Origin of the sequence: Myxococcus dinghuensis, assembly GCF_024198235.1 — a bacterium.
Taxonomy (GTDB): domain Bacteria; phylum Myxococcota; class Myxococcia; order Myxococcales; family Myxococcaceae; genus Myxococcus; species Myxococcus dinghuensis.
On record NZ_JAKCFB010000017.1, the window covers coordinates 110,859 to 167,948 of the forward strand.

Genomic DNA, 57,090 nt, shown 5'->3' on the forward strand with positions numbered 1-57,090 from the left:
GGTGAACTCGCCCGCGCCGTGAAGGCGGACCGCTGGGGGCTGCAGCGCCTCTTCACGCATGGGGCTCCGCTGGGACGCATCGCCTCCGTCCAATCCTCGCTCTCGGATCGACACCTGGGAGGCCGCACGGTCGCCCGCGTCACGTTCGAAGGAGGGGCGCGCCTCTACTTCAAGCCTCGGGGCCTGGGCGTCGAGGTGGCCTGGTACGAGCTGCTCGAGGCGCTGAATGCGCGCGGGGGAGACTTCCACCTCCTGCGGGTGCTCGACCGCGGCGCGTGGGGCTGGGTGGAGCCCGCGGTGCCCGCGCCCTGCGCGGATGCGGGAGAGCTTCGACGGTTCTATGTCCGCTCGGGGATGTTGCTGGGCCTCCTCTACGTGCTCGAGGCCTCGGACTGCTTCTACGAGAACGTCGTCGCCGCGGGCGCCTTCCCCGTCCTCATCGACACGGAGATGTTGATGCACCACGTCCCCCACCAGCGCCGGGACGGTGGGGCGGACGAAGCGCTCGCGCGGGACCTCGTCGTCGATTCCGTCTGTCGCGCGGGCTTCCTCCCCGCGTGGGACGTGGGGCCTCGGGGGGAGCGTGTCGACATCAGCGGGCTGGGGGCCACCGCGGGACAGGTGACCGGCTACCTGCGGAGGCAGTGGCATCACATCAACACCGATGCCATGGGATTGGAGCAGGTGCCCATCCGCTTGGAGGCGGAGGACCACCTGCCTCGACTCGGTGACGAGCGTCCGCGGGTCTCCGCGCACGCTGAAGCGCTCGTCGAGGGCTTCACCCGGATGTACCGGCAGCTCCGCGAGCATCGAAGGGAGCTGAGCCAGCCGGGCTCGCCGCTCGCGCGCCTGGCCTCCCAGGAGATTCGGTTCGTCTTCCATGCCTCGCGCATCTACGGGCTGTTGCTGAAGCGGCTCGGCGCGCCGAAGCACCTGCGCGTCGGCGTGGAGCGAAGCCTCGAGACGGACATCCTCAGCCGCTTCTACGTGGAATCGCCCGAGAAGGCCCGGTACTGGCCGCTGCTCGCGGCGGAGCTGGAGTCCCTCGAGCAGTTGGACCTTCCCTGCTTCAGGGCACGCGCGGACAGCCATTCGCTCACCCTCCCCACGGGGTACGTCCTGCCCGAGGCGTTCCTGGAGAGTGGCCGCGAGCGCGTGTGGCGCAAGCTCTCGCTCCTGGACGAGGCGGACCTGGCGTCCCAGGTGCGCTTCATCCACGCGGCGCTGAGCATGGGCGGCGCCTCCCGGGACCCCGCGTCCGCCTCGCGGTCCGGGCAGGAACCTCCTCGTTGCGACGAAGCGCCCCTGTCTCGCGAGGCGCTCGTCGCGGAGGCCGCCTCCATCGCCGCCGGGCTGCGCGCGCGGTCCATCCCCGCGGCCGATGGTGGGGCCACGTGGCTCGCGCCTCGGCTGGCGCCCCACTCGGGGCAGCATCCCCTGAGCCCGCTGCGCCTGGACCTGTACGACGGCCTGGGAGGCATCGCGCTGTTCCACGCGGCGCTGGAGCACGTCTCCGGTACGGGCCGCGAGATGGCGCTCGCGGCCTTGTCCTCGTTGCGGCGGTTCGTGGCGTCGGCCACCCCGGAGCTCGCGGCGCAGGAGGGGTATCCCCTGGGCGCGGCCTCGGGCATCGGCTCCTTCCTCTACGTGCTGTGCCGGACCTCTTCGTTGTTGGGGGAACCCGCGCTCCTGGACGACGCCTCCCGGGCCGCGAGCCTCATCACCCCGGAGGTCATCGCGGCGGACGACCAGTTCGATACCGTGTCGGGCGCGGCGGGAGCCCTCCTGGGGTTGTTGGTCTTGCATCAGGCGACGGGGTTGGAGACGGCGTTGGAGCGGGCCCGTCGATGTGGCGCGCACCTGCTCGAACACCAGCGCCCCTGTGAGCCGGCGGGCGCGGCATGGTTCGCGAGGAAGGGACGACCACTGACGGGGATCGCTCACGGCGCCGCGGGGATTGCCCTCGCGCTGCTGCGGCTGCACGCCGTGGTGGGGGACTCACGGCTGCGAGTCGCGGCGGAGCGAGCGTTGGCGTTCGAGGATTCCGTCTTCGTCCCCTCGGAGGCAGGCTGGCCAGACTTCCGGCATGTCCGGGGGGGCGCGCCCTCGTTCACGAACACCTGGTGTCATGGGGCAGCTGGCGTGGGGCTCGCGCGCCTGTCGGGGCGGGCCGTCCTCGACTCCGTGGCGGTGCGGCGCGACATCGACGCCGCCGTCTCCCGCGTGAGGAAGCAGGGCTTGGGGGACCGGGACGGGGTGTGTTGTGGCCAGGCGGGTGTCATCGAGCTGCTCTTCTCGGCGGCACGCTCGAGTGCTGACGAGGGGCTCGAAGCGCTGGCGCTCCGCCAGGCCTCCGCGGTGGTGCGGCGGGCTCGGACGGGAGGCTACCGGTTCGCCGGGGTCGAGCAGGGCGGCTTCCTCGAGCCGGCGTTCTTCCAGGGGCTCTCGGGCATCGGCTACCAACTGCTGCGGCTCGCCTTCCCGGGCCGTCTTCCCTCGGTGCTCGTCTGGGAATGAGGGACGGCCCATGGAGCGGAACGGCATGATGGAGCGGCTCACTTCCTTCCTGGCCCGCACGCGGGGCCCGGTGTCCGGCGGCGACGAGGTCGTCGCGCAGGCCCGCGAGTTGCTGGAGCAGGCCTATGTCCACCTGCCCGACGACGCGCTCACGGAGGTGGCGCCCCTGGGACGGCTGGAGGCGCTCCAACGCGCGCTGCCCTCGGAGCGGAGCCAGCTCCACCGGGAGCTGCTCGCGGTCTTCGCGCGACTGGGAGACCGCCACACCCACTGCGCCCTGCCCGAACCCTTCGCGAGCCACGTCGCGTTCCTGCCCTTCCTGGTGGGGGAGTTCCTGGAGGGGGAGTTCCCGCGCGTCACGGTGCTCGACTCCGCCGTGGAGGCGCTGGAGCGCGGAGACATCCTCGTCTCGTGGAATGGCGCCGCCCTGGCCGAGGTCCTCGGACGTCACCGGGCGTGGCAACACGGCGCCCATCCCGAGGCCCGCCACGCGAAGGCGGTGCAGACGCTGACCTTCCGACCCCTGTCGATGCTGCCTCCGCCCGATGAAGAGGCGGTCGTCCTGGAGTGCGTGTCCGCGCGCGGGATGCACAAGGAGGTCCGGCTGGTGTGGCAGGTGGCGGACGCCGCGTGGCTCGCGCGGCACTTCGCCTCCTCCCTGAGCGGAGCCTCCGAGGTCCGCCTCGAGAACGAAGGCGCGCTTCTCGCGCGCCGGGTGGACACCTCGCGGGGGACGTTCGGCTACATCCGGGTGGACTCGTTCGCGGGGCGCCCCGAGGTCGTCCTGGAGCAGTTCACGCGGGCACTGACTGACATGCCCCACCAGGGCGTCATCCTGGACCTGCGGCGCTGCGAAGACGGAATCGTGCGGAGTGGGGAGCGGCTGCTCCAGCTCTTCACCTCGCGGAGGATCCAACCCCAGCCCTTCCAGTTCCGACTGACGCCGTTGACCACCTCGCTCGTCCGTTCGGTGCCAGCGCTCGCGGAGTGGCGAGGCGCCGTCGAGCGCGCTGCGGCGCAGGGGCGGACCTTCTCGGAGGCCTTGCCGCTGACGCCCGTGGCGGAGGCGAATGGACTGGGACGGAAGTACACGGGCGCGGTCGTGCTCCTCACGAGCGCGCTGACGTACAGCACCGCGGAGATGTTCGCGGCGGGATTCCAGGACCACGGGATAGGGCGGGTGGTGGGGACGGCCGCGCGCACGGGTGGGGGCGGCGCGTCGCCATGGCCGCAGAGCACGCTCTTCAAGCTCTCCGGCAGTGACGCCTTCCGCCCCCTGCCCGAGGGGCCGCGCTTTCGCGTCGCCGTCCGGAGGTGTCAGCGCGTGCATGCGCGGGCGGGCCTTCCGCTCGAGCGCGAGGGGGTGGTCCCCGACGTGCTCCACGCGCCGACGCGGGCGGATCTCCTCCACGGGGAGCGGGACCTGCTGGAGGTGGCCGGAGAGGTGCTGACAGGGATGCGGTAGTCGCGACAACGAAAGGAAGGGGAGCGGGAATGTCCGAAGCGAACTTGGCGGCGAGGGCGCACGAGGTCTCGTCCAGCATCGACTTCCGGCGGCGGCTGCGCGAGCGGCAACAGCTCGTGACGCGGGCGCTGGACCAGCAGTTTCCTCCTGGCTCGGGCCCCCTGACGGCCGCCATCCGAGAGGCCCTCCTGGCGGATGGAAAGCGCCTGCGGCCCATCCTCTGCCTGGAGGCCTGTGAGTTCGTGGGGGGGAGCCTGGAGGCGGCGCTGCCCGCGGCCTGCGCCATCGAGATGATCCACAAGATGACGCTGGTGCACGACGACCTGCCGGCCATGGACGACGCGGAGACGCGCAACGGCCGACCCGCGCTGCACAAGGTGCATGGAGAGGCGCTCGCCATCCTCGCGGGGGATGCGATGCTGGTGCATGCGTTCGGCTTGCTGGCGTCCATCCGGGCGGTGCCCGCGGAGCGGGTGACGGAGGCCATCTCCCGTCTCTGCCAGGCGTTGGGCACCGCGGGGCTGGCGGGAGGACAGGCCCTGGACGTGCTCTCGCAGGCCGAGGACGTGACGCCCGAGAAGCTCGACCACGTCCATACCTGGAAGACGGCGAGCTTCTTCGAGGCGGCCATGGTCATCGGCGCGGAGGTGGGCGGCGCGGACGCGTCCCAGGTCGAGGCGCTCGCCCGGTACGGGAAGCTGCTCGGCAGGGCGTTCCAGATCTCCGACGACCTCCTGGACGCCGGGGACGCGCGGACGGTGGGCAAGGGGGAGGTGACGAACTACGTCCAGCTCCACGGGGTGGAGCTCGCCCGGCGCAGGCTGCGCGAGCTGCTGGACCAGGCCGTCAAGGCGCTCGCCTCGTGCAAGGGGGGCACGCTCCCGCTGCTCGCGGGGCTCACGGAGCTCGTGTGGGAGCGCTCCTGGCGTCCGGCGGAGGGGCCTCATGGCAACGACACCTGATGTGGCGTCGTACCGGTATGACGTCTGCCTGCTGTCGATGCCGTTCCCGGTGCTGAACCAGCCCTCGATGGCCTTGGGGTTGTTGAAGCCCGCCCTGATACGCGCCGGGCTGACGGCGAAGACGTTCTACCCCTGCCTGTGGTTCGCGGAGGAGGTGGGGCTCGACGCCTACGTCGCCATCTGTGACAGCAAGCAGGAGTTCCTGGTGGGGGAGTGGATCTTCGCGGAGGCCGCCTTCCCCGGCTTCCATCCGGAGAGCGACGACTACCTGGAGCGCGTGCTGTCCGCGCCGGTGTCCCGTGGCCTCTTGAGCAAGAGCCGCTTCAGTGGCGACCCGCGCGCGGCGCTGCTCGCGGCGCGAAAGGCGGCCGGGGGCTTCGTCGAGCGGGTCGCCGCCCGGGTCGTGGCGACGCGGCCGCGCATCGTCGGATGTACCTCCACGTTCACCCAGCACTGTGCCTCGTTGGCGGTGCTCCGGAAGGTCCGCGAGCTGGCGCCGGACGTCATCACCGTCATGGGGGGCGCCAACTGCGAGGGGGACATGGGGGTGAGCGCGCGGCGCCATTTCCCCTGGGTGGACTTCGTCGTCTCCGGAGAAGGGGACGCGCTCTTCCCCGCGTTGTGTCAACGCATCCTGGAGCATGGGCGGGACATCCCGGCGCGGCTGTTGCCGGTGGGGGTCATCGGCGAGGCACACCTGCGCCTCCCCGAAGGTTCCCCGGCGCCGAGGGCCTCCGTGTCACGCATGGACACGACGCCCGTGCCGGACTTCGACGACTACTTCGAGGCGCTCGAGGCCTCGCCGCTGGCGCCCTTCATCTTCCCGGGGCTCGCGATGGAGACGTCGCGGGGGTGTTGGTGGGGCAAGAAGCACCACTGCACGTTCTGTGGACTGAACGGCGGCAACATGGACTTCCGCTCCAAGAGCGCCAGTCGGGTCCTGGGGGAGCTGGCGGAGCTGTCCACGCGCTACGGCATCCGCAAGTTCAACATCGTCGACAACATCATGGACCTCGCCTACATCCAGGAGCTGGCGCCGCACCTCGCCACGGAGACGCCCTACACGCTCTTCTTCGAGACGAAGGTCAACCTGAAGCGCTCGCAGCTGGAGCGGCTCGCCGCGGCGGGGATCCGCCGCCTCCAGCCGGGTGTCGAGAGCATGCACGACGAGATCCTCCGACGGGTGGACAAGGGGACCACGGCGCTGCAGAACGTCCAACTGCTCAAGTGGGCGCGCGAGCTGGGCATCTTCATCACGTGGAACTTCCTGTGGGACGTGCCCGGGGAGCAGGACGCCTGGTACGGCGAGATGGCCGAGTGGTTGCCCTGGGTGACCCATCTCCAGCCTCCGGGCGTGGATCGCATCCAATTCCATCGCTTCAGTCCCTATCACCAGCGGCCCGCCAGCTTCGGGCTCGAACTGGAGCCGTACCCGCTCTACGCCCATGTCTATCCGCTCGCTCGCGAGGCGTTGGGGGAGCTGGCGTACTACTTCCATGACGCCCGTCGGAGATCCGCGAAGGAGGAGCTGGAGCGGCGGCCCTTCCTGAAGCAGGTGATGCGGGAGATCGGCCGGTGGAACAAGCTGTGGAACCGCGGAGGTGGTGGTGGCACGGCGGAGGCGCCGGTGCTGCGGATGTTCGACGAGGGCGAGCGGCTGCTCCTGGTGGATACGCGGCCCTGTGCCCAGGCGCGCGAACAGTTCCTCACCGGGCTCGCGAGGCAGATCTACCTCCAGTGTGATGGGATCCAGACCTCGAAGAGCCTGCATGAGGGGCTCGCGAGGCTTGGAGGCGAAGAGGTGCCGCGAGAGGAGGTGCAGGCCCTCCTGGACGACCTCGTGAGGCGCAAGCTGCTGCTGCGACAAGCGGATCGCTTCATCGCCCTGGCCTTGCGCGCGGTGTCGCGGATTCCAGACTCGGACGAGGACTTCCCCGGGGGCTACACGGACGTGGACCGTTGGCGCGAGAGCCTCGAGGAGGACGAAGGCGCGAGGTGGTCCCGGGCGTCATAGTGGTGGGAGTGACCTCCCTGGGGTCATCCGGGCGAAGCGATGTCGGTCTGTCTCTTGGCCCCTCGTGGGCCGCTCACATCGAGCGCGACGATGTCGGACTCCTCGAGCTGTCGCTCGAGCCGCTCAACGACGCGCTCACTGACTACCACCACCGTCGCGGTTGCTCGAGCAAAGTCGGTCGATGGTGGCGCTGCAAGACGCCACCTCGCTGGCGGAGGGAGGACCCAGCTCGATCGTCCACACGTCTCGCATGGCTTGTGGCGGTCCTCGCCAACCAGCCTGCCGCCCGGCATCACCTGCAACTCGAGCAGCTGGCCATCGCTCTTGACGCGCCGGAACGCCGCGGGGACCGCCACCGCGCCCGTGAGCCCATCGAGAAGCCGCATGACGTCCGGCCGGACCAGTAGCGTCCAGGGCATGTGGACACTGATTGGGCCGAACTGGCCCCGTGCTCTCCCGGTCAATGGGCCAAAGCCCGAGCCTGGTGTCACCACCGCGCCCTGCGGCACCAACGGCAATACGCTGTCACGCAATGCGGCGAACTCTGCCCAGGGAACATTTCGCGGACGCTCGAGCAGCTTCGCTACCTGCCCGAGCCCCGACAAGTCCACTGCCGGGTAGTCGTATCCTCCTCCTCCCCACTGCGCGGAGCACATGGGGCACGAGACGCCGGGCAGGGCCCAGCGCCGGCCCATGTCGTAGCCGCCACTCCACCGCACCTTCTCGCGTTCCTGCAGCGTGTAGTAGCGCATCTCATTCTCCGGTGGAGTACAGCCGCAGGGTCTCCCAATACGTCATGGGCATGCCGAGTAGCCCATACTTCGCGATCATCCGTCCTCCTTGTTTGAAGTGGTCGTCGCGGGTCGCCGAAATCCTGTTTGCTTCAATCCACTTCCTCCAGTCGCGATTCCAGGGACCTCCCTTTCCGCCCGCGTGGACTCGCTGGTGCTCCTCGACAGCGACCAGCAGGGTGTACTGATGGATGTCGATGCCTACGAACTCGAAGTAGCCCGCGAAGGCGCGCGGAAAGATGTGGTGCCGCTCCTTCGGCCGCTTCGTCCACTCGGCGATGGCCTTCCTTGCCGCCTTGACGCTCGGCAACTCGTCGCGCCGGTACCACGGAATGATGAAGACGGGAATCCGCCCAGGCAACGGCATTGCGCCGCCCCAGTACCTCTGGATGCGGGCTGTCGCACCGCCGGTTTGCGCTGGTGGGAACCGCAGCGCGAGTGGGGGCGAGGCAAGATCCTCACAGCGAAATAGCCCACATTCCTCCTCGCTACAGGCGGGCGCATAGCACCCGGTTTCCTCCCCGGAGGCCGCTGACCTCGCGCACTCCTCTGCGGAGTCGTCCACGCCACTGTCGAGCAGTTCGTCGCCGACGGGGTCTGGCATCGATGCGCATGCGGTCACCAGGACCGCACACCACAACAGCACCGCAAGTCTCATGGACTCCCCCGCGCTGCCTCGAGGCCGCGCTCCCGTAGACGAGCTGCACCCGCTTGCGGACCAACATCCGAGCTCACGCCGAGTCCGTTCGCCCCTCGACGCTCCTCGTTGTGGTGCCCCTCCCCAGTCGTTGAACGCTGGGGGCCTGGTGAAGGTAGATCGTCCGAGAAGTGAGCTCGGTCGTTCAGACTACGGAGGAGCCTTCGGGAGAAGGGTTGGATTCTGTCGGAGCGCTGTTCTGCCGGCGGGCTTCTTCCTCAAAAGCGACGAGGACGAGCGCTCGGAGCTTCTCGATGTCACTCGATGCGTTGAAGTACACGCGGCTCCGTCCGATTCCATCTGGTGCCGTCTCGACCTCGAATCCTGGCGCAAGCATCGCGGCTTGCTCCGCGGGCAGTCTCGTGACCAAGGACTTCTTCTTGCCGTTCGTGAAAGCCCTCAGGAACCACGACGTCACTTTGCCCAGATTGATGCCAAAGTAGGTCGTCGAGTCCTTGTAGCTGATGGCTTGTTTGAGTGCGGACTCGGCGCACAGCTTCTGGACGATTCGGAAGATCTCCAGTTCGAGTTCCGTCGTCTCGACCTGCGCGCTGGTCGCCGTGTCGCCTGCCTCGACCGTTCGCTGGAGCGCTTCGACGGGAGATGTCACGACGGCAGGTGCAGGTGCTGGGATGTTGGGTTGGGCGATCTCCTGCTGGATCGACTTGGTCATCATGTCCAGCAGCGTGGTCTGGATGGACTTCTTGACGATGGGGATGAACCGCTCGACGACACTGCGGGTCACGCGCCCGGAGACCAGCTCGACCTCCGCCAGGAGGAATCGCACGAAGCTCTCCGACGGGTTGCGCAGCAACTCGTTGATGAGAGTCGTGACCTTCCCTACGAAGATGATTTCCTCGGCGTGTCCCTGTATCGATGCCGCGTCGAAGAACTCTTTGGTGAATGGGCGGAGGAGTTCGACGTCACGGTCCGTGAATGTGAGGATGTTGAACTCCATGAACGGCGTTGCATCCATCACATTGAGGGATTGGAGGTCGGTGAAGAACCGATAGCGGGTTCCATTGGTCACGACACCAATGCGGACGGATTGCGTGGCGTTGAAGTAGCGAGCCAACTGCCCGTCATGATCCTCCGGGGTGGTGTCGGCGGCCTTGCATTCGATGAACAGGGCGGGTTGTCCCCGGAGATGCAGGGCATAGTCGACCTTCTCCATCACCCCGCCGCGCTTCTTTGCGAAGTCTGCGACGTACTCGGGTTGGGTCTCGGTCGGGTCATAGATGTCGTAGCCGAGTGCTTGGATGAACGGGAGGATGAGGGCCTGCTTCGTGGCCTCTTCCCCCTTGATGAAAGCCTGCCTCTTTCGAACCTGCTCCGAGAGCAGCTTCAAATCCTCACCAAGACCCATGTCATTCCCTCGTGTTCAGGAACATCAATCCGTGGTGTGGTTTACGCTAACGCAAGGCCTGCGCTTGCCTCAAACGTCAATCGAATGAGTGCAGAGCAAGGTCTGGTTTGACACCGCGAAAGTCATTGACCCAGCCAGAATCGGTGAAGCCAGGGTTGAGCAAGGAGGTGGGCAGGGCAGGGGGGCTTTCCAGAATCGCTTCCCGTCGTCCCGTGGGTGCGGCTACCGTTGACGCGCTGTTCCGTCCCTGGCTCGTCCGAGGTACTTCCCGCATGTCGTCGCCCGTCGCCCCTGAGTTCGACCTCGCGTCCGTGGATTCGGAGGGCTTCCACCGTGAGCTGAAGGCGCTGCGGGCGGAGCTGGACGCGGGGCTCGGAGCGGCGGACGAAAAGCACCTCCGGAAGATCGAGTGGTGGGGGCGCGTGGGCACGCTGCTGGGCGTCGCCACCTGCTGGCTGGCCCCCAACCCCTTCAGCGCCGCCGCGCTCAGCGTGGGCCGCTCCACGCGGTGGCTGCTCATGCACCACGTGGGACACCGGGGCTACGACCGGGTCCCAGGCATCCCGCACTCCCGCACGGGCAAGGGCTTCGCCAAGGGCGCGCGCCGCTATCTCGACTGGCTGGACTGGATGCTGCCGGATGCCTGGGTGTTCGAGCACAACGTGCTCCACCACTCGTACACCGGCGAGGAGGCCGACCCGGACCTGCTGGAGCGCAACGCGGAGGGCACGCTGCGCAACCCCGACCGCCCGCTCGCGCTCCGCTACCTCCAACTCGTGCTGCTGGCCCTCACGTGGCGCGCCTCCTACTACGCCCCTGAGACGCTCAGCGCCCTGCGCCGCAAGGGGCGCCGTGACGGCGGGGCGCTCACGCGCGCGGAGTGGAAGGAGCTGCTGCTGAGCTGCTACCTGCCGTACGCCGCCGTCCAGTTCGTCCTCTTCCCGGCGCTGTTCCTCGTCATCGGGCCGTGGGCGGTGTTCAGCGCGTTCTGCAACTCGCTGCTCGCGGACGTCCTCACCAGCGTCCACACCTTCCTCGTCGTCGGCCCGAACCACACCGGCGAGGACCTCTACCGGTTCGACGCATCCCCGGCCAACAAGGGCGTCCGCTACGTCCAGCAGGTGATCGGCAGCGCGAACTACCGCACGGGTGGCGACCTGAACGACTTCGCGCACCTGTGGCTGAACTACCAGATCGAACACCACATCTGGCCAGACCTGCCCATGCTCAAGTACCGCGAGGCGCAGCCGAAGGTCCGCGCCCTCTGCGAGAAGTACGGCATCCCCTACGTGCAGGAGAGCGTGTGGACCCGCGTCCGGAAGATGGTGGACGTGGTCGTCGGCAAGCGCTCCATGCGCAGGCTCACGCCGGTGGACAAGGCGGAGGTTCCACTCCCCGCAACGGACGGCATCCCGGCCACCGCGGCCTGAGCCGGACGCGCCCTCAGGCGGGAGAGGCTCGGCGCGGTCCCTGGGGCCGCGTGAGGGTCTTCGCGGTAGAGGGGGCTTCGGGCTCCTCCCGGCGGAGGACCTCGACGTCCACGACCCTCGCGCCGTCGACGGAGGCGGGAGGCCCGAGCGTCACCACGAGCAGCCGATAGGCCTCCTCGAGCCGCTTGTGCAGCTTGACGAAGTTGACCTGCGCCGTGCCGGGCATGTCCTCGGTGTACGTGAAGTACCACCGCATCTCGTCCAGGCTGCTGTAGTAGCGGTCCACCACAGCCTGCTCCTGTTCGGAGAGGTGGACGAGCTGCTCGAAGGCGCTGTCGGCGTAGCGCGAGTCGATGGTCTCGAGCAGCGGCTCCCGGCTGCGCAACCGGGAGAAGAGGTTGAACATCTCGTCACGTCGCGCTTCGAGTCTGCGCATGATGCCGTTGGCGTCCATCGCAATCAGGTTGCGGACGCGGGCGGCCATCTCATCGGCCTTCTTGCGGCGAGCCATGGTGTCCCAGCCTAGCGCTCGGCCGTGGGTGGGGCCAATGGGGGCCCGTCGTGCATCAGTAGACGCGCAGCAGGCGGGCCTGGCACACGAAGCGGGGGTTGCTGAAGTCGACGACCTCGAGCTCCCCCGTCGTCTCCTCGAAGCGCCCCGCGAGGATCCCCGCCGCCGCCATCGCGGCCATGGTGAGCGAGTCCCGCCCTCTCACGTCCTTGAGCTTCCGGAAGTAGACGACGCGGCCCTCCACCGCCCAGAGCGTGTGGATGCCCTCGGGGCGGACACCGCGGGCGTCGGGCGGTGGGGGCGCGAGCTTCACGAGCGAGCCCGGCACGGCGCCGAGGACGAAGGCGTCATAGGCCGGGTTGCCGCTGAGGCTGACGAGCTTCGCGTCGCGCAGCGAGCCGTCGGGGCCCTGGTGCAGCTCCAGGGTGACGATGAGCTTCGCGCCGCCTCCCCGCGCGAGGTTCAGGACCTCGTCCCCGACCTGGCTCCGGGCCCGGAGTCCCTCCGCGTCGACGTCGCCGCGTTCGAGCTCCCGGTCCTTGAGCTGCTCGGCGATGGTGGGCGCGTTGGGGACGGAGGCGCTGGGAGTGCCGGTCGCGCCGTAGTTCTTCAACTGGGTCCCCCAGGCGGTCGCCGCCTGACGCAGGACGCTGGTGCCGGAGAAGACCGGGGCATCCTCGAACCCATCCTCGAGCGCCTCGCGCAGCCGGCTGAAGTAGGGGTCGATCAACCCGTTGGCCACGCGGATGGCGGCCTGTTGGTCGTCGATGAAGCCCTGCACGCGTTCGCCGACACGGGCGCGCTCCTCGCGCGCGAGGGCCTCCGGAGAGGGACCCGGGTCACCCGGGCGGACCGTCTTCCCACTCTGGATCGGCCCCCCTGGCAGGGACGGCGATGGCTTCCCGGGCGAGAGGTGGGAGGGGAGTGAGAGCGGAGCGCCGCCCCGAGGCGGTGGCGCGCGCAGTGGGCTGTCCGCGAGGGCAGGGGGCGGGGGGGTGGGTGCTGGGGGCGGACCCGAGGGCACGACCTCACTGGGTGCCTCGGGGCTGGAGGTCCGCGGCGGCGCTCCGGTCTCCCGAGGTCCAGGGGCCTCCACGGGCGCGAGGACAATCGGAGTCTCGGGAGCGCTCGGGGGGGAGGAGGGCGCCGCGCCGGGAGCCGGCTTGCGCGTGGGGGGGCGTCCGGTCGGTGGGGCGAGAGGAGCGCTCGCCACGGGCGCGGCGGGCGCCGATGGCTGGGTGACGACCTCGACGAAGAGCGGTTCGGGGGCTGGAGGGCGGGGCGCCGGGGGCACGCGGTGCGGCGTGTTCCAGAGGAGCGCCAGCACGAGGGCGTGGAGTGCCAACGAGGCCAGGCCCGCCCATGCGAGGCGTCGATACCGCCGCATCACGACTCCCACATCCCCTGGCGCCCGGAGGGGCGCTCCATGCCGGCCCGCGTGGAGGGTTCCAGCCTAGTTCTTTCCACCCCGCCGCGCTCCTCGGGCGATGGCCGGGAGGTGTGCGTCGTTGGACGCGAGGCCCGCCCTGCATGCCTGCTAACCTCGGGGCATGGTGCTCAAGATCGTCCAGGCAGGAGAGCCGGTCCTGCGTCAGAAAGCCCGAGACCTGACGCCCGAGGAGATTGGAAGCCCCGAGGTGCAGCGCCTCATCGTGCTGATGCGGGACACGATGCGGGATGCGCCGGGGGTCGGACTGGCCGCGCCGCAGGTGGGCGTGGGGGTGCGACTCGTGGTCGTCGAGGACCGCGCCGAGTACCAGGCCGGCGTGCCTCCCGCGGACCTCGCGGCGCGCGAGCGGTCGCCGGTTCCCTTCCACGTCCTCATCAACCCGCGCCTCGTCGTGGAGGACGCCACTCCGGCCGAGTTCCACGAGGGCTGCCTCAGTGTCACGGGCTTCACGGCGCTGGTGGCGCGGGCTCGGAGCGTGAGGGTGGAGGCGCTGGACGAGAGGGGACAGCCCGTGACGGTGCGCGGAACGGGCTGGTACGCGCGCATCCTCCAGCACGAGCTGGACCACCTGGACGGCACGCTCTACCTGGACCGGATGGAGACGCGCAGCTTCGCGACGCTGGAGAACCACCGTCGCTACTGGGCGGGGCGCTCCACGGCCGACGTGCGGGAGGCGCTGGGGCTGGCCACGTCCCCCGGGACGAAACGCTGACGCGTTCCGGAGCCGCCCACCCATCGCGTTCCGGACAGGACGCGCCCCTGGGCGCGCGCACCATCTGACAGTGGTGGTGACTTCGCGCGACGTCGCCTGGAGGCCGCCCGCATGATGGGGCACGAGGGTGGGCCCGACACGGGCCACCCCTGGAGGAGTCATGAGCAGCCTGTTGTTCGCCCCGCTGACGTTGCGCGGTGTCACCCTGCGCAATCGCATCGGTGTCTCGCCCATGTGTCAGTACTCGGCATCGGATGGCTTCGCCGACGAGTGGCACTTCGTGCACCTGGGCAGTCGCGCGGTGGGCGGGGCCGGCCTCATCCTCGTCGAGGCGACGGCGGTCGAGGACATCGGGCGCATCTCGCCCAAGGACCTCGGGTTGTGGAAGGGCGCGCACATCGACTCGTTGGCGCGCATCGCGCGGTTCATCTCCAGGCAGGGGGCGACGCCGGGTGTCCAGCTGGCCCACGCTGGCCGCAAGGCGTCCACCGCGCCCCCGTGGGAGGGAGGTGGCGCCGTCGCACCGAACGCCGGGGGCTGGCGCCCGGTGGGGCCGGGCCCGGAGCCTTTCGACGCGAAGTCCCCGGCGCCCGAGCCGCTCGACGCGGACGGCATCGCGCGCGTCGTGCGGGCCTTCGCGGATGCGACGGTGCGCGCGCGGACCGCGGGCTTCCGCGTCGTCGAGATTCACGCGGCCCATGGCTACCTGCTGCACGAGTTCCTCTCTCCGCTGACCAACCACCGTGAAGATCGCTACGGCGGCACCTTCGAGGGCCGCTCGCGCTTCCTCCGCGAGGTCGTCCAGGCCGTGCGGCAGCAGTGGCCCGACGAGCTGCCGTTGCTCGTGCGCTTGTCGTGCACCGACTGGACGGAGGGCGGCTGGACCGTCGAGGACTCCATCACGCTCGCGCGGTTGCTGGCGAAGGAGGGCGTGGACCTCATCGACTGCTCGTCCGGCGGAGCCGTCCCCGGCGTGAAGATTCCCACCGGTCCGGGCTACCAGACGCGCTTCGCCGAGCGCATCCGCCGCGAGGCGGAGATTCCCACGGGCGCGGTGGGACTCATCCGCTCCGCGATGCAGGCCGAGCACATCCTCCGAACCGAGCAGGCGGACATGGTGTTCCTCGCGCGCGAGCTGCTCCGCGACCCGTACTGGCCGCTGCGCGCCGCGCGCTCGCTCGGCGCCGACGTCGCCTGGCCACCCCAGTACGAGCGGGCTCGCAACTGAGCGGCCGGCGCCGCGGGGTTGCGACGGGGGCGCCGCTCGCGCGATAAGCGGCGGCGATGCTCAACGAAGTCCAGGCCGGTCCCTATACCGTTCGAGGAATCTCCGTGGGAGGCGTGTACACCTCCCTCCAGGTGCCGGAGCTGGACGTCGTGCTCGACGCGGGGATCCCCATCCGCTCCTTCGCGGGCACCGAGCGCATCTTCCTCAGTCACGCCCATCCGGACCACGCCAGCGGGCTGGGCTCGCTGCTCGGCATCCGCCGGTTGCTGGGGAAGGGCGCGCCCCAGCTCTTCCTCCCCGCGGAGCTCGAGTCCTCCGTGAAGGAGGCGCTCCAGGTCCTGGGTCGGCTGCACCACACCTCCATGGAGGTGCACACCGTCCCGATGCTCCCGGGGGACGTGCGGCCGCTCGGTCACGACCTGCATGTCCGCGCCTTCCGGACGCACCACCCGGTGCCCTCGCTGGGCTACCAGTTCATCCGCCGTGTCACGAAGCTGCGGCCCGAGTTCCACGACCTGCCACCCCAGGAGATCGCCCGGCGCCGCAAGGCGGGCGAGGACATCTTCGCGGCGCGGGAGCACCTCGAGCTCGCCTACGCCACGGACTCCCTGGCGAAGGTGCTGGAGACGGAGCCCGGGCTGTTCGACTCGCGGGTGCTCGTCATCGAGTGCACCTTCGTGGACCCGAAGCGCTCCGTGCAGGACGCGAGGGATCGCGCCCACCTGCACCTGGACGAGCTCATCGCGCAGGCCGAGCGCTTCCGCAACGAGGCCATCGTGTTGATGCACTTCAGCCAGTCGCTCGGGCCGCAGGAGGTCCGGGCGCTCCTCGACGCGCGACTGCCGCCCGGGCTGCGTGAGCGCGTCCGGGTCCTCGCGCCCGACGCGGGGCGCTGGTTCGGCTGAGCCGCGCGTCAGTCCGGGCGCAGCGCTTCCAGCTCCGCGAGGAGCGCTCGCAGCGCCGGGGCTTCGAGGGCCCGGTCCACGGAGGCGAAGAACTCCGACAGGTCACCCATCCCCTGGTGCTCGTAGACGCAGGCCTGGAGGCCCATCTCCAACCGGTCCACCTGCTTCACGAGCCGCGCCTCGAACGAGGCCCCGCGCTCGTACTCATCCCAGAGCGCCAGGTACTCCGCGCCACGGGGCAGCTTGCCGACCAGTTGCTCCATCGCCCGGCGCTCCCGCGCGTGCTTGTCCTCCTGGCCCACGCCGTCGTGCGGGGTGAGGTCTCCCACGTACGCCTCGCCCAGGTCGTGGAGCAGCGCGAGGCGCACCGCGCGGGCCGCGTCGGCCTGGGGGAAGTGGGTGTCGGCGAGGAACAGGGTCAGCAGCGCGACGAAGAGCGAGTGCTCGGCGACGCTCTCGCACCGCTCGGGGCTCACGCCCACGCGCAGCCAGCCCTGTCGGAAGAGCTGCTTGAGGTGGTTCAGCTCGAAGTAGGTCTCGATGAGCGGGTGGGTCGCGCGGCCCTTCAGCAGGGCGATGGGCGGGGAAGCCTTGGTCTGCATGGGGCGAACGTATACCGCCCGGACGGGAAGGGCCTGGAGGTCCTCCCGCCTCCAGGCGCTCCCGGCGCGTCGACACGCTCAGAGTCCCGCGACCTTCGACGAGAGCGACAGCGTGTAGACCAGCGTCAGCTCCTGTTGCGAGCGAGGCGGCGCGGTCATCTCGAACCGGACGATGCCATCGGGGCTCACCTTCGTCGGGGCCGGCTTCGTGGCGTCCTTCAGCAAATGGACGCTCACCGAGTCGACCTCGGAGACGGGGATGCGCTCCTCCAGCGCGACGGGCGTCGCGGTGGCGCCCATGTTGGAGAGGAACAGCCGCACGTGGTGCGTCTTCACCTTGCGACCGGTGAGCCGGCTCGACTCCTCCTCGACCTGGGACTGGCGGGCCACGCGCAGCGAGTCCTCGCTACCGAAGCCCAGGCGCACGGACTCACCCCGGCCGGTGAAGCGCAGGTTCGAGCGGCCGACGTGGCCGCTGCCACGCACCAGGTCCACCGGGCCCGCGAGCAGCACCGCCGGCCCCGTGTTCTCGAAGCGGGCCACGCGATGCACCAGCGGCGACTGCTCGGGCGCCACCACCAGCTCCGAGGTCGCCGGCGCGGTGAAGTGGAACAGCGGGACGCGGTGGGCCTCGCCATCCGGGGGCACGCTCGCCCGGTGCGGGGCCGCCAGCGTCAGCGGCTCGCCGCCGTCATCCATGCCGGGCAGCTCCTGGTCGCGCCGGGCCGTGCCGCCGTCCCCCGTGGTCTGGATGACCTCCTCGCGGACGGCGATCTCCACCACCTGCTTCTCCCGCTCCGTCCGCTCGCGCAGCCACAGCCAGTCCTCCTCCAGGCGCGGCGGTGAGGCGCCGAGCGTGGGGCGCGCGGTGGAGAAGGCCAGCTCCACGTCCTTCCAATCCTCCTCGGTGCGCTGCCAGACGACGGCCTCGCACTCCAGGCGCACCGCGAGGGTGTTGTGGGCGCCTGGCTCGAGCGTCGCGCGGTAGGCCGGGCGCCACGCGGCGCAGGGCACCAGGTAGCTGATGGACAACAGCGCCGTTCCACCGGCCGGGTGACCCACCTCCAGCTCGGCGAACGTGTCGAGCGTCGGCGGGGCGTCCTCCGTCCTCGCCTGCGCGCTCCGGGCCTGAGCGAGCTGCTGTTGCACCCGCCCCACCTCGTGCAGCGCCTTGCGCTCGTGGGTGGCCGTCGCCTCCTGCTCCTTGCGGACGGTGTCGAGCTGGTGCTTCCAGGTGTCGATGGAGGCCTTGCCGGCGCCGGCCTGCTCGGAGATGGCGCGGTAGACGTCCGCGTGGGCCGTGTCGAGCAGCGTCTTGCGCGCGCGCAGCCGCTCCAGGTCCGCCAGCGCCTTGCGCTCCTGCTGCTCCAGCTCCGCCACGCGGCGCCCGAGCTCCGTGCGGTGCTCTCGCAGGGCCTCGGGGCGATGGGGCTTGCGCGTGCGTCGGATGCGCGCCTGCGACACCGTCCCTCCGGCCAGCTTCGCCTGGAGCGAGCGATCCACCGCGAGCGGGGACATGCCGGAGAGGACGAGCCGCTGCGCGCCCGGCACGAGCGGCACCTCGCCGCGGCGCTCCACCAGCGCGCGGTCCTCGAGGAGGGTGACCTTGACCACCGGGAGGGTGAGGGGCGTGTTCATCAGGTCCTCCGGTTGCCGCCGTTGAGCATCTTGTTGGCGGGAATCTTCACGGTCCATGTCGCCTTCAGCGTCTGCGCCTCACCCGGCTGGAGCACCACGCGCCACGCACGCTCGCCCTCGACGGGTTGTTCTCCCGGCAGGGGGATGCGCTTCTGCCAGGCGGGGGCGATCTCCGCCTCCTCCACCTTGATGTCCTTCTCCGTGCCCGTGGGGACTGCGGGGATGCGCTCGCAGACCTCCACCAGGACGCGGTTGTGGAGCCGGTTGGCCAGCTCCACGGAGACCTGGTGCGTGAGCATCGTCGAGCCGAAGAGGCCACCGGCGACCTCGTCGAAGCGCGTGTTGCGCGCGACCTTGATGGACTCCTCGACGCCCAAGCCCAGGCGCTGCGTGGCGCCGGGCGGCAGGGTGGGCAACGGCGACGTCATGAGGAACTCGTCGCCGAGCGTGACGTCCACGGGGCCGGCCAGGAGCGGGTAGGGCGTCCGGTTCTCCAGCCGCACCGTGCGGAACGCGCGGGACTCGACGGACGGGACGCAGACGTACTCGGCGGAGATGCCCATGGGGACGACGAGGACCGGCAGCGTGTGCCACGCCGCGTCCGAGGGCACGTCGGCGCGGGACTCCAGGTCGAAGCGCGCGTCGAAGTGCATCGCGGACTCGCGCGGCGCGATGCCCCACGCGGGCAGCGGCGCGTTCCAGATGGTGGAGACCTCCTGCTCGCACACCGCGATGAGCGTCAGGATGTCGACCTGGACGTGGACGGCCTGCAACGCGAGCAGCTCGCGGGTGACGTGCGAGGGCCGGGGTCGCAGGCGTCCGCGGTGCGCCTTGTCCTGCGCGGGGGCCAGCTCCAGCCGGTCGTAGTCGAGCAGCGAGTCCGTGGGCTCCAGGCTCGACGGCACCTGGGGGGATTCGTCCCGGTTCGCCGCCCCGCCACCACCGACGGCCAGCCCGTCGTCCATGTCCGCCTCGGGGGCCTCCAGCTCCATCTCCATCGGCGCCGAGGCTCGCGGGGCGGCGGAGGGCCTGATCCCGCCGAAGCTGGCGGCGCTCGCGGCGCGCAGCTTCGAGCGCTTGGGCGACGGCATCGAGGCGCTGGGCACGTCCTCGGATGGTGGGGTGCTCGGCATTCCTCCTGGTGCCTGGGGCTTGCGCGGCATGGCGCCCGCGGACGAAGGGGGCCGGCCCCGGCGCGCGAGGTCCATCGAGCGGCCCTCCTCGAGGGCTTCCTCCTCGGGAGCCTCGTACGCCGGCGCGGGAGGAGGCGGCGCGAACATGACCGGCTCGTTGCGCGGGGCGGCGGGCATGGGCGGCGGCGGAGGCGGTGGGGGCGGGGCCCGCAGCGTGTCGAAGCCCGCGAACAGCTCATCCAGGCCGGGGGGCGGCTCGCGCCAGCCGGAGCGGGGAGGCGGCGGTTGGCGGCGGCCGATGCGCAGGGCCTTCAGCTCCGGGACCTCCGCCTTCCGGTCGAGCGTGGCCGTGGAGACGGCGACCTTCACGTTCGTCCAGTCCTCGCCCGTGCGCTGGAGCACGGAGGCGCGCATGCGCAGCGTGCCTTCCTCCAGCGTGCGTGGCAGCCGCAGGTCGTACGTCGGCACCCAGCGCGCGCCGGGCACCGCGTACTCCAGCGCGATGAGGGCGGGCTGCTCGCGAGGCCACGGGTTGCCGGACAGCCGCAGCACGGCCGCGCGATAGACGCGCGCGCGCTCGCCACGCACGGAGGAGGACGCCTCGTGGATGCGCTGGCGGCGCACGCGGATGTCGTCCTCGGTGTCGCGCTTGCGCCGCTCCAGCTCCAGCTTCCGTGCATGCAGGGCGGCGAGCTCCGAGTCCACGAAGGACGCCAGCGCGAGCATCGCCTCCACCGGGGCCTCGTGAGGGGCCGGCGCGTCCGGCTTCTGCGGCAGGAAGGTCGGCTCCAGGGCGCCGAGCGTGCCCAGCTCCTGCTCCAGGGCCTCCAGCCGGGCCGTCACGTCCAACAGGCGCTCGAGCGCTTCCTCCAGGGCGCGGTGCTCCTGGGGCACGTCGACCTCGGGTGGGAGCTGCACGTCGAACGTCGCGCGCAGGTCCCGGACCTGGAGGCCGGGAGGTCCCTGGTGCACGAAGGCGCGCATCGTGCCGGGGCGCAGGGACAGCGGCAGGCCGTTGATTCGAATCTCGTTGGGGACGCGGTCCTCCTCGAGTCTGAGCGTGGCCAGGCGCGTGCAAAGCGCGCCCTCCGCGTAGACGGTGACGGCGTCCAACATGGATGGCACGACGAGCATGCGCCCCCTCGGTGCGGGAAAGAGCGGCAACGCTAGTCGAGATCGCCCCCCGGAATCATGCCCCCACCTCGGTCGAGGGCGGAGGCTCGCCCCGACTCAGGGCCACATCCGGATGTGGCCCCCCGGTAGCCGGAGCGCCACCAGGATTTGCCGCGCCGCGCCTTCGCGCCGGACCAGGAGCATGGGCCCCCGTCGCGCGCGGACCTCGCCCTCCTGGGCGGGGCGCCAGCGGATGTCGAAGGCGAGCCGGGCCCGGGCGACGTCGGGGGGCAGCGGTCCCTCGGCGCGCAGGGACTCCACGAACGCGCGTCCGTCCACCAGCGGCCGGGGCTCCACCGTCATGGGATGGAGGCGGGCCCAGGCATCGAACCGCGTGGCGAACGTCGCGCCCAGGCCGGTCACCAGGGAGGGCCAGGTCTTCGCGACCAGCCGTCGTCGCTTGTCGAGCAGCGCGCGTGCGGCGGCCTCCACCCGTCCCGGGTCGAAGCCCGCGGGGACCGGCGCTCCCGTGCCGAGTGCCCGGACCAGGTCGGCCTGCGCCTGGGCGAGGTGCGCTCGCGCGCTCATGGGTGGGCCTCGTGGGTGGCCGTGACGCGGGGACCGGCGCCGCGCGCGACGGCGTCACGCAGGGAGGCCAGCTCGGCGAGCAGGACGTCCTCGGGTGGGAAGTGGTCGTCACGCTCGAGCATCACCGGCACCGGGCCCAGCCTCGCGGCGAGCGCCCCGAGCAGTCGCAGGGGGCCCTCGGGCACCGGGTGCGCGTGGGTGTCGTGATACAGCCCGTCATGGCGCACTCCGCCCGCGACGTGGACGTAGGCCAGCCGCTCCCTCGGGACGATGTCGAGCACCGCGTCCGCGTCCGTCCCGTGGTTGAGCACGTGGGAGTAGAGGTTGGCCACGTCGAGCAGCAGCGACGCGCGCGTCCGGGTGAGCACGGCCCGCAGCAGCTCCGCCTCCGGGAAGGCGGGGTCGGGCCACTCGAACAGGGAGGCCACGTTCTCCAGCGCGAGCGGCACGGGCAGCGCCGCCTGCGCCAGGTGGATGTTCTCCTCCAGGACCTCCAGCATGAGGTCCGACCGGGGCACGGGCAGCAGGTGCCCCGACTCGATGCCCGCCGCGCGGACGAAGGCCAGGTGCTCGCTGATGCACACCGCGCCCAGCCGCTCGGCCAGCCGCGCGAGCCACTCCAGGCGCTTGGGCGAGGGGGGCTCCGCCGAACCCAACCCCAGCGAGACGGCGTGCAGGACGATGGGGACACCCCGCTCGCGCAGTCGGAGCAGGGGCGTGGGCACGGGGCCGGCGGGAGGCAGGTGCTCGGCGAGCACCTCGATGAAGCCCAGGTCCGGCATCCGGTCGATGACGTGCGCCAGCTCGCGTCGCCACCCGATGCCGACGCCCTGGAGCCCGGGGATGCTCACGAGCACCCTCCGCAGCCGCCGCCACCACAACCGCCACCGCCACCGCCGCAGCTTCCGCCTCCATCACCCGAGGAACCCGACGAGTCCGAGGCGGAGTGGACGTTGAGGTGTCGGTTCAGCAGTTGGAAGTCGGCGACCGCGACCGTGCCGAGCCCGTAGAGGCCGACGGACACCGCCAGGTCGTCGAGGCCGAGCGCGCCGAGGCTGCTCGCGCTCTGCGCGGCCAGCTTCACGGGCTCCTGCTGGTCGCGGAACCGCGCGAGGACCGCGTCGCCGTGGAGGGTCCGCCACGAAGGCCGTACCCGGATGAAGAGGACGATGGCGCAGCCGACCAGCAGCAGCCCCAGGAAGCCCACGGGCTTGTCTCGTGAGAGGCCGTGAACCATCCGCGCCACCAGCGCCATCATCAGGATGACGAGCGGCAGCGCGGGGATCCACCGGGAGAAGAACGCCTGGTTCTCGTCGAGGAGCCAGCCTCGCTCCACCAGGGGCTGCTTGAGCGATTCGATGGACGCGTCGGCCGCGCGCTCCAGCTTCGCGGTCTCCATCACTCCCTGGCTGACGGCGTGATACACGGCGCGCTCGATGCGTGGGGCGCCGGCCGGGAGGCCCGCGGCGGTCTCGAGGCGCCCCGGATCGAGGCGGATGGCGCCCTGGTGGAGCAACCGCGCCAGCGCCGTCTCGATGATGGAGGACGGCCCCGCGAGCGTCGCCACCAGGTACGGGTCCGGTCGCCGGGGAAGGTCCTCGTCGCGGTGGGTGTCATGGCGCGTGCCCCGGCGGAGCAGCCGGTTCAGCACGACGCCCAGGATGATGCAGCCGATGAAGGCGGCGACTGCGTACAGCAGGAACTCCGGGCCTGAGATGCGGTGCGTCGGATTCATCGTCGTGACCTCCTTTCGATTCGATTCAGTCCAGCCGGTTCGCTCCCTTCTGGGGAATTCGTCAGAAGAGGTTACAGCGGCGGATTGTGTCATCCGTGTGACGACCTGGGGTCTTTCAGCCCCGGGCCCTGCGCTGGAGCACCGACAACAGGAGGGTGAGCAGTCCCCCGCCGGCCAGGGCGGGGAGGCCGCTCCAGAGGGCGAGCCGGCCCAGCAGGGTCCGCGTGGGCGCGAGGATGGCGTCGTCGCGCGTCTGGACGATGACCACGTAGTTCGTGCTGCCCACGGGGACATACTCCGCGAGCCAGGGGCCTTCGTCGGGCTGCAGGGCATCGACGTGCGCGTCGCTCCGCACGACCTGGTCGCGGGTGGGGAACTGCGGGTTCTCCAGTCCCGGGCGCGGCGCCAGTTGGAGGGCCTCGCGCACGCGCTCCGTGGTCGGCGCGTCGAGCAGGCGCGTCTCGCCGGGGCCGAGGCGCGGATGGACCATGACCATCAGCTCGCTCTCCAGGATGGGGATGCTGCCGCCCCGGGGCGCGTCCTTCGGCGCCACGAGGACGACGTGGGGTTCGCGCTCGTCGGGGGCGTCCAGCCGGAGGCTGCCGAGCGTCGGCCCCGTCCGGGACATGGCGACGACGACCCCGAGCCACCCGCCGTCCGGGGCGAGGATGGGCGCGGAGATGGCGAAGAGGTGCTGTCCATCCACGACCGACTCGAAGCCGCGCGAAACGTACGCGGTCGTCGTCCCCGCGCGCGCGGCTTGCGCCGCCCCCACGAAGTAGTCGCGCCACGCATGGCTCAGGCCCAGCACCTGCGCGTCCGAACGGGGCCACCGCCCGCGCACCACGCCATCCCGGTCCAACACCAGCCACACGGAGAACGGTGAGCCCCCGTCGGGCAGGCGCAGGCCGTGACGCGGTGGGGCCGTGAGGTCCATGGCGTGCAGGAATTCGTGCAGCCCGTCGGTGTCGTGACGGCGCAGGCCGTCCGCGACCGCGGGGAGCCGCGCGGCCCATTCGACGGCGGAGCGGTACGTGTCGAGCTGGTAGAGCACCGCGCCCGCGGCGGTGAGCGCCGCGTGGGTGTCGGCCGCGAGCACTTCTCCGCGCCGCTCGTGCATCTGTCCGAGCGCGACGTGGAGCGCCCCCGCCGTCATCGACAGGAGGAACCAGGTCACGACGGTGAGCGTGCCGGCCAGGACGGGGTGACGGCGGAACCAGCGCCAGGTGCGGCCCGCGCGGCCCGGGCGCCGCGTGACGATGGGCTCGCCCCGCGCGTGGCGCTCCAACTCGAGCGCCAGCTCCGCCGCGGAGCCGTACCGTTGCGCGGGGTTCTTCTCCAGGCACTTGTGGCAGACCGTCTCCAGCTCGGGGTCCACGCGCGGGGCGACGAGGTGCAGCGGCGTGGGGTCGTGCTCCACCACCTGCCGGAGGATGTGGGCCGCGGTGTCGCCCTCGAAGGGGGGCCGGCCCGAGACGAGCTCGTAGAGGATGGCGCCCAGGCCGTAGACGTCCGCGGCGGTGGTGAGGCTCCGGACGCGGCCCTCCGCCTGCTCCGGCGCCATGTACGCGGGCGTGCCCACCACGGAGCCCGTCTGCGTCAGGCCCTCCTGGGCGATGCGCCGGGCGACGCCGAAGTCACCGACGTGTGGTCGGCCCTCGGCGTCCATGAGGATGTTGGGGGGCTTCAGGTCGCGGTGGAGGATGCCGCGCTGGTGGCCGTGGTGGACGGCGCGCGCGACGGCCGCCATCAGCTCCGCCGCCTTGCGAGGCTCGGCGCGCAGCCGCTCCATGTGGTCGGCCAGGCTGCCGCCCTCCATGAGGCGCATGGTGAAGAAGTGGTGGCCCTCGTGCTCGCCGACCTCGTAGAGGGGGACGATGTTCGGGTGGTCCAGGAGCGCGGCGGCCTCCGCCTCGGCGCGGAAGCGGTGGACGTCCACCTCCGTCGCCAGCTCCCCGTCGACGATCATCTTCAACGCCACCAGCCGCTGGAGCCGCAGGTCCCGGGCCTTGAAGACCACGCCCATGCCGCCCCGGGCGATGCGCTCCAGCAGCTCGTAGTCGCCGAAGCGCACGGGCAGCCGCGACGCGGTGGGCGGCAACAGCGCGTGCAGCGCGCTGCCGGAGGGCGAGCGCTCCCGTCCCTCCATCGCCGCGGCCAGGAGACACCGGGGACAGGCCCCGGACAACACCCCGCCGGAGAGCGCGGCGCCACACCTCGAGCAGGCCGGGGGCGATGGGGTCTGGGGCGTGGCCATGGGGCGCGGCGCTCCGTCAGCCCAGCGCGGCGAGGAGGTAGCGCAGCTCCGCCTCCACGGCGTCGTCGCTCTCGACGGTGAGGGAGATCTCCTCGTGGAGCGCGGCCCGGTAGCGCTGGCGCAGCCGGTGGACGGTGACCTTGACGTTGTTCCCGGTCAGCCCGAAGTCGGCGGCGATGGCCTGGTAGGACGTCAGCTCGAGGTCGCTGGTGAGGCAGCCCGCGAGCCGCTCGAAGAGGGCGGACTTCCCCATCCGCCGCCACTCCTCGCGCACCGCCGCCAGCGCGCGCTCCAGCAGGGACAGGGCCCAGTGCCGCTCGAAGAGGCGCTCCGGCGTCACGTCGTGGGACAGCTCGAGCAGGTTGTACTGGCTCTCCGCCGCGTCCGCGTCGATGGACAGGTGGGGCGCGCCCCCTCCGCGCTTCTGCGCCTGCTCGCGGCGCCAGTCGTGGACCAGGTGGTGCTTGAGCGCGGCGAGCAACCACGAGCGGAAGCGGCCCCGCTCCCGGTCCACGCGGGAGAGGTCGTCGCCCTCCAGGAGCCGCGTGAAGAAGCCCTGGGTGAGGTCCAGCGCCGCGTCCGCGTCGTGGCCGTTCCTGCGCACGAAGGCGTAGCAAGGAGGCCAGTACACCTCGCAGAGCGTCGCGAGCGCCGCGCGCGCGTCCTCACCACCCGTCGCCGCGGCGATGAGGCTCCAGCGCGTGGTGATGAACTTCTGGCCGGGATTGCGGACGCTCACACCCACATCATAGCGGCCCGGCCACCCGGACGGGGAGTCCTGGCCGCTGGGGACACGTCAACTGGGGGCGTTCTCCACCACGGGGGGCGCCTCGCGCTCGACGGGGCGCCCCAGGCAATCCTCGCCCGCGAGCGGAGGGAGGGTGGTGCGGGGGCTGTACTCCCAATGCCACGGCTCGGAGCGCACCGTCCGCCGGAAGCCGAACCGACAGGCGTTGGCGGCCAGCCACTCGAAGCGCTGCGACGTCGCGGGACCGACGATGAGGTCCACCGCGAGGCCGCGCTGGTGGTTGGACCGGCCAGGCCTCGCGGCCTTGTTGCCCTTTCCCTTCCGGTACTGTTCGTAGAGCCACCGCTGCTCCCGCGGCGAGCGGTAGCCGCTGGTGACGCGCAGGCGCACGCCGTCCGTTTCGGCCGCCTGGGCCATGCGCTGGTAGGCGAGCGCCGCGTCGCGATGGAGTCGTTCACCGCCGGGCAGGCGCACGAGCTTCGACGTCTTCACCTTGGGTCGACGCGCCCGCTCCGTCTCCGTGGCGAGCGCGTCGCACGCGAGCAGGCACAGGAGGAGCAGCAGACTCCAGCGAGGCAGCGAGAGAGGCATGGTGGCTTCCCGGCCGTCGGACCGGGACATGACTCTCGCGCTTCTATTCCCGCGTTCAAGCAGCCGGGGAGCCGGGCCCTCGTCGGCGTGGCCCGTCGCTCAGAACAGCGTGAGCTGCGCTTGCGGCGGCTTCCGAGGCAGGGGCTGGAAGCCGTGCGCGCGGACCCAGTCCTCGCTGGGGCCGCTCCAGTGATGCGTGTCCATGCGCGCATGTCCCTTCTCATCGAAGGACACGCCCTCCGCCTCGAGGATCTCCCGCTGGCCGTGGCCGGAGGTGCTGATGCCGCCGGTGCGGTTGATGATGCGCTGCCATGGCACCGTCGCGGCGCGCGCGCCCATCGACCCCAGGGCGTGGCCCACGACGCGGGCGTCGCAGCCGTCACCGACGATGGCCGCGATGTCGCCGTAGGTGGCCACCTTCCCGAGCGGGACCTGCTCGACGACCGTGTAGATGCGTTCGTAGTACTCGTGCTCGTCGCGTGGCTGCGTGGACATGGAGAGGTCGTGTGGCTGCGAGGCACCGTTGGCAAGGACTACCCGCTGCGCGAGCCCATGCCCGTCGCGTCGCCCGCACGCAGGCGCTCGTGCAGCGTCTTCGCCGTCAGGTACCAGAACTGGACGTTGCCGAAGCTGAGGATGTCGCCGTCGCGCACGGGCGCTTCCCGGGTCGCCAGCGTGGAGGCGTTGAGGAACGTACCGTTGGTCGAGCCCAGGTCCCGCACGGTGCAGCGCTGCTGGGCTTCGTTCCAGCGCAGCTCCGCGTGCAACTTGGAGACGGAGGCGTCGTCGATGACGAGGTCGCAGTCCATGCGCCGGCCGATGGTCAGTCGCTCCGTGGCGTGCAGGGGCGGCAATGTGGCCACCAGCAGGTGTTCGAATTCGAACAGGAGGGTCATCATGCCCAGCCCGATGTCCTCGGGGTCGGCCATGCGGGTGGGGGCGAGGACCGCCGCCGAGGCTTCCGACGGGGGACGTTGGATGAGGGCGAAGGGCCCCAACTGCCGCTCGAAGGACTCGGAGGGCAGTGACGCGGCGAGGGCGCGCAGTTCCTGGACGGACAACACGTGCGGCAGCCTAGCGGGTCACCCCGCGTGCGCCCAGCGGCTCCAGCAGTGCCATGTACGGGTTTCGTTGACCTGCACGACACGGGTTCCCTACATTGAGCGCTTCATGGTGGGGGCCGGGCTCCGCGAGGAGTGCCGGCCCTCACTCTTTCTTGAACCAGGGAGTGGTGGAAGGAGCTGTGTCGATGGCTAGCGGGAGCGACAACATCCCGATGACCCCCTCCGGGCTGCGCAAGCTCAAGACGGAGCTGAAGCATCTTCAGAGCGTCGAGCGCGGCAAGATTTCGCGGGAGATCGAGGTCGCCCGGGCCCACGGGGACCTCCGCGAGAACGCCGAGTACCACGCGGCCAAGGAGAAGCAGTCGCACATCGAGGGCCGCATCCTGGACCTCAATGACTGGATTGCGCGCGCGGAGGTCATCGACCCGTCGAAGCTGGGCGGCGACAAGGTCATCTTCGGTGCCACGGTGGACCTGCTGGACACGGAGACGGACAAGCCGGTCTCCTACCGCATCGTCGGCGAGCTGGAGGCCGACCTGAAGAAGCGGTGGATCGCCGTGACGTCCCCGGTGGCCCGGGCGCTGATCGGCAAGCGCGTGGGCGACGTCGCCACCGTGCAGAGCCCCGGCGGCGTGCGCGAGCTGGAGATCCAGGAGATCCGCTTCGAGGATCCGGAGCCCGACGAGCCGGCGGCGGAAGGCTGAGCGCCGACAGACGGACGAAGAGCCAGCGGGGGGGCGGGCCACGGCTCGCTCCCCCGAACTCGTTTTCTGGGAGACGTCACCCCCGTTCCGTAGGATGGATGGGCCTGAATCCCGCGTGAACCATCCGCTCGCCAGCCTCGTTGGACCCCTGCGGTACGCGTGCCAGCGTGACTTCGCCATGCTCGCCACCGTCAAGGGCCTGCGCACCGTCGTGGAGCGCGCCCTGGCCGGGGCCAGCGGCGTGGACGCCGAGGCGTTGGGACACCTGCGCGCGGCGCTGCCCTACGTGGACCACGCGGACCCGGAGCGTCGCAAGGCGGCGCTGCGGCGCGTGGTGGTGGGGCTCAAGCTCGGGGGCGTGAGCCTCCCCTCGGAGCTGGAGGGGCTCGCCGCGACGAGCCCGGGCCCAGGGCCGGCCGCCGCGCGGAGGGCCGCGCCGGACGAGGCGCCGCAGGGGGGGCAACGTCCTTCGGACACGAGGGGCGCGCCGTCCGGTGAGGAGCGCGCGTCGCCCTCCCTTCGCGCACCGACTTCGACCGGCCTCCTGTTCGACGCATCTCCGGTGGAGCGCCCCGAGCCGCGCGGGGGGGGCCGGGCGGTGGCGCGGGAGCCCTCCTCGGGCGCACGCACTCCGCCCCAGGACGGTGGCGCGCGGCCCGCGGCGCCACCGACTTCGCGGGGCGACCGCTCGGCGGAGTCGCGTGGGATGGCCCCCGGCGCGGCGTCTCCGCTCCAGGGGAACCGCCCCCAGACGGGGGAAGGTCCCGGACGGGGTGCGGTACCCGGTGCCTCCGGCGCGGGTCGTGCCCCGTCAGGAGGCCCCGCGCGCACTCAGGGGCCGCGGAGCCCTGGCGCTGTCATGGGGACGGGCCCCGTGGGGAACCGCGCGCGGCCCCCGGTCGAGGGCGCCCCCGTCAAGGAGGGGCTGCTGGCGCCCGTGGGTCGTCCTCGCTCCCGTGGGGTGATGGGGCAGGGGGCTCCGGATGGAACGGCGGACGTCCGGCCTCCGCCTGGCTACGTCCAGGTCCCCACCTGGAAGTCGGGCGAGACGGCGCCTCCCGCGCCACGCGCGAAGGTCCCCGGGCCCCGGTCGGCGGCGGTGGCCCCGGGAGCGGCGACCCAGGAGAAGAAGGACAAGGCCCAGCGCAAGAAGAAGCGCGCGGTGGCGGCGGAGGCGTCGCGCTCGGAGGCGAAGCTCCTGTCCATCGCGCCTCGCTCGGGGCCGCTGTCGTCGCCGCTCAAGACGTTGGGCAAGCGCCTGGGGCCGCGCCTCATCTCCGCGCTGGACAAGAAGGGCCTGCGCCGGATGGGGGACATCCTCTTCCTGTTGCCTCGCTGCTACGAGGACCGCAGGCGCCTGCGCACCATCGCGGAGCTGGAGCCGGGGGAGCGGGGCGTCACGGTGGGGACGGTGAAGGTCGCGGACTTCGTCCCGGGCAAGACGGGGCGTCGCATGTTCCGCGCGGTGGTGGGGGATCGCTCGGGGAGCATCGCGGCGACGTACTTCAACGCGGGGCCGTGGCTGAAGAGCCGGTTCACGGTGGGCAAGCGCCTGGTCCTCTCCGGTGAGGTCCGCGCCACCATGAGCGGCCGGGAGATGGCGCACCCGGAGATCGAACCGGCGGACGACCTGGACTCGGTCGGCTCGGTGCACTTCAACCGCATCGTCCCGGTGTACCCGGGCTTCGAGCGTGGTGAGCAGCGCTCGTTCCGGGAGCTGGCCTCGCGCGTCGGCGAGCAGTACGCGCACGCGCTGGAGGACCCGCTGCCCGGGGACCTGCGCCGGCGGCTGGAACTGATGGGGTTGCCGGAGGCGCTGCGGTTCATCCACTTCCCGCCGGACGCCGCCGACCTGGAGGCGCTGGACGCGCACCAGAGCCCGGCGCACCGGCGCCTCGCGTTCGACGAGCTGTTCTTCCTCCAGTTGGGCATGGCGCTCAAGCGTCAGGGCGTCAAGGCGGAGGTGGGCGTCTCCTTCGACGTCACCTCGCCCCGCATGGAGAAGGCGCGCTCGGCGCTGCCCTTCCAGCTCACCGGCGCGCAGGCCCGGGTGGTGGACGAGCTGTCGGGCGACATGGCCCGCCCCGAGCCGATGAACCGGCTGGTGCAGGGGGACGTGGGCAGCGGCAAGACGGCGGTCGCGATGGTCGCCGCGCTGCTGGCGTTGCAGGACGGCTACCAGGTGGCGGTGATGGCGCCGACGGAGATCCTCGCGGAGCAGCACGAGCGGAACTTCCGCAAGGTGCTCGGCCCGCTGGGGTTCCAGGTGGGGCTGGTGAGCGCGTCCGGCACGGCGAAGGCGAAGCGGAAGGTGCGTGACGCGGTGGCGCGCGGCGACATCCACCTCGCGGTGGGGACACACGCGCTCATCCAGGAGGACATCGCGTTCGCGAAGCTGGGGCTCGCGGTCATCGACGAGCAGCACCGCTTCGGCGTGCTCCAGCGCCACTCGCTGATGAGCAAGGGACCCAAGCCGGACGTGCTGGTGATGACGGCCACGCCCATCCCCCGCACGCTGGCGATGACGCTCTACGGGGACCTGGACCTGTCCATCATCGACCAGCTCCCGCCGGGCCGCACGCCCATCACCACGCGGGTCTTCAACGACAAGCAGCGCGGGCGCGTCTACACCGCCATCGCGGCGGAGCTGGAGAAGGGCCACCAGGCCTACGTCGTGTATCCGCTGGTGGAGGAGTCGGAGAAGCTGGACCTGGAGGACGCGACGCGCGGCGTGGAGAAGCTGCGACAGGCGTTCCCGCAGGCCCAGGTGGGCCTGCTGCACGGGCGGATGAAGGCGGAGGAGAAGGACGCGGTGATGGAGGACTTCCGCGAGAAGCGCCTGAACATCCTCGTGTGCACCACGGTGGTGGAGGTGGGGGTCGACGTGCCCAACGCGTCGGTGATGGTGGTGGAGGCGGCGGAGCGCTTCGGCCTGTCGCAACTGCACCAGCTCCGGGGCCGCGTGGGGCGCGGCGCCGCGGCGAGCTACTGCTTCCTGGTGGCGAGCAGCGCGCGCTCGTGGGAGTCCACCGAGCGGCTCGCGGTGATGGAGCAGAGCAGCGACGGCTTCGTCATCGCGGAGAAGGACCTGGAGATTCGCGGGCCGGGCGAGTTCCTCGGCACGCGACAGAGCGGCCTGCCCGAACTGGCCGTGGCCAACCTCGCGCGCGACGGCGACCTGCTCTCCATGGCGCAGGTGGAGGCGCGGCGCATCCTCGCCAGGGACCCGGAGATGAAGTCCCCGGAACATCAGGGCCTCGTGAAGGCGCTCGACGAGCGGTGGGAAGGCCGCCTCGCGCTCGCACGGGTCGGATGACGGTAAACCGGCTTGTTTTGACTTTCGGGTTTGACGGAGACAGCCTGGATGGGCTGTTCCTACCCGAAAGGACCTGACGATGAAGGCAGCGAGGGTGCTGTTCGCGGTCGTGACGATGTGCCTGCTGGGCGCGTGCGGGGCGATGCAGGAGTCGGACGGTGAGGTCTCCGAGCCGTTCGGCCAGAGCGAGGCCTCTCTGAACACCTGCACGAACGACTGTATCGGCACGGGCGGCCCGGCCATCAGTTGTTCGGGCAACACGTGCAGCTCGGCGGGCAACTACGTGGTCTGCGATGGCGTCTTCACCTATTGCCAGACGCCCCCGCAGCCGAACCCCTGCGACACGTTCTCCATCCGTTGCCCCAACGGCTCCACGCTGCGGTGCCGCGCCAACACGCAGTCGTGCGAGCAGTGGACGACGTGCTCCATCATGTGCGACGGCGTGGAGCGCAAGTGCGCCACGCCGCCCGGTCAGGTCTGCGCGCTCTGACGAGGCGGAGGCACGGCGTCACGTGGCGCCGTGCCGCGCTTCACGGAAGCGCCGAGCGCGTGTCTTTCGCTGCCGTCCTCGGCGGCGATGCACTCGGCTCAACGTCCCCGGGCTCTAGGCGTCGGGTTCGGGGGCGCAGGGCTCACGGGTCAGCGGCGTCCGGGCAGGGCTTTTCGAGCCCGGTCTCCAGTCGGGGTATGGCGGGACCGGCGCGACATTGGAGTCTGGTTTGTGATTGCACCGGCGGTATTCGAACCCGGACTCCCGAGGGGCGGGCGTGAAGCCGGCGCGACAGGCAAAGTGACTCCGCCGTGCCTATGGATTGGGGATGGGCGATTGGAGTCGAGCCGACTATCTGTCGAGGCAGGGCATCCGGGATCGGCGTGTGCTGGAGGCGATGGCGGCGCTGACCCGCGCGGACTTCGTGCCGGAGGAGGCAAAGGCCGGTGCGGGTGCCGACACGCCCATTCCCATCGGCTACGGGCAGACCATCAGCCAGCCCTACATCGTGGCGCTGATGACGGAGGCGCTCCAGCTCGAGGGGCACGAGCGCGTGCTGGAGGTCGGCACGGGCTCCGGCTACCAGACGGCGGTGCTGGCGATGCTGTGCCGCGAGGTCTTCACGGTGGAGATCGTCCCGGAGCTTGCCCGCTCGGCCCGTGAGCGGCTGACGGCCTCGGGCTTCACGAACGTGCGCTTCCTCCTGGCGGATGGCTCCAGGGGGTGGCCCGAGCAGGCACCCTTCGACGCCATCCTCGTCACCGCGGCGCCCTCGGAGGTCCCGCCCGCGTTGCTCGGACAGCTCTCCCGGGGCGGCCGGATGGTCGTCCCCGTGGGGCCCACCGCCCACTCCCAGGTGCTGCTCCGCATCCGCCGTGCGCTGGAGCCGGGCCTGCTCCCCACCGTCGAGTCCCTGCTGCCGGTCCGCTTCGTCCCGCTGACGGGCGAGTCCGACCCGACACGGCCGTGAGGCCGCACCCGGTCTCCCGAGTTCCGTCAAGCACGGAAGTGGGATCCGGCCCCGCATGCCTGCACGCCGTCGGGAGGCGCGCGGGCGCGTTGCCCCCGAGCGTGGCGGCCCGCTAACGTCGCGCGCATGATCATCTGTCCGGTCTGTGACCACGTACAGCCCGAGGGAACCGAGTGTGACGTCTGTGGCAAGCGCTTCCCCAGCGACGTCGCGACGGCGGCCCCCGTCGTGGCCACGCTGCCCGAGCTGGAGCTGACGCCTCACTCGGGAGGGCGGGACGCCGTCGAGGCCGCGCCGCTCCCCGAGCTGGACCTGACGCGTCTGCGCAGCGGACCGGACCTCCCCGCGCAGTTGGTGCCCGACCTGGAGTTGACCCAGAACGGCGCGACCGGAGCCGTGCCGGTGGAGCAACTGGCGGAGCTGGACACGGGCCGGGCCCAGGATGACGGCGTGCGCACCGCCGCCGTCGTGGGCTCCGTCGTCTGCCGTTACTGTCGCAACGTCCAGGCTGCGGGGCTGCTCTGCGACAACTGCGGCATGCGCCTGCCCCGGACCCGCGCGGCGGCGCCAGCGGCGGTCCAGGCCGTGGGCGGCGACGACGACTGGAAGCCATGTCCGACATGCCATACGCCCATGCGCCCCGGCCGGGTCTGCGGCGAGTGCGGCGTGCGCGACAGGGGGGAGGAATGAGCACCGTGGGGCCTGTCTTCCGGGCGGAGTTCGCGTGCAGCGAGGGCTGTGATTTCCGGGCGTCGCTCCTCGACGTCGTCTACCGCTGTCCGAAGTGCGAGGGCCTGCTCGAGGTCTGGCACGACGTGGCCGCGCTGAAGGCCGTGTCCGCGAAGGAGTGGAAGCAGCGCTTCGAGACGCGCTTCGGCTCGGCGCGACTGCCGGACGGCTCCGGCGTCTGGGGCAAGCGCGAGTGGGCGCTGCCCGAGCTGCCCGTGGAGGACATCGTCTCGCTGGGCGAGGGCCGCGTGCCCCTCAAGCCCCTGCCGCGCATGGCCTCCGAGCTGGGGCTCGCGGCGCTGGACCTGAAGGAATGCGGCGTGTCGCCGACGGGGAGCTTCAAGGACTGGGGCATGACGGTCCTCGTCTCGGCCGTGAAGCACATGCGCGCCCGGGGCGTGCCCCTGCGCGCCGTGGCGTGCGCGTCCACGGGGGATACGTCCGCGGCCCTGTCCGCCTACTGCGCCGCCGCGGGCATCCCCGCGGTGGTGTTCCTGCCGCGGGACAAGGTGTCGCTCGCCCAGTTGGTGCAGCCCATCTCCAACGGGGCCCGGGTGCTGTCGCTCGACACGGACTTCGATGGCTGCATGCGGCTGGTGCAGGCGGTGACGGCCGACAAGGGCCTCTACCTGGCCAACTCGATGAACTCGCTGCGCATCGAGGGGCAGAAGATGGTCGCGGTGGAGCTGTGCCAGGACCTGGGCTGGGAGCCGCCGGACTGGGTGGTGATTCCGGGCGGGAACCTCGGCAACGCCAGCGCCCTGGGCAAGGGCTTCGAGTTGATGCTGGAGCTGGGGCTCATCTCCCGCCGGCCGCGCATCGCCGTGGCGCAGGCCCAGCGCGCCAATCCCCTGGCCCGGGCGTTCCGGGGCGGCTTCCGCGAACTGGTGCCCATGCAGGCCGAGCGCACCCTCGCGTCCGCCATCCAGATCGGCAATCCCGTCTCGTTCAAGCGCGCGGTGCGCATCCTGAAGGCCTTCGACGGCGTGGTGGAGGAGGCGACCGAGTCCGAGTTGGCCAACGCCGCCGCCCGCGCGGACCGCGAGGGGACCTTCACCTGCCCGCAGACGGGCGTGGCGCTGGCGGCGCTGGAGAAGCTCGTCGCCCAGGGCATCATCGAGAAGGGCGCGCGCGTGGCGGTCATCTCCACCGCGCACGGCCTGAAGTTCGCGGACTTCAAGGTGGGCTACCACCGGAACGAGCTGGCCGACGTCACCAGCCGCTACGCGAACCCGCCGGTGCAACTGCCCGCGAGCCTGGACGCCGTGCGCGGCGCGCTGGCCGACCTGGGCTGACGGAGCCCGCCTGGGCGCGCGGCGTGCGCGCCCGGGTGTGAGCCTTCGCGAGGCTCAGCCGACGACCGCGGTGGCTTCGACCTCGACGAGGATGCCCGGCTCGAAGAGGACGGAGACGCCGATCAGCGAAGCGGGGGCAGGCACGAACCGCACCTCCTGGGCGACCCGCTCGATGCCGGCGACGAAGGCGGGCATCTGCTCGCGCTTCCAATCGACGACGTAGAACGTGAGCCGGACGACGTCGCTGAACGTGGCCCCCGCGGCGGTGAGCGCCGTGGCGACGTTGCGCAGCGCCTGGGCCACCTGTCCCGCCAGGTCTCCAGGCGCGACGAGCCGGCCCTCCGTGTCGTAGGCGACCTGTCCTGCGACGTGGACCTGCCGCGAGCCGGTGGCGATCGCCACCTGGTGGTACGCGTCGGGCTTCATGAGTCCAGCGGGGTTGAGCAGGGTGAGCGGCATGGCGGGCTCCAGAGCGAGATTGGCGAAAGCTCGACTCATATAGCGAGGACATTGGCGAATGCTGTTCCCCACTCCAGCGATGGGGGCGCTACAATCGGGGGTGGGCCATGAAGCGCGCCAACCTCGATGAGATCTTCGCCTTCATGTCCGTCGTCGACGCGGGCAGCTTCGTGGCCGGAGGGCGGACCCTGGGGCTGACGCGCTCCGCTGCGGGCAAGTCCCTGGCTCGGTTGGAGTCCCGGCTCGGAGTGCGCCTGCTCAATCGGACGACCCGGCACGTGAGCCTCACCGACGAAGGCCGCGTCTTCTACGAGAACTGCCTGCAGGTCCTGGCGGCCCTGGATGAAGCGGAGGCCAGCGTCGGGCAGCACACGGGGACACCTCGCGGCGTCTTGCGGCTCACCGTGCCTGGGGCCTTCGGCCGGCTGTGGGTCCTGCCCTTGCTCCGGGAATACTTGAGGCGCTGGCCCGACGTGCAGGTGGAGGTGAGCTTCAGCGATCGCGTCGCGGACGTCATCGAGGAGGGCTACGACCTCGCCGTGCGCATCAACGCGTCCCACGCGGATACACGACTGGTGTCCAGGCTCGTGGCGGAGTTCCGCGCCATCCTCTGCGCGGCCCCGAGCTACCTCGAGGCGCGTGGTGTCCCCGAAAGGGTGGAGGACCTCGCGGCGCATGACTGCCTGTTCTTCAGCAGCCGGGCGCGGCGCCAGCGTTGGCGTCTGCGCGAGAAGGGCGGGGCGTGGGTGGCGGTGGAAGGCCGCAGCCGCCTGCGGCTCGACAGCGGAGAGGCCCTCCGGGACGCGGCGGTCGCGGGGATGGGCATCGCCTTCCTGCCCGGCTTCCTCGTCGACCCGGAGCTGGCGCGCGGTCGCCTCGCGGCGCTGCTGCCGTCCTGCGAGACGGGCACGGTCCGCATCACCGCGCTCTATCCGAGCAAGAGCTACCTGCCCGCGAAGGTGCGGCGCTTCATCGACCTGATGGTCGAGACGTGGAATCCGCCATCCCGTTGAGCGCGCCCACCGCGTGGGGAGCGGGCGCGCCGGACGCGCTCAGTCCGCCAGCAGCGGGACGCGCTTGTCGATGGTGAGGCCGAAGCCCGCGAGGCCCCGGTAGGTGATGTCCGTGTTGGTCATCACCTGGAGCGAGCGCACGCCCAGGTCGTTGAGGATCTGGCAGCCCATGCCCAGGTCGCGCGTCTCCTGCGGCCCGCCGCGCAGGTCGCTGCTGCCGTCCGCGTGGCGCTTGTGGTGGATGCCGAAGTCGTCCCCGTGCATGCCGGGCAGGTACACCAGCACGCCGGTGCCCTCGCGCGCGATGCGGGCGAGCGACTGGTCCAGGAGCGCGTTGCAGTGGCAGGTGGGCGAGCCGAACACGTCACCCATGGCGCAGGCGGCGTGCAGCCGCACCAGCGCGCTCGGGCGCGCCGCGGGGTCGCCCTTCACCAACACCAGCGACTTCGCGTTGTCCGGCAGCCAGGTGTAGGTCAGCGCCGTGAACTCGCCGTAGCGCGTGGTGACGGTGTGCTGCCCCGGCTCGCGGCGCACCAGCCGGTCCTTGCGGCGCCGGTACTCGATGAGGTCCGCGATGGTGATGACGCGCAGGTCGTGCTCGCGCGCGAAGGCCTTCAGGTCCGGCATCCGCATCATGGTGCCGTCGTCCTTCACCAGCTCGCAGAGGATGCCGGACGGGGCCAGCCCGGCCAGGCGGGCGAGGTCCACGGTGGCCTCGGTGTGGCCCGCGCGGCGCAGCACGCCGCCCTCGCGGTAGCGCAGCGGGAAGATGTGGCCGGGGCGCAGGAAGTCGTCCGCCTTGCTCGTCGGGTCCACCAGCGCGCGGATCGTCTTCGCGCGGTCCGCCGCCGACACGCCCGTGGACGTTCCGTGCCGGAAGTCCACGGAGACGGTGAAGGCGGTGCGGTGGGACTCCGTGTTGTCCGCCACCATCTGCGGCAGCCGCAGCGCGTCCAGCCGGTCCGCCAGCATGGGCTGGCAGACGATGCCGCTCGTGTGGCGCACCATGAAGGCCAGGTGCTCCGGCGTCACCATCTCCGCCGCCATGATGAGGTCGCCCTCGTTCTCCCGATCCTCGTCGTCCGCGACGATGACGAACTTGCCCTCGCGGATGTCGGTGATGGCGTCCTCGATGGAGGACAACTGGGGGTCGTGGCTCATGGAGGCGTCGGTCCGCGAGTGGGTCTGCATGTCCTCGCGCATGTAGCGTCAAGGGTCCGCACTGGCAAGCCAACCCGCTCCCAGGTGTGCGTCCCGGTGATGGCCTGGATGAGCCTGTCCCCTTGCTCCTGGTTGCCGTGAGGGCGGAAATTCGTTGGTGCGCCGAGCGTGTGCCTGGGCGCGGGCGGGTGACTCGACGCATGCGGCGGGCTGCTGTAGGGTGCTCGGTCCCGAGATGAGCGCCAACACCCAGGACTTGAGGACCCAGCTCGATCAGTTGCAGGAGAGCCTGGCCGTCCGGCAGAGCACCACCCACTTCGCCCACACGGGCGTGTCCACCATGGCGGCCCTGCTGCTCGCCGGGGCGGCGGGCAAGCTGTTCTACGACTCCCTCCGCACCCCGCTGCTCGCCTGGGGCGTGGCGGCCCTGTCGCTCGGCTTGCTGGTCCACGCGTTCCGTCGCTACGTCCTGGGCCGCCGCGCGCTGTCCGAGGAGCTGAAGCGCTTCCACGCGATGCTGGAGCTGCGCAGCCAGCTACGTCTCGACGACCCCTCCGCGATGCTTCCCCGGTGAGCGGCGCGCGTCGGAAGGCCGTCCGGAAGGGGCGGTTCATCGTCCTCGAGGGACTGGATGGGGCGGGCACCACCACGCAGGCGGAGCGCCTGGCCGCGGCGCTCCGCGCGGAGGGCCACGCCGTCGTCACCACGCGCGAGCCCTCGGACGGGCCCGTGGGGACGATGATTCGTCAGGCCCTCACGGGGCGACTGGGGCTGCCGCACGGCGCGGGACCGCTGTCCCCGGAGACGCTCGCGCTGCTGTTCGCCGCGGACCGGACGGACCACCTCGCGGCCCGGGTGCTCCCGGCGTTGGAGGAGGGGAAGATCGTCCTCTGCGACCGGTACGTGTTGTCGTCCCTGGCGTACCAGGGGGCCTCGCTGCCCATGGACTGGGTGGAGGCGGTGAACACGCACGCCGTGTCCCCGGACCTGACGCTGTTCGTCGGCGTGGCGCCCGAGGTGGCGGCGCGCAGGCGCGCGGTGCGAGGTGGGGCGCAGGAGCTGTTCGAGGCGGACGAGGCGCAGCGGCGCATCGCGAAGCAGTACCTCGCGGCCATCCGGCGCCGGGAGAAGCGCGAGCGCATCGTCCACATCGACGGTGAGCAGGGCATCGAGGCGGTGACGCAGGCCTCGATGGTCCACCTCCGCAAGCTGCTCGCACGCAAGCGCTGAAGCGTTCGGCGCCCCTCAGCGCCGGACCTCGAAGTCCAGGTGGGACTCGGTGTCCCCGCCCGGGCACCCGGCGGTGGAGCCCCGGGTCGTCAGGTCCAGGTGCCCCCGCAGGTGGGTGTCGTCGTTCGCCGTGAGCACCAACGTCCCGCGGATCTCCTGGGTCACCGCGTCCTCCGGCGGGATGCAGTTGAGGCTGATGCTCGCGAAGGCGGTGCGCACCCCGGCGGTGTGGGTCGGCCCCGGGACGAACGTCGTGTTGGACGCGTGCCTCGGAGGCACGGTGACGCTCCCGTCGAGGGTCAGCGTCATGGGGCCCGCCCCGAGCACCGAGCGCTCCAACTGGAGGATGAGCGTGATGTCCGTCTCGTCGTCGACGGCCTCGGGAATCGGGTCGTTGTGTCCCCAGAAGACGAGCTCCGCCGGGGCGCCCCGGTCCAGCGTGACGTTGCGCCGCAGGTCGAAGTCGATCCACGCGCCGCCGAAGTTCTTCATCCGCAGCGTGCCGCTGGGGTTGTCGCCGGTTTCGGAGACCTCGTCCTTGTCCACCTCCCCGGTCCGGAGGGCCCCTTCGTCGGCCTTGTTGCAGCCCACGAGCAGCGGAGGAACCAGGACGAGTGAGGAGAGCAGGGCGGCGCGGACCAGCGTTCGGGCGCGGGAGGAGGGGCTCATGGCCCCCGGATTCAGCAAACTCCGTGCCTCACGGGAGAGCCAGGGAAGGAGGTGCACCGGGGCTGCGGGGGACCCGCCCGGTGGGGCCGGGGGCGGGACAGGGGCGCCCGGATTTCGAGGACCTCCCTCAGAATTTCGAGGTGCGACGGGCCTCCGCGCCCGTGTGCGCCGCCGTCTCGGGGGGCGAACCGGGCCCGCTCCCCGGCCGCGTGGGGCCGAGCGGGCGCGTCCGCTCCCGACGGATCTCCACGCCGATGGGCTAGAGTCCGCGGCTCCATGAACCGCACCGGCGCGGCCGCAATCATCATCGGGAACGAGGTCCTGACCGCGAAGGTCCAGGACCAGAATGGTCCGCACCTCATCAAGCGGCTGCGGGAGGTGGGCATCCCCCTGCGGTCGGTGGAGATGGTGCTCGACGAGGTCGACGACATCGTCGACGCGATGAACCGCGCGCGCTCCCGGGCCCGGTATGTCTTCACCAGCGGCGGCATCGGTCCCACCCATGACGACGTCACGGTGCGCGCGGTGGCGCTCGCGCTGGGGCGGCCCGTGGTGCGGCTGCCGGAGATGGTGTCGCTCATCGAGGCGCGTGCCCCGGGTGGCAAGGTCACCCCGGAGGGCATGCGGCTGGCGGATGCCCCCGAGGGCGCCGTCCTCCTGCCGCAGGCGGGCTCCTGGTTCCCCGTCCTGACGGTGGGCGACGTGTACCTGCTCCCCGGGGTCCCGCAGTTGTTCCGCATGCAACTGGAGACGGTGCTCGCGCGCCTGAGCGGCAGCCCGGTGGTGTTGCACAGCCTCTACCTGCGCCTGGGCGAGAGCGAGATCGCCGCCGTGTTGGACCGCGTCGCCCTGGACATGCCCCACGTGGCCATCGGCTCCTACCCGGAGTTCGATCCGAGCAAGGACTTCCGCGTGAAGATCACCGTGGAGTCCGCGGACCTCGCCCCCGTCCAGGAGGCCGCGGAGCGCATCGTCCGGGGCCTCCCCGCGGGGGCGGTGGTGCGGCGGGAGTAGGGCTCCCGCCGCGGCGTCGCGGGGCGACTACAGCGCCAGCCCCAGCCGCTGACGCAGCCGGAAGAAGTCGTCCGTGAAGGACCAGGCGAGGAGGGTGCGCAGCCGCTCGCCCTCGCGCACCGCCTGGAGCATGGGGTCCGGGGAATCCAGCCGGACGCCCGCGAAGTTCGGGTCCTCGCGCAGCACCATGCCCAGGGCCACGGCGATGTCGGCCGCCATCAGCAGGCCCGCCCGGTCCGCGGAGAAGTCCAGCGCGTCCAGCCACGGGCCCAGCTCCATCCTCTGCACGTCGCCCAGCGCCAGCGCGGGGCCCTCCAGCGCCTTGATGGCCTTGCGGGAGAAGGCCTTGCGCAACTGCTTCACCGTCTCGTCGTTGCGCCGGCCCAGCGCGGCGAACTGCTGCGCGTGGATGCGGACGGTGTTGCCGAAGAGGTCCGCCGTCTCGCCCTGGGACAGCTTCTCCAGCACCGCCGCCTTGTTGAGCAGGCCCATCGCCGCGCGGCCGAGCAGGAACTTCTGCTCCCGCGCGTTGAAGCGCCGGACGACGTCCTGGCCGATGCACACCGACAAGGGCTCGGTCGTCTCCAGCACCGTCAGGCCTCGCCGCGCCTGGTACGCGTCGAACTCCTCCACGCCGAACACCTGCGCCACGGCGCGGATGGCCTTGTAGACGGCGCTGTCCGGCTTGAGCTTGTCCGCCTTCGGGTTGACGCCGACGATGTCGAAGTTCGGCGGGTAGATCTTCTCGAGCTGATCCCCCATGGCCCGCAGCACCTCCAGCAGCGGACCCCGGGCGGTCGGGTGGATGAGGACGGCGTCCACGTCCGTGGAGGTGAGCCCCTCCTTGGGCTCCGGCGACAGGCGCGAGCGCCCCTCCATGTAGAAGGCCAGCTCCACCTCGTTGGCCGAGCGCAGGAACTGGAGGATGGCGGCCACGCAGAAGGCCTTGTCGAGCTGCTTCTGGCCCTCCCACAGCTTGAACAGCGCGTGCAGGCTGTCCACCCTCGTCGGGTCCTGGCGGAGGATCTGCCGGTGCTCCTCGATGGCCAGCGGCACGGAGGACGTGTCGCGGGCGTACAGGCCCGCCAGCGCGAAGCGCGCCGCCAGGTTGGCGCCGTCGCTCTCCACCACCGCGCGGTAGAGCGCGGTGGCGCGGGCGGGCTCGGACAGCGGCCCGGCGTACAGCTCCGCCACGCGGGTGCGCAGCGTCGCCCCGCGGCGCGGGTCCGACGAGGCCGTCGACTGCGCCTGGGCCTCCAGCATCTGCGCCAGCTCCGGCAGGTTGCGCGCGCGCTCGTACAGCACGACGAGCCGGTCCACCAGCGCCGGGTCCCCGGGCGACAGCTCCAGCGCGCGGCGGTACAGCGGCGTGGCCGCGGCGGCGTCCCCCAGCCCCTCGTCGTACGTGCGCGCCAGCTCCAGCGTGAAGCGCGCGCGGGACTCCTGGGGCAGCTCCTGCTGGAGGAGCTTGTGCAGGCAGTCCACCGCGCCCGTCCAGTTGCGGCCGTGCAGGTGGATGGAGGCCAGCCGCTCCAGGGCCTCCAGGTGGCGGGGCTGCGTCGCCAGCACCATCATCAGGTGCGAGCTGGCGCGACCGGGGTCGTTCAACTGCGTCTGGTACAGCGTGCCCAGCGTGAGGTGGAACTGGGCCAGGGTGCGCGGATCGCCGCCCTGCTGCACCCGCTGGCTCAGCATGGTCGCGGCCTCCGCGTACTGCTGTGACTCCAGCAGCAGCGTGGCGCGAAGCTCCAGCGCGTCCACGTTGCCGGGCTGGGCCACCAGCGCCCGCTCCAGCAGCGTCACCGCGCGCGCCTTGTCACCCAGGGCGGCGTGGTGCAGGCGCGCCGCGCTCACGAACGCCGTCGCCGCGGCGGGGCCGTCCTTCTGCGCCAGCTTCGCCTCGGCGCGGCGCTCGTGCAGCGCCGCCATGTCCGCGGAGCCGCCGCGCTGGGCGAGCAGCTCCTCCAGGCCCGCCTGGGCGCCCGGGTGCAGCGGGTCGCGCTCCAGCGCCTGCTTGTACAGCGCCGCCGCGCCCTCCACGTCCTTCTGCACCAGCGCGGCCAGCCGCGCCGCGCCGATGAACGCCTCGATGGCCCCGCGAGGATCCTTGCTGACGCGGGCCTCGGCCTCCAGGGCCGCGCGCGCCGTCGCCGCGTCACCGCGACGCATCGCCACGCGCCGGGTGCCCTGCAGCGCGGGCAGGCCCTGCGGCTGCAGCTCCATCGCCTGGCGGTAGAGCGCGGCGGCCCGCTCCAGGTCTCCGAAGCGCGTCTCCGCCAGCTCCGCCGTGCGCAGGAGCATCTCCAGCGCCTCCTCGGCGTCCCGCGCGTTCGTCAGCCGCAGGGTGTACAGCCGGGCGAGGCCCGCCATGTCGCCGGCCTGCTTGAGCGCGCGCTCCAGCGCGAACGCCAGCCGCGCGTCCGCGGGGTCCGCCTCGAAGGCGCGCTTGTAGGCCTCCAGCGTTCCATCGGAGGGGCCCTTGTCCAGGTCCACAGCGGCGGACAGGCGCAGCGCGGTGGCCAGGCGGGGGTCGCTCACGCGCTCGGCGATGCGCTGACGCAGCTCCGCGCGCCGGGGCCGGTCCGACGCCCGGATGCGCTCCAGCAGGGTGAGGGCGGTGAGGTTGCCCGTGTCCAGGCCCAGCACCGCCTCGCAGCACAGCGCCGCGCGCGACGGCTCCTGGAAGCGGTCCAGGTACAGGCGCGCCAGCTTCAGGTACGCGGTCACCTTGGCCATGGGCGTGCCGCCCACCTGCGTCTCGCGGTCCAGGATGGCCACCAGCTCCTTCATGTTCTCCTGGGCGAGGAACAGCCGCTCCAGGGCGCGCAGCGTGGCGGCGTGGCCCGGCGTCAGCCGCAGCACCTCCTGGTAGGTCTCGATGGCCAGCTCCGGGCGCTGGAGCGAGTCCTCCCAGATGACGGCGGCCTGGAACAGCGCGTTGGCGCGCTCCATGGGGTCGGTGCGGTTGGCGGCCTCCGAGCGCAGCACCTCCACCAGGCTCTCCCACGCACCCTGGGCCCGGTAGATTCGGGCCAGCGCGCGCAGCGCCGGGAAGTAGCTGGGCGCCAGCATCAGCGCCTCCTGGTACGAGGCGATGGCCTCGTTCTCCTGCGACAGCCGCTGCTCGTACAGCTCGCCGATCTTGTAGATGAGCGCGGCGGCCTGCTCGGTGGAGGCGGAGCTCTCCGACTCCGCCCGGTACATGTCCACCAGCTTCTCCCAGCGCCCGTCCTGCGCGTACAGCCGCCCCAGCGCCTTGAGCGCGGGCAGGTACGACGGTGACAGCGCGAGCACCCGCTCGTAGGCGGTGATGGCGCCCGCGCGGTCCTTCAGGTTCTCGTCGAGGATCTCCGCGTTGCGGTGCAGGAGCGACAGCACCTGCTTGGTGTCACCCGCGAGCGACGCCTCCAGGTCGTGTGTCTCCAGCAGCTCCCGGTACCGGCCCGCGCGCTCGTACAGCCGCGCCAGGTTGCGGATGGTGGGCAGGTGGTCCGACGCCAGGTCGAGGATGCGCTTCATGCACTCGATGGCGTGGTCCAGGTCGCCCAGCCGGTCCTCGTACACGCCGGCCATCTTGTTGAGCGTGGTGATGAGCTGATCGCGGTCCGACGTCTGGAGCAGGTCCTGCTCGAACATGGCCACCAGCTCCGCGAAGCGGCCCTGGCGCTCGTAGAGGCGGGTGAGGGCCTTCTGCGCGGGCAGGTACCCCGGCTGCAACTGGAGGCAGGCGTTGTAGCGGGAGATGGCGTCCTCCTGCCGCCCCAGCCGCTCCTCCAGGATTTCGGCCGCCTTGTACATGCGGGCCGCCTTCTGCTTGGCGTCCTCGGCGGCGGCGACCTCCGCGTCGAACACGGAGACCAGGCCCTCCCAGTTCTGCATGCGGTAGTACAGCTTGCCCAGGCCCGCGAGCGCCGCCGAGTGGCCGGGGATGCGCGCGACGATGGCCTGGTAGCGCGCCGCCGCGTCCGCCTCGCGCTTGAGTACCTCCTCGTAGAGCGCGGCCAGCCGCAGGTTGGTGGCGACCAGCTCGCTCTCGTCGTTGAGCGAGCCCACGCGCGCCAGCAGCACGTCCGCCAGCTCCTCGAAGCGGCCCTGCGTCTCGTAGATGCCCGCCAGCTCGCTGAGCACCAGCGGCTCGTTGGGCGCCGCGCGCCGGCCGGCCAGCAGCGCCGCGAGCGCGTCGTCCTTGCGGCCCAGCCGCTCGTAGACCTTGGCGATCTGCAGATAGGCGGGCGCCGCCTGCGGGCCCAGCGCGGTGGCCTCCGCGGCGAGCGCCGCGAGCAGCTCGTCCGTGCGACCCTCGCGCTCCGCCACGCGCTTGAGCGCGGCGAGCAGCTGGAGGTCGGAGCGATCCAACGCGAACGCCTCGCGGTAGAGCGAGGAGGCGGCCTCGCGCTGCTTGAGGCGCTCCTCGAGGAGCAGGCCCGCGGCGGTGAGGTAGTGCGCGCGCAGCGACGGCTGCTGCATGGTCACCGACAGCAGCCGGTAGACCTCCACCAGCGCGGCGGCGTCGTTGCGCGCGGCGTAGACGGACTCCAACTGCGTGAGCACCACCACGTCCGTGGGACGGCGCTCCAGGCACTGGCGCAGGCAGGCCGTGGCGTCGTCGTCGCGCGACAGCCGCTCCTGGAGGACGATGCCCTTCTCGAAGAGCAGGGCCGCCTGGTGGCGCGCGTCGTCGGTGGCGGCCAGCTCCGCGTCGAGCAACTGGATGACCATCTGCCAGTTGCCCACGTCCGCGAAGAGGCGGCGCGCGGCGCGGATGTTGACGAGGTAGCGAGGCGCCAGCTTGTACGCGTTCTGGAAGGCCACCGCCGCGTTGCGCGGGTTCTTCAGTGGCTCCTCCCACAAGAGGCCCACCTCGTGGAAGAGCAGGGCGGCGGTCGCCGCGTCCGTCGCGCTCAGGGCGCGGGCCTCGCGCTCCAGCGAGGCGATGCGCTCGCGCGCCTCGTCCTCGGTGCTGGTGGGCGCGGTCGGAGCGGGCGTGGCCTGCACGGACTGGCTCAAGGTCTCCGTCGCGGACGGTGTGGTCCTCGCGGGCGCTCCAGCTTGCGGAAGTGGGGCCGCGGCGGCGGAGGGCCGCGGGACATCATTGCGCTCGCTCATGGAAGGCCGGCTCCGGGCCAGGACGAGATATTGAGAAAAGGATTGGCCCAGACCGGTCGTAACACGCGCTTGGCCGGTCCCTCAACTTCCCGTCTTTCCTCGCGATTTGGGTGTCTGGATACCCGGGGATCGAGCGGACGGGCCCGGCGCCGCCCCGAGGGCCCGCCGGGCGTCCGGGCGCCGGGGACCAGCGGGCTTCGTCCAGGTTCACCGCCGCGGTCCGGACGAGCTGGTAAACCCGGGGAGCCGCGCCTCGTGTCACGGCGCGGCTCCTGTGAGTCGAGGGGACCGTCCGCTCAGCGCGCGGGCGTCATCGACAGGGGCTCGGGCGCCGTGACGTCGAACCTCCCGCCGGGCTCGTCACCGTCGAGGACTCCATCGAGGTCCCGGTCGAGGCCGATGCGCTGGCCCGAGCCCAGGGGCACGCAGGTGAACGTGAGCTGCCCGTTCGCGGAGAGCGTGGCGCCTCGCAGGGTCGCGGTCGGAATCGGCGGGACACCGCTCCGGTCCGACACGAAACGGCCGTTGCCCACGTAGAGGAAGCCCACGTCGTAGCCGCCGAGCCGCCCCTTCGCCACCATGTCGCACTCGCCCGCGTTCGCCCGGGCGATGAGCAGGTCGATGCGCGTCCCCACGGCGGAGGCGTTCGACGCCGTCAGCGTCACCTGCTGTCCGACGATGGGCGCCAGGTTGGAGTCGAAGGCGAGCATGAACTGCTCCATGTCGAGCTTCGCCTGGTGGCCCTCGGGGGTGAGGGGGATGCCCACCGGGTTGAAGATGGGATCGAAGTCGAAGCCGTGGATGAACGTGAGCAGCGTGGGGATGGAGCCGTCGCTGTTGAAGCCGAAGCCGCGGATCTGGTCTCCGAGGAACGGATCCTCCGGCTGCTTCCCGGCCGCGAACGGCGCTCCGAACATGCCGACCTTCTGGTACAGGTTGCGCATGTGCGGCACCTTGGGGAACTGCGTCGTCACGTCGAACGACGACCGCCCATCCGAGCCGAAGAAACCCTTGAACGCGCCTTCACCCGGGTTCGCGTTCGGGTTCAACACGTGGCACGAGCCGCAAGGGCCGTGGAAGAACGTGGTCGTCCCCAGGAAGAAGTCCTTGCCCGCCTGCTGCCGCGGCGTGAGGGAGTTGTCGAGCTGGCGGATGGGGTTGGGCGGGTAGACGATCTGGAGCGCGAAGTCGGTGAACTTCTGGAGCTGCTGCGGCGTCAGTTGCGCGCCGCGGCCCAGCAGGTCCTGGAAGGCCGGGTTGAACTGCTTGAAGGCCGCCGCCTCGTCGTACGAGCCGTTGTTGGGCTGGGCGCTCACCCCGTCGAAGCCGCCGTTGCGATCTCCCCGCCAGTGCATGGGGCCGTGGTTGGCCATGCCGCGCAGGCTCTGGGTCGACATGGGGCCCTTCATCGGGTGGAACGCGGTGCTCTGCCCGAAGGTCGGGTCATCGCCGAACTCGGGGGGGATGGGCACCACCGGGCTGGGGTTGTTCTTCACCACCGCGTCCGGGTTGCCCAGGTTCCAGGACAGGCTGTCGAAGTCGCCGAAGATGTGACAACTGGCGCAGGACGAGTCTCCGTGACTGGAGCTGTTGCGTGCGTCGTAGAGGAACGGACGCCCCTCCACCACGCTCGCCGGCTCCGGGTTGTACATGCGCACGTGGCCCACCTCCGCGCGGGTCGACGTGTTGACCACGGAGATGCCGTTGTCGAAGCGCGTCAGCACGTAGAGGCGCCGGCGGGCCTCGTCCAGCACGACGCCCGTGGGGCCTCCGCCGGTGAGCTCGATTTGATTCGCGGTGCTGGGGACGAAGGTGTCCGTCTCCAGCGCGGCCGTGGCGTACACGCCCAGCTTCGAGGACCCGAACGCGGCGACGTACAGCGTGGCGCCGTCGGACGTCACGGCCATGCCCAGCGGCTGCGCGAGGCTCCTCTCGCTCTCCGGGTTGGGCGTGGGCGCGCAGCAGGTGCCGTAGTCGATGTGCTTGTTGAGGTGCCGCGGCGTCACGGTGGACGGGCCCAGGACGGTGATGCGGCTCTCGTGCAGGTGGCCCCGGAGGCTCGTGCCCGCGAAGGTGCCGGGGCCCTCGAAGCGCAGGTCGTTCCGGGCCTCGGTGTTGCTCACGTAGACCTTCCCGCTGACCGGGTTGACGGCCATGTTGAACAGGATGGTGCCCACGCCGGAGTAGACGCTGCCGGCGCCCGTGGCGGCCCGGGGCGGGTTGGCGGTGGCGTCGATGGCGAAGACGTCCTTGTCCGGCAGGGTGAACTTCACCTTCTGCGTCCAGGACCGGTTGAGGACGTCGACCCAGTCCTGGCCGTTGTGCTTGAGGATGACGCCCGTCTCCGGCGCGCGGACCCCCGCGGCGTTGGTGTTGGGCCCCGGGACGCCGCCCGCCGCCTCGCCGCCGTCGGGGACCGCGGCCTCGTTGAGCACCGTGGTGCGGTTGCCGGAGTGGAACGCCGCCGCATACACGCGCGCGCCGTCCGGCGTCGCCGCGAGCGCGCGGGGCGTGTCCGCGAAGAAGGTGAGGCGCGTCAAGGGCGTGCCGCCCAGCGTCATGCCCAGTTGGTCCGCGTCGAATACCCAGACATCCGCGCGCCCCACGCCCGGCGTGGTGAGCTGTGGGTCGAACGGCGCGTTCTGTCCCCGGTGCGCGGCGGTGATGAAGGCGCGCCGCCGGCCGTGGCCCGCGAAGACGATGTCGCGGGGTTCGTCACCGACGAGCAACGTCCGGGTCACGACGCCGCCGCGACCGTCCGCGTCGACGCGCACGATGCTCACACTGTCGGACAGATGGTTGACGACCCAGACCTCGTCGTTCGTCCTCGCCGCGACGGCGACAGGCTCCAGTCCCACCGGTACCGAGCCTTGATGGGTGAGACCGTTATTGCCCGTGCGAAAGATTTCCAGACGGTTGTCTGGCGTATTGAGGGCGAAGAGCAGTCTTCCGTCGGGGGAGAGGGCCAGCGGACGCACCTGGCCGCTCTCGAAGAGGGTGAAGGGCGCCGCAGAGGCGCCAGGGCCCGTCGTGACGACGGCGAGCACCAGGGCGGCGAGGATGGCTTTCGAGACGCCAGGTCTGACTGGGGTGTACGTGCTCAAGACAATCTCCAGGGGTGAACGGGCCTTGCCTCGGTTGCCAGGCTGGAGAGAAGGTCAGGACAAGGGGGCTCGAATCCTGCGCCCCTCGGCACGGGCTGTAAATCCAAACAAGACAGCGTGTCCGTCATGCAAGGCAATGGCGTGAGGACTTGACGTCGGGCCGTTCTTCTCCCTCGCCTCCCGCGCGAAGGGAGGGCAGTCTCTGGAGCGGTCGGAGGGTCCGGACGTGCTCGATGGGAGCCGTCGCCGGACATTGAACCAGAAGGAGCGTGAGCGGATGGCCTGGAAGATGCCCGAGGAACCCTATGTCGACGCGGAGCCCGGCTCCGCGCTGGAAACCGTCATCGTGCCGCGCACGAGGGACCTGGGAGATGGCTTCGAGGTCCGGCGAGCGCTGCCGTCCTCGCGGCGGAGGATGGTGGGCCCCTTCATCTTCCTGGACCAGATGGGACCCGCGGTCATCCAGGCGGGCAAGGGGCTCGACGTCCGTCCCCATCCGCACATCGGCCTGGCCACGGTGACCTATCTCTTCGAGGGGGAGATCCTCCACCGTGACTCGCTGGGGATGGTGCAGGCCATCCAGCCCGGCGCGGTGAACTGGATGGTCGCCGGCCGAGGCATCGTCCACTCGGAGCGCACGCCCCAGGAGCGCCGCGTCGCGAGCAACCGCATGTTCGGCATGCAGTTCTGGGTCGCGCTCCCCGGCAAGCACGAGGAGGACGCGCCCTCGTTCGTCCACACGCCCCAGGCGGCGCTGCCCGTCATCCAGGACCAGGGCGTGGAGGTGCGGCTCATCGCGGGCGGCTTGTTCGGCGAGCGCTCGCCGGTGCGCACGCAGTCGGACCTCTTCTACGCGGACGTGAAGCTCGACGTGGGCGCCCGCATCCCCATGCCCAAGGAGTTCGAGGAGCGCGCCATCTTCGTCGCCGAGGGCATCGTCGACGTGGGCGGCGAGAGCTTCGGCGCGGGGCAGTTGCTCGTGCTGCGGCCCGGCGCGGACGTCGTCGCCCGGGGCGCGGCGAGCGGCCGCGCGCGGATGCTCATGTTCGGCGGCGAGCCCATGGATGGGCCGCGCCACATCTGGTGGAACTTCGTCTCCAGCTCCCTGGAGCGCATCGAGCAGGCGAAGGAGGATTGGAGGGCGGGGCGCATCGGGAAGGTCCCCGGCGAGACGGAGTTCATCCCGCTGCCGGAGCCGGAGCTCCCCATCCCTCGCTACCCCTGAGCCGCGTCGCGCTGTCTGGGATTGCGCGCCGGACGAGACGGCCCGCCTCCGGATGTGACGCCGGGGCGGGCCGTGGTGTTTCCCGAGACGCGCGGGGAGCTCAGGCGCCGGTGGCGGAGCGCACCGCGGCGACCAGCGCGCCGGAGTCGATGAGCTGGCTGACGGCCTCGATGTCCTTGTGCAGCTCGCGGTCGCGGTCCATGTGCGGCACCTTGGAGCGGATCAGCTCGTACGCCGCCAGCGCGCCCCGGCCGGGCTTCACCGGCAGGCGGAAGTCCAGCGCCTGCGCCGCCACGAGCATCTCGATGGCGATGCACGAACGGGTGAAGTCACCCACCTGACGGCCCTTGAGCGCCGCCGTCATGCCCATGGAGACGTGGTCCTCGCGGCCCGCGGACGACGGGATGGAGTCCACCGACGCGGGGTGGCTGAGCACGCGCGACTCGGCCACCAGCGCCGCGCTGGTCACCTGGGCGATCATGAAGCCGGAGTTGAGGCCGGAGTTCTTCGCCAGGAACGCCGGCAGGCCCGACAGGGCCGGGTTCACCAACTGCTCCACGCGGCGCTCGCTGATGGAGGACAACTGGGTGAGCGCCATGGCCACTACGTCCATCGCCAGGGAGATGGGCTGGCCGTGGAAGTTGCCGCCGGACACGATGCGCTCCGTCTCCGTGAAGACGAGCGGGTTGTCCGTGGCGCTGTTGACCTCCACCTCGAGGATGCGCCGGGCGAAGGCCATGCCGTCGCGCGCCGCGCCGTGCACCTGCGGCATGCAGCGCAGCGAGTAGGGGTCCTGCACCTTGCTGCAGTTGACGTGGGTCTCCACCAGCTCGCTGCCCGCCAGGATGTGCCGCAGGTGCGCCGCGCAGGCCTTCTGGCCGGGATGCGCGCGCACGTCGTGGATCTCCGGGATGAACGGCTTGTGGCTGCCGAGCAGGCCCTCCAGCGTCATGGAGCCGGCCACGTCCGCCAGCTCCGCGAGGGTCTCCGCGCGAAGCTGGAGCAGGGTGCCCACGGCACACATCGCCTGGGTGCCGTTCACCAGCGCCAGTCCCTCCTTGGCCTCGAGGACGACGGGCTGGAGCCCGGCGCGCTCCAGGGCCTGGCGCGCCGGCAGCCGCTGGCCCTGGTGGTACGCCTCGCCCTCGCCGATGAAGACGAGCGCCAGGTGCGCCAGGGGCGCCAGGTCACCGGAGGCGCCCACGCTGCCGCGCTCGGGGACGACGGGCACCACGTCGCGGTTGAGCATCTCCAGCGCCAGCGCGAGCGTCTCCGGACGGATGCCGGAGTAGCCCTTGGCGAGGACGTTACAGCGCAGCAGCAGCAGGGCCCGGGCCTCGGGGAGGGGCAGGGGCGTGCCCACGCCACAGGCGTGCGAGAGGATGAGGTTGCGCTGCAGGTCGCGCAGGTCCTTCTTGTCGATGCGGACCTCCGCCAGGGTGCCGAAGCCGGTGTTGATGCCGTAGGACGGCGTGTCGCCCGCGGCCACCCGGTCCACGAGTGCGCGCGAGGCCCGCACTCGGGCGGCGGCGTCGGAGGCCAGCTCCACGGTGGCCTCGTTCCGGGCGACCTGGAGGATCTGCTCCAGCGTCAGGGTGTCTCCGTCGATGAGGATGCGGGGGCGTGACATTGGGGCTCCAAGGGGTGTGTGGTCGGTCGACTGCGGCCCGGGGGCTTTACACCCGGGAGCGGGGCTCGTATAGCTCCGCGCGACCGAACAGGGAGGTCACGGGGCCCGTGGCACTGATCGTCCAGAAGTACGGCGGTACCTCCGTTGGTGACACCGAACGGATGAAGAACGTGGCGCGCCGGTGTCTGGCCGCCCAGCGAGCGGGCAACGACGTGGTGGTGGTGGTCTCCGCCATGTCGGGCGAGACCAACCGGTTGCTCAAACTCGTGGCGCAGATCACCGACCGGCCCGACGAGCGCGAGCAGGACGTGGTGGTCGCCACCGGCGAGCAGGTCTCCATCGGCCTGGTGGCGATGGCCATCCAGGCCCAGGGCGGCAAGGCGACGAGCTTCCTGGGGCATCAGGTGCGCATCGTCACCGACAGCACCTTCTCCAAGGCGCGCATCAAGAGCATCGACGCGCAGCCCATCCGCGCCGCGCTCTCCAAGGGCCACATCGTCGTGGTGGCGGGCTTCCAGGGCGTGGACGACGAGGGCAGCGTCACGACGCTGGGGCGTGGTGGCTCGGACACCACGGCGGTGGCGGTGGCCGCGGCCCTCCAGGCGGATGCGTGTGAGATCTACACGGACGTGGATGGTGTCTACACCACGGACCCCAACATGGTCCCCGCGGCGCGCAAGCTGGACCGCATCACCTACGAGGAGATGCTGGAGCTGGCGAGCGTGGGCGCGAAGGTGCTGCAGATCCGCTCCGTCGAATTCGCCATGAAGTACAAGGTGCCGCTCTGGGTGAAGTCGTCCTTCACCAGCGATCCCGGCACCCTCGTGTGTGAGGAGGACAAGTCCATGGAGGACGTGCTGGTCCGCGGAGTGGCCTACGACCGGAACGAGGCGAAGATCACCGTCTGCGGCGTGCCGGACGTGCCGGGCATCGCGGCGAAGATCTTCGGCCCGCTCGACGAGAAGCACATCGTGGTGGACCTCATCGTCCAGAACCCCTCGCGGGATGGGCGTACGGACCTGACCTTCACGGTGGGCAAGTCGGACTTCGTCAAGGCGCAGGAGGTGGTGCGTCAGGTGGCGCGCGACATCCAGGCGACGGGCATCGAGACGGACGACAACGTCGCCAAGGTCTCCATCGTCGGCGTGGGCATGCGCAACCACTCGGGCGTGGCGGCGCGGATGTTCACGGCGCTGTCCGCCGAGGGCATCAACATCCAGATCATCTCCACGTCGGAGATCAAGGTCTCGTGCCTGGTGCACTCCAAGTACACGGAGCTGGCGGTCCGCGCACTGCACACGGCGTTCGGCCTGGACCAGCCGCTGCCCCCCGAGGGCGCGGCGACCGTGTCGGAGTCGGCGGCGCTCAAGGGCGAGAAGGTCTGACCCGGTGACGGGGCGCACGGGCGCGCTCGCCGTCGTCGCGCTGGCGGTGATGGGCGTGGGGGCGGTGGCGCGGTGGCGGTGGCCAGACCCGGCGCCGGTGTTGGCGTGTCCTCCGGAGCAGGTCCGTTTCCGTCCGGACGGCGTGGCCACCTGTGGGGACGGAGAGGTGCCCGTCGGTGCGCAGGCCCTGGCGCTGGGGCACCGGCTGGACCTCAACGCGGCGACGGAGAAGGAGCTCGCCCTCCTGCCCGGCGTGGGGCCATCGCTGGCGCGGCGGCTCGTCGAGGCGCGCGACGCGGCGAACGGATTCTCCACCTGGGAGCAGGTGGACGCCGTGGCTGGCGTGGGTGCTGCCAAGTTGAAGACCCTCCAGGCGGCCACCGTGCTGGGGGCGCCTCCGGACGCGGGGCCCGTGTGGTAAGCACCTGACGTGCAGATCGCCTGCCCTCAGTGCTCGATGCAGTACGACCTCGACCCCCGGCTGCTGCCGCCAAGCGGCGTGCCGGTGCAGTGCATGCGCTGCAAGCACGTGTTCCTGGCTTCGCCGAACGGGCCGCTCCCGCTGCCCGCTCCGGGCTCCTCCCCCCCCGTGCCAGGCGCATCCCAGGGGGCGACACTGCCGCAGTCGAGCATGATGCGGACCCAGTTGTTCGGAGGGGCGGCGTCGACCCCGGTTCCGAATACGACGCAGACCTTCGGCGCGGTGGGGTCGGGGCAGACGCCCGTGCCGAATACGACGCAGACCTTCGGCGCGGTGGGGTCGGGGCAGGCGCCCGTGCCGAACGCGACGCAGACCTTTGGCGCGGTGGGTTCGGGACAGCAGGCCCCGGTTTCGAACATGACGCAGACGTTCGGCGCGGTGGGAGCAGGGCAGACGCCCGTGCCGAACGCGACGCAGACCTTTGGCGCGGTGGGGGTAGGACAGCAGGCCCCGGAATCGAACACGACGCAGACCTTCGGCGCGGTGGGTTCAGGGCAGGCTCCGGTTTCGAACGCGACGCAGACCTTCGGCGCGGTGGGTTCAGGGCAGGCTCCGGTTTCGAACGCGACGCAGACCTTTGGCGCGGTGGGTTCGGGGCAGCAGGCCCCAGTGCCGAACACGACGCAGGCGTTCGGCGCGGTGCCGCCCGTCGCGGGAATCTCGGAGCCGACCCCGGCCTTCGGGAGCGTCCTGCCCGCGCAGGGAGGCTCGCGGCCCGCGAGCGCGTCCTTGTCGAACGCGACGCAGGCGTTCGGTGTGGTGCCTGCCGTGGCGCCGCGGCCGGATGTCACGGCGGGGCGCACGCAGTCCCCGGTGTTCGGCGCGGCGTCGACGGTGAACGCCCCCACGCCTCCGTCGATTGCGCCCATGGCGGCGGTCGGTCAGCCCGTCGGCAACGAAGCGCCGGCGCCGCTCGGGAGGTCGCTGACGTTCAGCGCCGTGTCCTCTCCCGATTCCTCCAACCCGGTGGGCTCGACCCGCCTGTTCGGTGCGGTCGCCGCGGTGCAGGACGGGCCCGACCAGGGGCCGACGCTGACGCTCCCGCCCGAGCGCGAGGCCCCCGCTGTCGGCGCGCTTTCGCCGCGTGGAGTCGCAGACGCCGCCCAGCCCGCTGGTGGCGCGTCCACGCCCGACCTGGTGAACCGCAAGACGGCCCCGTACGGTGTCCAGCCCTCTGGCTCCACGGGGGGGGGACTCGAGCTTCCTCCGGAGGCACCTGGAGACGCCCCGGCAGGGGGCGGACCGGGGCTCAAGGGAGGCGGGCTGTCCCCGGCCAGTGGTGCTCCGCTCCGTGGCCCCTTGTCGTTGCCTCCGGAGTTGGTCGCGGCGAGCCGGGAGCGACGCGACACCGGCCCCAAGACATCGGACGGGGGTTCTCGCAACGTCCTCGTGGGTGTGCTCGTGGGCTTGGGAATCCTCCTGGCCGGCGTGCTTGCCTACCCGGCGTGGCGGGACCGGGCGTTGGACGTCCCCCCGGCCGCGGTGGCGGAGAAGGATCGCGCGTCGGTGACCCTGCGCCGGGACGACGCGGCCTCGCGCCAGCAGATCATCCAGACCCTGCGGGGACTGGTCGCCAGTCACCCCCGCTTCGTCGAGGCCCAGGCGGAGCTGGTGGTGGCCCTCTCGCTGCAACTGGCGGATCTCGACGCGGAGACGGAGTCGCTGCGCGTGAGCGATGAGCGCCTGCGCCGCGAGGTGGAGGTGCTCGAGCGGACCCATGAGCCCATCCATTGGGCGGCTCGCGTCGCCGAGAAGCAGGCCGAGCTGACCGATATCGCTCGCGTGCGTGCCCCGGCGCGCGAAAGGGCGGATCAGGTTCGCAAGGCGCTGGATGCCCAGGTGGCTCCGCTCCTGAAGGACCCGGAGGTGGAGCCTGCGTCCGCGCGGGCCGCGCGCGTGAAGGCCCGGGCCCTGTATGCCGCGGTGACGGCGGCCCCGGACGCGCTCGCGCTCGCGGAGTGGCTGCGCAATGTCGAGAGCGGCCCGAGGGCCTGGAGCGTCGTGGCCCGGGCCGAGTACGCGCTCAGCGCGGGCTCCCCCCCGGACTCGCTCCTCGATGCGGCCGGCAGCCTGGAGTCCCTCCGCCAGGAGGATCAGACGCTGCTGCGGGCCTACGTCCTGGGCGCAAGGCTGGCCATCCGGCAGAAGGAGCCGGAGGTGGCCCGTTCACTGCTGGACGATGTCCTCGCGCTCAACCCCAACCACGAACTGGCGCGCAAGCTGCTGAAGGAACTCGACGCTCGCAAGCCCGCTCCCGCGCCCTGAAACGAAGGCGGTGCGCGGCGTGCGCGGGGCTGGAGAAAGTCCAGTCCGAGGGGGCGTTCCCGGCAGGTCCCCCTCGCTCCCGAGGGCTGCGTCCTCGCGCTGATCGAGGCATGCCTCTTGCTGGACCCAGGTCGGATTCGAGGACTGGGTCTTGGGGAGGCATGGTCGATGGCGGAGGTCTTCTTCTGGTGTGCGGCGTTGCTGCTCGCACATACGTACTTTCTCTACCCCCTGAGCCTGTTCGCGCTGGAGGGTGTGGCGCAGGTGGCGCAGAACCTCCGGGCGATGCGCGGCGGGGAGGCGGGCAGGCGGGCCACGCGGGCGCGTGAGTCGCGTCCCTCGGTGAGCCTGGTGGTGGCCGCGTACAACGAGGCGTCCTGCATCGAGCAGAAGCTGGAGAACAGCCTGGCGCTGGCGTACCCGGCGGACCGCTTCGAGGTGGTCATCGGTTCGGACGGCTCCTCGGATGGCACGGACGAGAAGGTCCGCGAGTGTCCGGACGCGCGCGTGCGCCTGTCTCCGGCGCCTCGCGCGGGGAAGACGACGGTGCTCAACCGATGCATCCCCACGGCGAAGGGCGACATCGTGGTGCTCTCGGACGCGAACACGATGATCGAACCGGACGCCGTCGAGAAGCTCGTGCGTCACTTCGACGACCCGGAGGTGGGGGCCGTGTGCGGCAAGCTGCGGCTCTACAACCCGACGAAGCAGGACTACGAGGAGAGCGCCTACTGGAGCTACGAGTCGCTCATCAAGTTGTACGAGGGGCGGCGAGGGGCGGTGGTGGGGGCCAACGGCGGGCTGTACGCCATCCGCCGCACGCTCTTCACCCAACTGCCGCCGTCCACCATCGTGGATGACTTCGTGATTCCGCTGCGCATCCTCGAGAAGGGCTACAAGGTCGCCTACGAGGAGGAGGCCGTCGCGCACGAGGAGACGACGGAGGACTACGACAAGGAGTTCGGCCGTCGCGCGCGCATCGCCGCGGGCAACTTCCAGAGCCTGCGCATGGTGCCGGGGTTGCTCCTGCCCACGGCGGGCTTCCCCGCCTTCGCCTTCTGGTCCCACAAGCTCTTGCGCTGGTGCGCGCCCGCGTTGATGGGCATCGCCCTGGTGGCGAACCTGTTCCTGCTCGACAGCCTGTTCTACCGCTTCACGCTCCTGGGACAGGCGCTGTTCTACGCGCTGGCGTACCTGGGCAAGCTGGGCGCGCTGAAGCGGGGCACCGCGAAGCGGGTGGCCTCGGTGGCGTACTACTTCGTCACCATGAACCTGGCCATCGTCGTGGGCTTCTGGCGCTTCCTGCGCAACTCTCAGCGCGCGGCGT

Annotated in this window: 45 protein-coding genes (2 of these 45 running past the window's edge); 23 read left to right on the top strand and 22 right to left on the bottom strand. The window is 71.2% G+C overall.

What is annotated here, in order from left to right:
* The 4 genes in view from LZ198_RS22545 to LZ198_RS22560 are tightly spaced (at most 29 nt apart) and all read left to right on the top strand, a layout consistent with a single transcriptional unit that may run on beyond the window.
* A protein-coding gene (locus LZ198_RS22545) for a type 2 lanthipeptide synthetase LanM family protein (protein ID WP_253974092.1) crosses the window boundary here: on the top strand, positions 1 to 2,517 show its 3' portion. The gene continues 666 nt to the left of window position 1, outside the view; only the last 2,517 of its 3,183 coding nucleotides appear in the window; its start codon lies off the left edge, out of view; its stop codon occupies positions 2,515 to 2,517.
* Positions 2,518 to 2,527: 10 nt separating this feature from the next.
* Positions 2,528 to 3,982: a S41 family peptidase gene (locus LZ198_RS22550; RefSeq protein ID WP_253974093.1), complete on the top strand. Its 1,455-nt coding sequence runs from the start codon at positions 2,528 to 2,530 to the stop codon at positions 3,980 to 3,982.
* Between the two features lie 29 nt (positions 3,983 to 4,011).
* Complete coding sequence (locus LZ198_RS22555; RefSeq protein WP_253974094.1) at positions 4,012 to 4,944, top strand: polyprenyl synthetase family protein; 933 nt, start codon at positions 4,012 to 4,014, stop codon at positions 4,942 to 4,944.
* Positions 4,928 to 6,958: a RiPP maturation radical SAM C-methyltransferase gene (locus LZ198_RS22560; RefSeq protein WP_253974095.1), complete on the top strand. Its 2,031-nt coding sequence runs from the start codon at positions 4,928 to 4,930 to the stop codon at positions 6,956 to 6,958. The genes LZ198_RS22555 and LZ198_RS22560 overlap by 17 nt, the downstream gene beginning before the upstream one ends.
* A 23-nt stretch (positions 6,959 to 6,981) precedes the next feature.
* Here LZ198_RS22560 and sitI6 read toward each other — a convergent pair whose 3' ends face one another.
* The 3 genes from sitI6 to LZ198_RS22575 all read right to left on the bottom strand — a co-directional run bounded on the left by sitI6 (position 6,982) and on the right by LZ198_RS22575 (position 9,812).
* Positions 6,982 to 7,710 (bottom strand): SitI6 family double-CXXCG motif immunity protein, encoded by a 729-nt coding sequence (gene sitI6 / locus LZ198_RS22565; RefSeq protein ID WP_253974096.1) that lies wholly within the window; start codon positions 7,708 to 7,710, stop codon positions 6,982 to 6,984.
* A gap of 1 nt (position 7,711) precedes the next feature.
* Positions 7,712 to 8,407, bottom strand: a complete 696-nt coding sequence (sitA6, locus tag LZ198_RS22570; protein ID WP_253974097.1) for a SitA6 family polymorphic toxin lipoprotein — start codon at positions 8,405 to 8,407, stop codon at positions 7,712 to 7,714.
* A 184-nt stretch (positions 8,408 to 8,591) separates the two neighbouring features.
* Positions 8,592 to 9,812 carry a type I restriction endonuclease gene (locus LZ198_RS22575; protein ID WP_253974098.1) on the bottom strand — a complete coding sequence of 407 codons (1,221 nt, stop codon included), beginning with the start codon at positions 9,810 to 9,812 and terminating at the stop codon, positions 8,592 to 8,594.
* A gap of 272 nt (positions 9,813 to 10,084) precedes the next feature.
* On the opposite strand from LZ198_RS22575, the gene LZ198_RS22580 reads away from it, so the two are divergent.
* Positions 10,085 to 11,242, top strand: a complete 1,158-nt coding sequence (locus LZ198_RS22580; RefSeq protein ID WP_253974099.1) for a fatty acid desaturase family protein — start codon at positions 10,085 to 10,087, stop codon at positions 11,240 to 11,242.
* A 13-nt stretch (positions 11,243 to 11,255) separates the two neighbouring features.
* Here LZ198_RS22580 and LZ198_RS22585 read toward each other — a convergent pair whose 3' ends face one another.
* Together LZ198_RS22585 and LZ198_RS22590 are read right to left on the bottom strand one after the other, a co-directional pair.
* On the bottom strand, positions 11,256 to 11,753 hold the full coding sequence (locus LZ198_RS22585; RefSeq protein WP_253974100.1) for a hypothetical protein: 498 nt from the start codon (positions 11,751 to 11,753) through the stop codon (positions 11,256 to 11,258).
* 55 nt (positions 11,754 to 11,808) lie between these two features.
* Positions 11,809 to 12,534, bottom strand: coding sequence for a TonB C-terminal domain-containing protein (locus LZ198_RS22590; RefSeq protein WP_253974101.1), 726 nt, complete (start codon positions 12,532 to 12,534; stop codon positions 11,809 to 11,811).
* A gap of 769 nt (positions 12,535 to 13,303) precedes the next feature.
* On the opposite strand from LZ198_RS22590, the gene def reads away from it, so the two are divergent.
* From def to LZ198_RS22605, 3 genes are all read left to right on the top strand, one after another.
* Positions 13,304 to 13,915, top strand: coding sequence for a peptide deformylase (gene def / locus LZ198_RS22595; protein WP_253974102.1), 612 nt, complete (start codon positions 13,304 to 13,306; stop codon positions 13,913 to 13,915).
* A 160-nt stretch (positions 13,916 to 14,075) separates the two neighbouring features.
* Positions 14,076 to 15,143, top strand: coding sequence for an NADH:flavin oxidoreductase/NADH oxidase (locus tag LZ198_RS22600; protein ID WP_253974103.1), 1,068 nt, complete (start codon positions 14,076 to 14,078; stop codon positions 15,141 to 15,143).
* Positions 15,144 to 15,199: 56 nt separating this feature from the next.
* Positions 15,200 to 16,048 (top strand): MBL fold metallo-hydrolase, encoded by an 849-nt coding sequence (locus LZ198_RS22605; protein ID WP_253974104.1) that lies wholly within the window; start codon positions 15,200 to 15,202, stop codon positions 16,046 to 16,048.
* 8 nt (positions 16,049 to 16,056) lie between these two features.
* Here LZ198_RS22605 and LZ198_RS22610 read toward each other — a convergent pair whose 3' ends face one another.
* The 11 genes from LZ198_RS22610 to LZ198_RS22660 all read right to left on the bottom strand — a co-directional run bounded on the left by LZ198_RS22610 (position 16,057) and on the right by LZ198_RS22660 (position 27,517).
* The gene (locus tag LZ198_RS22610; protein ID WP_253974105.1) at positions 16,057 to 16,650 is read right to left on the bottom strand and encodes an HD domain-containing protein; all 594 of its coding nucleotides are present in this window, start codon (positions 16,648 to 16,650) and stop codon (positions 16,057 to 16,059) included.
* 78 nt (positions 16,651 to 16,728) lie between these two features.
* Positions 16,729 to 18,288 (bottom strand): DUF4139 domain-containing protein, encoded by a 1,560-nt coding sequence (locus LZ198_RS22615; protein ID WP_253974106.1) that lies wholly within the window; start codon positions 18,286 to 18,288, stop codon positions 16,729 to 16,731.
* Positions 18,288 to 20,555, bottom strand: a complete 2,268-nt coding sequence (locus tag LZ198_RS22620; RefSeq protein WP_253974107.1) for a DUF4139 domain-containing protein — start codon at positions 20,553 to 20,555, stop codon at positions 18,288 to 18,290. The genes LZ198_RS22615 and LZ198_RS22620 overlap by 1 nt, the downstream gene beginning before the upstream one ends.
* Positions 20,556 to 20,651: 96 nt before the next feature.
* On the bottom strand, positions 20,652 to 21,122 hold the full coding sequence (locus LZ198_RS22625) for a hypothetical protein (RefSeq protein ID WP_253974108.1): 471 nt from the start codon (positions 21,120 to 21,122) through the stop codon (positions 20,652 to 20,654).
* Positions 21,119 to 21,973 (bottom strand): DUF692 domain-containing protein, encoded by an 855-nt coding sequence (locus tag LZ198_RS22630; RefSeq protein WP_253974109.1) that lies wholly within the window; start codon positions 21,971 to 21,973, stop codon positions 21,119 to 21,121. The genes LZ198_RS22625 and LZ198_RS22630 overlap by 4 nt, the downstream gene beginning before the upstream one ends.
* Positions 21,970 to 22,857, bottom strand: a complete 888-nt coding sequence (locus LZ198_RS22635; RefSeq protein ID WP_253974110.1) for a TIGR04222 domain-containing membrane protein — start codon at positions 22,855 to 22,857, stop codon at positions 21,970 to 21,972. The genes LZ198_RS22630 and LZ198_RS22635 overlap by 4 nt, the downstream gene beginning before the upstream one ends.
* Before the next feature lie 115 nt (positions 22,858 to 22,972).
* On the bottom strand, positions 22,973 to 25,114 hold the full coding sequence (locus LZ198_RS22640) for a serine/threonine protein kinase (protein ID WP_253974111.1): 2,142 nt from the start codon (positions 25,112 to 25,114) through the stop codon (positions 22,973 to 22,975).
* Positions 25,115 to 25,130: 16 nt separating this feature from the next.
* The gene (locus LZ198_RS22645) at positions 25,131 to 25,853 is read right to left on the bottom strand and encodes an RNA polymerase sigma factor (RefSeq protein ID WP_253974112.1); all 723 of its coding nucleotides are present in this window, start codon (positions 25,851 to 25,853) and stop codon (positions 25,131 to 25,133) included.
* A gap of 57 nt (positions 25,854 to 25,910) precedes the next feature.
* A complete protein-coding gene (locus tag LZ198_RS22650) occupies positions 25,911 to 26,453 on the bottom strand; it encodes a M15 family metallopeptidase (protein WP_253974113.1) in 543 nt (180 codons plus the stop codon).
* Positions 26,454 to 26,552: 99 nt separating this feature from the next.
* The gene (locus LZ198_RS22655) at positions 26,553 to 26,948 is read right to left on the bottom strand and encodes an MGMT family protein (protein WP_253974114.1); all 396 of its coding nucleotides are present in this window, start codon (positions 26,946 to 26,948) and stop codon (positions 26,553 to 26,555) included.
* 38 nt (positions 26,949 to 26,986) lie between these two features.
* Positions 26,987 to 27,517, bottom strand: a complete 531-nt coding sequence (locus LZ198_RS22660) for an FHA domain-containing protein (RefSeq protein WP_253974115.1) — start codon at positions 27,515 to 27,517, stop codon at positions 26,987 to 26,989.
* Between the two features lie 185 nt (positions 27,518 to 27,702).
* Between LZ198_RS22660 and greA the strand changes: the two genes are divergently transcribed.
* From greA to thrC, 6 genes are all read left to right on the top strand, one after another.
* The gene (greA, locus tag LZ198_RS22665) at positions 27,703 to 28,221 is read left to right on the top strand and encodes a transcription elongation factor GreA (RefSeq protein WP_253974116.1); all 519 of its coding nucleotides are present in this window, start codon (positions 27,703 to 27,705) and stop codon (positions 28,219 to 28,221) included.
* A 115-nt stretch (positions 28,222 to 28,336) separates the two neighbouring features.
* Positions 28,337 to 31,537, top strand: coding sequence for an ATP-dependent DNA helicase RecG (recG, locus tag LZ198_RS22670; protein ID WP_253974117.1), 3,201 nt, complete (start codon positions 28,337 to 28,339; stop codon positions 31,535 to 31,537).
* Between the two features lie 79 nt (positions 31,538 to 31,616).
* The gene (locus LZ198_RS22675; RefSeq protein ID WP_253974118.1) at positions 31,617 to 32,027 is read left to right on the top strand and encodes a hypothetical protein; all 411 of its coding nucleotides are present in this window, start codon (positions 31,617 to 31,619) and stop codon (positions 32,025 to 32,027) included.
* Positions 32,028 to 32,355: 328 nt separating this feature from the next.
* A complete protein-coding gene (locus tag LZ198_RS22680; RefSeq protein ID WP_253974119.1) occupies positions 32,356 to 32,997 on the top strand; it encodes a protein-L-isoaspartate(D-aspartate) O-methyltransferase in 642 nt (213 codons plus the stop codon).
* Between the two features lie 126 nt (positions 32,998 to 33,123).
* Positions 33,124 to 33,687 carry a hypothetical protein gene (locus tag LZ198_RS22685; protein WP_253974120.1) on the top strand — a complete coding sequence of 188 codons (564 nt, stop codon included), beginning with the start codon at positions 33,124 to 33,126 and terminating at the stop codon, positions 33,685 to 33,687.
* The gene (thrC, locus tag LZ198_RS22690) at positions 33,684 to 35,021 is read left to right on the top strand and encodes a threonine synthase (RefSeq protein ID WP_253974121.1); all 1,338 of its coding nucleotides are present in this window, start codon (positions 33,684 to 33,686) and stop codon (positions 35,019 to 35,021) included. Before LZ198_RS22685 ends, thrC begins: the two co-directional genes overlap by 4 nt.
* A 54-nt stretch (positions 35,022 to 35,075) precedes the next feature.
* On the opposite strand, the gene LZ198_RS22695 is transcribed toward thrC, so the two are convergent.
* The gene (locus LZ198_RS22695; protein ID WP_253974122.1) at positions 35,076 to 35,480 is read right to left on the bottom strand and encodes a RidA family protein; all 405 of its coding nucleotides are present in this window, start codon (positions 35,478 to 35,480) and stop codon (positions 35,076 to 35,078) included.
* Positions 35,481 to 35,587: 107 nt separating this feature from the next.
* Between LZ198_RS22695 and LZ198_RS22700 the strand changes: the two genes are divergently transcribed.
* Entirely contained in the window at positions 35,588 to 36,493 is a 906-nt protein-coding gene (locus tag LZ198_RS22700) for a LysR family transcriptional regulator (RefSeq protein WP_253974123.1), read from the top strand.
* Positions 36,494 to 36,532: 39 nt separating this feature from the next.
* Here LZ198_RS22700 and ribB read toward each other — a convergent pair whose 3' ends face one another.
* Positions 36,533 to 37,684 (bottom strand): 3,4-dihydroxy-2-butanone-4-phosphate synthase, encoded by a 1,152-nt coding sequence (ribB, locus tag LZ198_RS22705; protein WP_323382850.1) that lies wholly within the window; start codon positions 37,682 to 37,684, stop codon positions 36,533 to 36,535.
* 205 nt (positions 37,685 to 37,889) lie between these two features.
* Here ribB and LZ198_RS22710 point away from each other — a divergent pair, with 205 nt between their 5' ends.
* Positions 37,890 to 38,228, top strand: a complete 339-nt coding sequence (locus tag LZ198_RS22710; RefSeq protein ID WP_253974125.1) for a hypothetical protein — start codon at positions 37,890 to 37,892, stop codon at positions 38,226 to 38,228.
* Entirely contained in the window at positions 38,225 to 38,884 is a 660-nt protein-coding gene (tmk, locus tag LZ198_RS22715; RefSeq protein ID WP_253974126.1) for a dTMP kinase, read from the top strand. The genes LZ198_RS22710 and tmk overlap by 4 nt, the downstream gene beginning before the upstream one ends.
* A gap of 15 nt (positions 38,885 to 38,899) precedes the next feature.
* On the opposite strand, the gene LZ198_RS22720 is transcribed toward tmk, so the two are convergent.
* Entirely contained in the window at positions 38,900 to 39,553 is a 654-nt protein-coding gene (locus LZ198_RS22720; protein WP_253974127.1) for a hypothetical protein, read from the bottom strand.
* 276 nt (positions 39,554 to 39,829) lie between these two features.
* Between LZ198_RS22720 and LZ198_RS22725 the strand changes: the two genes are divergently transcribed.
* Positions 39,830 to 40,567 (top strand): competence/damage-inducible protein A, encoded by a 738-nt coding sequence (locus LZ198_RS22725; RefSeq protein ID WP_253974128.1) that lies wholly within the window; start codon positions 39,830 to 39,832, stop codon positions 40,565 to 40,567.
* 27 nt (positions 40,568 to 40,594) lie between these two features.
* On the opposite strand, the gene LZ198_RS22730 is transcribed toward LZ198_RS22725, so the two are convergent.
* Together LZ198_RS22730 and LZ198_RS22735 are read right to left on the bottom strand one after the other, a co-directional pair.
* Positions 40,595 to 45,673 (bottom strand): tetratricopeptide repeat protein, encoded by a 5,079-nt coding sequence (locus LZ198_RS22730; protein ID WP_253974129.1) that lies wholly within the window; start codon positions 45,671 to 45,673, stop codon positions 40,595 to 40,597.
* Positions 45,674 to 45,969: 296 nt separating this feature from the next.
* Complete coding sequence (locus tag LZ198_RS22735; protein ID WP_407667452.1) at positions 45,970 to 48,777, bottom strand: YncE family protein; 2,808 nt, start codon at positions 48,775 to 48,777, stop codon at positions 45,970 to 45,972.
* Positions 48,778 to 49,054: 277 nt separating this feature from the next.
* On the opposite strand from LZ198_RS22735, the gene LZ198_RS22740 reads away from it, so the two are divergent.
* Entirely contained in the window at positions 49,055 to 50,002 is a 948-nt protein-coding gene (locus LZ198_RS22740) for a pirin family protein (RefSeq protein ID WP_253974130.1), read from the top strand.
* A gap of 100 nt (positions 50,003 to 50,102) precedes the next feature.
* Here the strand turns inward: LZ198_RS22740 and hutH are convergent, their stop codons facing one another.
* Positions 50,103 to 51,632, bottom strand: a complete 1,530-nt coding sequence (gene hutH, locus LZ198_RS22745) for a histidine ammonia-lyase (RefSeq protein ID WP_253974131.1) — start codon at positions 51,630 to 51,632, stop codon at positions 50,103 to 50,105.
* Between the two features lie 107 nt (positions 51,633 to 51,739).
* Between hutH and LZ198_RS22750 the strand changes: the two genes are divergently transcribed.
* The 4 genes from LZ198_RS22750 to LZ198_RS22765 form a co-directional block, all read left to right on the top strand.
* Complete coding sequence (locus LZ198_RS22750) at positions 51,740 to 53,017, top strand: aspartate kinase (protein ID WP_253974132.1); 1,278 nt, start codon at positions 51,740 to 51,742, stop codon at positions 53,015 to 53,017.
* A gap of 4 nt (positions 53,018 to 53,021) precedes the next feature.
* On the top strand, positions 53,022 to 53,438 hold the full coding sequence (locus LZ198_RS22755; RefSeq protein WP_253974133.1) for a ComEA family DNA-binding protein: 417 nt from the start codon (positions 53,022 to 53,024) through the stop codon (positions 53,436 to 53,438).
* 9 nt (positions 53,439 to 53,447) lie between these two features.
* A complete protein-coding gene (locus tag LZ198_RS22760; protein WP_253974134.1) occupies positions 53,448 to 55,763 on the top strand; it encodes a zinc-ribbon domain-containing protein in 2,316 nt (771 codons plus the stop codon).
* A 168-nt stretch (positions 55,764 to 55,931) separates the two neighbouring features.
* A protein-coding gene (locus LZ198_RS22765; RefSeq protein ID WP_253974135.1) for a glycosyltransferase family 2 protein crosses the window boundary here: on the top strand, positions 55,932 to 57,090 show its 5' portion. The gene runs 29 nt beyond the window's last position; 1,159 of the gene's 1,188 nt are visible here — the first part of the coding sequence; its start codon is at positions 55,932 to 55,934; its stop codon lies beyond the right edge, outside the window.

What these genes read in the sequence shown, in the direction of transcription:
- LZ198_RS22550 (WP_253974093.1), top strand. Translation starts at nt 2,528, where the DNA reads ATGGAGCGGAACGGCATGATGGAGCGGCTCACTTCCTTCCTGGCCCGC.
- LZ198_RS22555 (WP_253974094.1), top strand. Translation starts at nt 4,012, where the DNA reads ATGTCCGAAGCGAACTTGGCGGCGAGGGCGCACGAGGTCTCGTCCAGC.
- LZ198_RS22560 (WP_253974095.1), top strand. Translation starts at nt 4,928, where the DNA reads ATGGCAACGACACCTGATGTGGCGTCGTACCGGTATGACGTCTGCCTG.
- sitI6 (WP_253974096.1), bottom strand. Translation starts at nt 7,710, where the DNA reads ATGCGCTACTACACGCTGCAGGAACGCGAGAAGGTGCGGTGGAGTGGC.
- sitA6 (WP_253974097.1), bottom strand. Translation starts at nt 8,407, where the DNA reads ATGAGACTTGCGGTGCTGTTGTGGTGTGCGGTCCTGGTGACCGCATGC.
- LZ198_RS22575 (WP_253974098.1), bottom strand. Translation starts at nt 9,812, where the DNA reads ATGGGTCTTGGTGAGGATTTGAAGCTGCTCTCGGAGCAGGTTCGAAAG.
- LZ198_RS22580 (WP_253974099.1), top strand. Translation starts at nt 10,085, where the DNA reads ATGTCGTCGCCCGTCGCCCCTGAGTTCGACCTCGCGTCCGTGGATTCG.
- LZ198_RS22585 (WP_253974100.1), bottom strand. Translation starts at nt 11,753, where the DNA reads ATGGCTCGCCGCAAGAAGGCCGATGAGATGGCCGCCCGCGTCCGCAAC.
- def (WP_253974102.1), top strand. Translation starts at nt 13,304, where the DNA reads ATGGTGCTCAAGATCGTCCAGGCAGGAGAGCCGGTCCTGCGTCAGAAA.
- LZ198_RS22600 (WP_253974103.1), top strand. Translation starts at nt 14,076, where the DNA reads ATGAGCAGCCTGTTGTTCGCCCCGCTGACGTTGCGCGGTGTCACCCTG.
- LZ198_RS22605 (WP_253974104.1), top strand. Translation starts at nt 15,200, where the DNA reads ATGCTCAACGAAGTCCAGGCCGGTCCCTATACCGTTCGAGGAATCTCC.
- LZ198_RS22610 (WP_253974105.1), bottom strand. Translation starts at nt 16,650, where the DNA reads ATGCAGACCAAGGCTTCCCCGCCCATCGCCCTGCTGAAGGGCCGCGCG.
- LZ198_RS22615 (WP_253974106.1), bottom strand. Translation starts at nt 18,288, where the DNA reads ATGAACACGCCCCTCACCCTCCCGGTGGTCAAGGTCACCCTCCTCGAG.
- LZ198_RS22620 (WP_253974107.1), bottom strand. Translation starts at nt 20,555, where the DNA reads ATGCTCGTCGTGCCATCCATGTTGGACGCCGTCACCGTCTACGCGGAG.
- LZ198_RS22625 (WP_253974108.1), bottom strand. Translation starts at nt 21,122, where the DNA reads ATGAGCGCGCGAGCGCACCTCGCCCAGGCGCAGGCCGACCTGGTCCGG.
- LZ198_RS22635 (WP_253974110.1), bottom strand. Translation starts at nt 22,857, where the DNA reads ATGAATCCGACGCACCGCATCTCAGGCCCGGAGTTCCTGCTGTACGCA.
- LZ198_RS22640 (WP_253974111.1), bottom strand. Translation starts at nt 25,114, where the DNA reads ATGGCCACGCCCCAGACCCCATCGCCCCCGGCCTGCTCGAGGTGTGGC.
- LZ198_RS22650 (WP_253974113.1), bottom strand. Translation starts at nt 26,453, where the DNA reads ATGCCTCTCTCGCTGCCTCGCTGGAGTCTGCTGCTCCTCCTGTGCCTG.
- LZ198_RS22655 (WP_253974114.1), bottom strand. Translation starts at nt 26,948, where the DNA reads ATGTCCACGCAGCCACGCGACGAGCACGAGTACTACGAACGCATCTAC.
- greA (WP_253974116.1), top strand. Translation starts at nt 27,703, where the DNA reads ATGGCTAGCGGGAGCGACAACATCCCGATGACCCCCTCCGGGCTGCGC.
- LZ198_RS22675 (WP_253974118.1), top strand. Translation starts at nt 31,617, where the DNA reads ATGAAGGCAGCGAGGGTGCTGTTCGCGGTCGTGACGATGTGCCTGCTG.
- LZ198_RS22680 (WP_253974119.1), top strand. Translation starts at nt 32,356, where the DNA reads ATGGGCGATTGGAGTCGAGCCGACTATCTGTCGAGGCAGGGCATCCGG.
- LZ198_RS22685 (WP_253974120.1), top strand. Translation starts at nt 33,124, where the DNA reads ATGATCATCTGTCCGGTCTGTGACCACGTACAGCCCGAGGGAACCGAG.
- thrC (WP_253974121.1), top strand. Translation starts at nt 33,684, where the DNA reads ATGAGCACCGTGGGGCCTGTCTTCCGGGCGGAGTTCGCGTGCAGCGAG.
- LZ198_RS22695 (WP_253974122.1), bottom strand. Translation starts at nt 35,480, where the DNA reads ATGCCGCTCACCCTGCTCAACCCCGCTGGACTCATGAAGCCCGACGCG.
- LZ198_RS22700 (WP_253974123.1), top strand. Translation starts at nt 35,588, where the DNA reads ATGAAGCGCGCCAACCTCGATGAGATCTTCGCCTTCATGTCCGTCGTC.
- ribB (WP_323382850.1), bottom strand. Translation starts at nt 37,684, where the DNA reads ATGCAGACCCACTCGCGGACCGACGCCTCCATGAGCCACGACCCCCAG.
- LZ198_RS22710 (WP_253974125.1), top strand. Translation starts at nt 37,890, where the DNA reads ATGAGCGCCAACACCCAGGACTTGAGGACCCAGCTCGATCAGTTGCAG.
- LZ198_RS22720 (WP_253974127.1), bottom strand. Translation starts at nt 39,553, where the DNA reads ATGAGCCCCTCCTCCCGCGCCCGAACGCTGGTCCGCGCCGCCCTGCTC.
- LZ198_RS22725 (WP_253974128.1), top strand. Translation starts at nt 39,830, where the DNA reads ATGAACCGCACCGGCGCGGCCGCAATCATCATCGGGAACGAGGTCCTG.
- LZ198_RS22730 (WP_253974129.1), bottom strand. Translation starts at nt 45,673, where the DNA reads ATGAGCGAGCGCAATGATGTCCCGCGGCCCTCCGCCGCCGCGGCCCCA.
- LZ198_RS22740 (WP_253974130.1), top strand. Translation starts at nt 49,055, where the DNA reads ATGGCCTGGAAGATGCCCGAGGAACCCTATGTCGACGCGGAGCCCGGC.
- hutH (WP_253974131.1), bottom strand. Translation starts at nt 51,632, where the DNA reads ATGTCACGCCCCCGCATCCTCATCGACGGAGACACCCTGACGCTGGAG.